The following is a 53,476-nucleotide window of genomic DNA, read 5'->3' on the forward strand; positions in this document are numbered from 1 at the left end:
GATACTGTGTTAGTTACTCCATTCCAGACACTGATTCCAGTGGCTTTAACGATGTCCCAATTCTTATACAAAAGCACACCCACTGCTATGAGTCCACCAATTGCAGCAACAGCTATTCCTATTGGTCCAGTGATAATTGCTATGACTCCACCTGCTGCGGATATTGCCCCTGAGACAGCACTGAAGGCCGACACAGCCGCACCAACGATTGATACGACCTTACCTATCACAAGGATCACTGGCCCCACAGCTGCAGCAACAAGGGCAACTTTAACAATCATCTCCTGCTGTTCCTTAGAGAGACCCTGGAAGCTGTCCATGAGTGGCTTCACTACACCAATCAGGCTTTCAAGTATTGGTATAAGGATCTGTCCGAACTGAATACCTATTAACTCAGCTTGTTCCTTCATTGCTCTTATCTTATTGGTTGGACTGTCCATTGTTCTTGCCAGGTCTCCCTGGGCATTCTTGGTTGAATCAAGAATCACACCATACCTTGCTTGAACCTTCTGGGCTTCGGTAAGCTCTTCACCCTGCTTTGCTATTCCATGAGTGTATGCATAAGTCTTAATTGTGTTGTCATTGACGAGTATTCCAAGTGCCTTCAGAGGTTCAGCTTCTCCCGATATACCAGCTCTTAACTTATTGAAGGCTTCATCTGGACTAAGGTTATAAAATGACGCCATATCATAGGCCAGCTTAGTCAGGCCTTCAGACATTCCTAGTGATTCATCTGAAGCAAGACCCATAGATGTCAGCATGGCGTTGTAGGTAGCCACATTGCTCCTTACATTGTATGCATTAAGACCAAGAGCCTTAGACATCTCTTCAGACCAACCTCTAGCCTCTCCCGCAAGACCACCCATAGACACATCAAAGAGATTCTCTGATTCTATTGCATCCATAGCCATCTTTGTGGCTGCAGTTCCTATGCCCAGGATTGGAAGCGACACAGCTGTTGATAGGTTCTTACCTACTGACTGCATCTTCTCTCCCACTGCCTTCATCTTGTCTCCAGCCTTATCCAAAGCTTCAGATAAAGTATTCCAGACAGAGGTTTTCTTCTTTAGCTCATCAGATGTATCTTTTAGTTCCTGCTGCATCTTGCTAAGCTCTGCATTGGCATAGTTAAGCTTAATCTTCAGGTTTTCAGAGGCCTTGGAGTCTTCACCTTTCTTCTCCACACTTTCCTGATAACTCTTGGAAAGTGCTTCAACTTTACCCTTCTGAATCTCAATCTGCTGGTTTAGACTGTCAGCCTTAAGCTTCAATCCTTCAGCTGATTTCCCGAAGTCACCAAGCTTTGCACTGGCTGCGGTAAATTCGCTCTGCACAAGCTTCAGACTTCTCTGTATTTTATTGACTCCTTCTTGGAATCCTGTATCATCAAGGCCTATTCTTGCTACTACTGTACTGCTTCCTCCAGCCAAATTTACCACCTCACTTACAATGGAATGTTGTCAATTGTGTCGACTCTGTTGTCCTCAATGCCATTTACTGCCTTGTATATTCTGAACAACCCATGAAGCTTTCTTGGAGTACTTTTCCAGAACTGTTCTTCAGTCATTTTGAGGATCACAGTCCCCAAATAGAAAAGCCACTGCCAGTCCCATTCTATGGAACCTGAGTGGCTGTCACTTCCCCCGAGGTTTCATCAACCTCAGGCATTGCTATACTTAGCGCTTCATTGATTACCGTGCCGAGCCTTTCTAGATCATCAAGGCCAAGCATGGATCCTACATTCTTAAGTGTTACACGTTCATCCTCAACCTTAACTGCTGCATATACCAGAGCTCTAACTGCCTTTATCTTCATCCTTTGGAGATCATCAAAGGCCTTGTTCAAATCGCCGTATATCTCTTCCAGCTCGCAGAATGTGTTTAGGTTGAACTTCAACTCGTATTCCTTCTCACCAAGTCTGAACTTTATTCCTCTATCCTTCAGCTCATTTCCCTTCAAAAAACCACATCCCCAATATTTTTTATGACTTATTATCCTAGCGCAAAATAAAAAGACCTGCACTTTGCAAGTCTTAGTAAATATCTTATACGCCATAACTTACTGTATAAATAACTAATTTTCGAACCCACCTCTAATATCTTCTACAGCTGATAGAAAACCTAAACAAACTATGTCAACCATACTATCATTAACTTCTGAAATGTACCACTTACCGTCCTTTTTTACGCAGTCAATTTTCAGTGTTACTTCCTTATAAGTATCTGCTAAGGTATTCGCCTTTTCATTTATTGTATCTAAAAACAATTTATTCATTTCCTCATCAGTCGGATTTTGTCCGCTAAAAGCCATGCCCATTGCTTTTGTAATAACATCACCCATCGCAGCCTTCAGAACCATACCACCATCAATATATTTTGCATTTATGGCTACTGAGGCTTTATCACCATTAATCTCACTGTTCGTAATTTCATACGTCATTTTTGGTAATTTTGCTTTTAGATATTCTTGATAAAATTCCACGAATATATCATCATCACTATCACTATAAATAACCTCAACATTCTGCATTTCATCCACATTAGTCGGATCTACGTATGCTACCATCGTTTTATAATCAGCCTTTTTTGATGAATCAAAAAAACCTGCCACTGTATCTTTGGGACTAGGGATACTACAAGCAAATAAGCTTAATGCCAAAAATGGCATTACCAGAGCAGAAATTACCTTTTTCATTTATATACCCCCCATAAACACATTTATGCACCATAAGTATTTATAAAATACTCTTGCACATCTTAATTATAGCACATTATTTCATTATATTGCACTTATGGAGTTCGACTTATTATGTGGTTCTCGCTTCTCTACCTATTATATTGGAGTAGGTTCAGCAGGTACTCCTGTAAACCATCCTGAGATTATTGTTGGATCCGCGCCAACTTCATCCTCATCCGCAATGAATCTGTAGTTACCATCGAAGTCTCTGGCAAAGAAGGTCCCCTTAATCTTGGAGCTCTTTGGTGCAGGCTTTCCTGCTTCAGTATCAAACTCATCAGATGTCAGCTCGAACTTACCCTTGAGGAGCCACACGAACCTGTATTTACCATTTGCTTTCTTTGATTTGAATCCCATAGCAATAGTTGGTGGGAGATCATCTTTACTTTCAATGAGAACACCCTTAACAACTTTTGCTCCCTGGAGTGTGGCTCTACTTGTCAGTGAAAGTTGGTTGAGCTCTATCTCAACTTCCACACTATCGAATGCTGATATAACATCCTCCACAATGTCATCAGAGTATATGTTCTCTGAGTTTACTTTTGGAGATATTTTTGCACTAACAGCCCTTTCCAGCTTTACTGGAACCCCATAGGTTGCTCCAGTTCCGTCGTCCTTTGTTACAGTAGCTATGTGAATATCTTTAAGTCCTATCTGTCTAGGCATTTTATCCCTCTCTTTCTTCTAGGTAGTAGTACCTCAGCGCTTTATGGTAAATCCCGGTGTCCGGTTCATAGAGATCAGCTTCGTCTATTCTAGTAAATCCAGCGTTCTTCATCTGACTCTTAACTTGAATCACAAGAATTTCATAATCGATCTTTGACCATATATCAACCTGCAAATATCTTCCTGTCAGGCTTTCCTCATCATCTTCGTAGGCTTCACCGGTTTGGAAGTATTCATGGAATGTTATGTATTGACTGGCTGCACCTGAATGTTTCTGAAATTTCACAGGGACTCCAAGAGGTGTCAAAGCTTCTAGTATCTTCTTATTCAAACTCCTTCAGCCCCCTTTCAAGTTCCTCTCTTATCACATTATTGATTTCTCTTTGGTTTTCATTAAGTGACTTCTCAGCCCAATGCTGAGCCGGTATCTTTGATGTTCCAAATTCAGTAAACTTCGAATAGAAGAATTCTGATGCATCATCCTTGGTTGGACCAATGCTCACAAAATCTATCCCGTCAACCTTCTCTTTTTTAGATACCTTTATATTGTCTGCCATGTGTTTCTTTGTATCTCTTGATCTGGGAGCTTTTTCTTCCATGCTTTTCTTAACTAGGTCTCCAGCTTTACTCAATGTTCTTTTCTTAATTGTCTCGCCCTTTTCTCCAAGCTTATTAACCTTATCAATAAGTTCCTGCATCCCTTCAAGTGAGATTTTGGCCATTGGAGTTTACCTCCTTTGCCTGTATCTCGATATACTCATTTCGATACTTGATGTTATCTATGGCGGTAATGTTGTAGGTCTTGCCTTGAAAAAGGATCTGCATTGACTGGTCCAACCCACTCATGTACCTTATGGTGATCTTCACTGTATTCTCAGCTTGTACTGCCTTAGCTGCAAAGTATTCCTTCCCATGAAGGTTGGATACCTTAGCCCACACTTCCTTTAATACTTCAGGCGTCTCCACCTCGTACCCATTCTCATTATTTGATATTGTGACAATCTGAATTGTTATTCTATGTCTCATTTCACCAATTGTCATGATTACCACCCATCTCTCCTATATGGTGAAAGCAGGCCAATCATCACATTGATTACTTCCTTCATATTCAAGTCTTCCCTCTTCTCGTATAGGTTAGCAATGCAGTATAGGACTGCTTGTCTTATAGACTCAGGAACAACTATTAACTCTGTCAGTGGGAACCTTAGGATGTTCTCACATATTTCCTCACTTGTGCTAATGAAAGAGGAGATGAGTGCATTGTCCTCATCTCCATCTATTTTCAAAAACTGCTTTGCCTCTTCGAGCGTAACCAACACACTCACCACCTTTTATGCATATAAAAAGAGACCTTATCGGTCTCTTAAGCATCATTTTTTATTCTGCAGCAGCAATGTCAAAATATAATTATTCAAGCTTCGATTTACTTCTTTAGCTTCCTTGGTAAGTTCGTCTTTTAAGTCTAACGGCAAAGTCAGCAGTATTCTGGTCTTATCTTTTCCAACCAATCATCATCACTCCCAATTAATATTTATGCACACTTCATTCCAAAACTAATCATATCATAAAGCATATTGAGAATAACAGGATTGTCTATCTGTTAACGAAGTATAATTTTCGAGACTATAAGTCCCCAATCCAGACAATCACTCAGAAAGCATTAGCCCTGCAGCCTTAAGTTTTGCTATCAATGCATTAAGATCAACGACCACTCCAGCCACAGCGGAAGCTACACTGTCAGCCTGCAAAACTGCAGGCTTCATTTCACTTCCAGAGAAAGAGAGCTTCCCACCAGTAGCGATGTCAAGCTCTCCTCCAATCACTGTCTTTTCTCCACCTTGCTCGGTGTAGTTCTTTACGTTACTCATATTCAGTCACCTACGCTTTCTGCTGGAGGACCTTTATGGCCTCTGGAAGTATGAGCTTTCCATCAACTCTCTGAGTTGCTTTGAATCCTACCTGACCTGTAGCAGCATATAGCTCGTTCAGCCTCTGGAATGATCTACCCTGCCTATCTGCTACCCAATAGTATCCGAAATCACCAAAGGCTATGGTCTTAGCACTTGATGCTATAATCGGCACATAGGCTGAAGTCTTAACGGGCTTATTTAGGATTGTATCAGGAGTTCCAGCAACTAGTGATGGTGTCCAGATATACTGCCCGTTACCATCTTTCAATTTTCTTATGACCTTAACAGTCGCATCATTCGTGACAAAGACTGCATTTTTTCTGTACGGCGATTTAAGACTATACATCAAATCAATTATCTCGTCCGCTGTAATAGCCGTTGCTGTAGCTGCAGTTACACCGAGTGTCGCTCCACCTGTTGCATTGAATATTCCTGTTGGCTTTCCTGAACCATCACCTATGAAAAAGGCCTCTTCTTCCTTTGCTCCTATCCTTCTTGCAAACTCCTTTGCAATGTATGCTTCAAGGTTGAATACACTGTCATTAAGCAGTTCCTCAGAAACCTTGATCATTGTAGATAGCTTGAATGCTCCTATTGAAACGAGTCCGAAGGAATCATCTGATTCAGGAATTGGCGCTTCTTCTTCAACCCATGATGCTGTACCCTTTGATGCTACAATTGGAATTTTCTTGTCACCTGAAGATGTGTTTATGATCTTGGCCAGGCTCCTGAACAAATTCTCCTCCTCAAGTGCCTGTATTAGGACCTTCTCAAACTCATCTGGCGCAAGGTAACCACCTTCGCTGTCAGTACCTATCTGAAGTGCATTCTGGACATCAAAGCTGGTCTTGCTCCTTAGAGCCTTCCAGAAAGCAGCCTTGTACTCATCAGTTGCTCTGCCAGTTTTCATCTCCATTCCACCATTTGGCTTCGTGGTTATGGGGGTATTGACCGCCTTAGAAAGCTCAAGGTCAAGTGCCTGCTGCCTTTCAAGTCTATCAATCTCCTTTCCAAGGTTCACAACGTCAGCTTCCATCTTGTCGTAGGTTGCAGTGTCTTCAGCTGAGATAAGTCCGTCATTTCCTCTCTTTGCATCAAGGAATGCCTTTGCCGCATCCCATGCTTTTGCTCTTTTCTCTCTAAGTTCCAATATCTTATTCATTCATTTCCTCCTAGTATTTCAAGAGACTCAGTCTCTTATCGAGTTCACCAATTGCAGTTTTCTTTTCCTTGTCCTTCACAGGAAATTTCGATTTTAGTGAGTTTAGTACAGTCATATTGCTGTATACTGCACCTTCTATTTCATGAGATTCTGGACTATCCTTTTCATACATGATTTCATCAGCGAAACCCAGCTCCACAGCCTTCTTTGCATTGAACCAGGTTTCAGTGTCCATGAAGTGTGATAGCTTGGTTCTTGATAGCCCTGTCTTAAGTTCATAAGCATTTATTATGCTCTCCTTAACCTCGCCAAGCATTGCTATAGCCTTCTCCATTTCCACAGCATCTCCAAATGCCATAGTCATAGGGTTATGCACCATTAGCATCGACACCGGCGACATTAGAACCTTTGATCCTGCCATAGCAATAACTGATGCAGCACTCGCTGCTAAACCATCGATCTTGACAGTCACATTTCCTGGATACTCCTTTAGCATGTTGTATATCTGACTGGCAGCTATGACGTCGCCTCCTGGAGAGTTGATCCATATGGTTATGTCACCACCTCCATCCATGAGCTCTGACTTGAACACCTTTGGTGTGACCTCATCTCCGTACCAAGTTTCATTCGCTATGGCTCCATCAAGGTACAAGGTGCGCCCTTCATCGCTTTCCACCCAGTTCCAAAACCTTTTTATTTTCATTCTCTTTCTCACCTCCTTCGAGATCAGGTTCCGTCAGTTTTGGCACACTTGCCATATCCATCATTGCAGCATTTACCATGTACTTGTTACCTCCGAGCTCCTCCGGTATCAGGTTCATCTCCTCAAGCTCCCTTATGTCATTAGCTGACATTATTCCATTCTGTCTCATAGTCTGGTAGAAACTTGCCCTCGAAGCAGCATCACCTCGAAGCCTTCCGTTTAGGTTGAACTTAACGAAGTACTTCCTTTTGTCGTCATATGAAAACAAGGCCTTCTGCATAGACTGCTCAAGCCTTGATACCCAGGGGATTATTGTGTTATCTATGAAGCTTATCGACTGATTTTCGATATTTGAGAATGTAGCTCTGTCAAGTGATGCCACCAGGTGCGGTGGCACCCGGAAGATTCTGCAGATCTCCTCGGTCTGAAACTTTCTTGTTTCGAGGAACTGTGCCTGTTCAGGCGGTATCCCAATGCTCTGGAACTTCATTCCTTCCTCAAGGACTGCAACCCTATGTGCATTGCTGCTGCCCTGGTATACTGCATTCCAGCTGTCTCTTACTCGCTTAGGATCCTTAACTACACCGGGATGCTCGAGAACTCCGCCTGGATTAGCTCCATTTGCAAAAAATGTAGCTCCATACTCTTCTGTCGCTATTGCCATACCAACTGCATTCTTTGCCATAGCGATTGGTGAATACCCAACCAAGCCGTCAAAGCCAAGCCCAGGAATGTGTAGCACGTCCTCGCGTCTGAGTTTGATTGAACCAGATTCATTCCTATATTCGTAAATTAGGTCTCCATTGGAGTTTCTGTCTACGACTATGCGATCTGGGAGCAGTGGATACAGCGACAGCACATTTCCTCTTCCATCTCTAATGATTTGTGCATAAGCATTGCCCCAAAGTAAAAGATGACTCATCAGTGTTTCTCTAAACACAAATGAAGTCATCTCAGGATTCGGTTCATCATGGAGGATCCGGTATAGCCTATGTTCCAATGCCTTCTCCTTGCCATTTGATGTATGCTCATATACATGAAGCGGCAAGCTGGCTATAGTCTCTGCAAGAATCCTAACACATGCGTAAACCGCAGTTGTTTGCATTGCAGTCCTCTCGTTCACTGTTTTACCGCTGCTGGTGCTTCCAAAGAAGAAGCTATAGTTGCTGCCATAGTATGTATTCGCGATCGGCTTATCTCGCGACCTGAATAACCTTCCAAGTATTGGTATCTGCATTTTCCACCTCCATTTTTTCCATAAAATTAGCAATGAAAATAATAATAAAACGACAATTGGTGCTATAATCCATAGTGTTAGTAATATATAATCAGAAACATTTTAGTATTACAATAGATTGTTATAGCTTTATGAGGTGACCAAATGGCAAATATTAGGAACATCCCTGAACCAGTCAAGAGAATTGTGCGTCAACGATGTGGATTTGGCTGCATTATTTGTGGCCACCCAATAATTGAATATCACCATATCAATGAATGGGCTGTTGTTAAAGAACATCAACCTGACAATATTACTCTTCTCTGCCCTTCACACCATAGTGATGTTACTGCAAATAGAATCCCAATAAGTACCATTCTACATGCGAACAAGAATCCATATTGTGTACTAAATCAGTATAGTAGTCCTTATAATATATTCCATTCTCAAGACAAAGATTATTCTGTTTTGATCGGATCACTATGTTTCCATATGATACACTCTACTGATATATTTTCCCAACTTACTCCACTTATGATAGATCATATGAGAATCATACAATTGGTTAAAATAGAGAATAAGTTGGGCTTATTTATTAATATTTTTGATAAAAATAATAAATTAGTCTTGCGAGTTTATAACAATGAACTCGTTCTTAGCACAGGACTATGGGATATTACATATATATCAAACAAATTGACATTAAAGGAAAATAAGCAAAATCTTCTTTGTGAAATGGAGTTCAATACCCCAAATGGACTCACTATAACTAAGGCAAATTTATATTACAACAACCATCATGTTGTCATAGATAAAAAGGGAATTCAAAACCAAAATATACACCTGTCTGAATTAGATGTATATAGTCCAGTGGGTGTAGGAATCGGCTCTCTGCCCCCTAATACAAAAGCTGCTGTATATATCCACCGTTAATGGTATCAAGCCTACACACACTATATTGCTCATATACTGCATTCGTTGGAAGCTTATTTCCCATAAAGAATGAACTCTGCATACTCCTTCTTGTGTCCATCTATGAATACTGCGAGTTCATAAAACCCGCTGATATAGGCTTCCTTCTGGACACCGTAGACATCAAACATGTTGTACTTACCGGAATCTCTGATATCCAAAATCTGCTCCTTGATCTTGTCAGTTAAAAGGCCTGGCTCTGAATAATAGGCAGAATACCTGGCGTAGCTATATCCCTCACTCTCGACAAGGATTCCTTCTTTAGCTCCCTCTGCCTTTACATAAATACAATGGTAAACACCATTAGTATCCACATACATTGCATGTAGGTTCTGCTCGATGAAGGGATAGTCATCCAAGAGGTTAGCTGCAAAGTTATCGTATTCAACTTGTGTAAGCTCCACAATCTCTTCGATGACATACTGTGTGCCTTCAGAGGACCTTGTAGCCCTCGACTTCAGCTCTGTCACATCAACTGGCTTCCTTAAGAAAACAGCCTTAGCCATTGCGCTTACCTCCTCGGATCCCTTCGTAGTTGAAGTTGCCTTTCCTGATCTCAGCATTCTCAGCCTCCACCGCCTTCTTGTAGTCCTTGTCCTTACTCTCCTTAATCATACATTCCATGCAAATGCAGTCTGTGTTGAACATCGACATTGTCCTTCCATCCTTAAGTTCCTTATGGCACCTATCGCAGCGTGTCTGGGTGAAAAACCTATCGCTCATCTTTCTTCCTCCAGCTCTTCCATGGCACTCCTGAGTTCTTCTAGGATGTTGCTTGCATACTTCTGAGCAGTGATGTTAACCTTCTTACCAATTGTCTCCAGGTCTCCTTCAACCATCTCTATAAGTCCATTCAAGAGTTCAGCTGCTTTGCTATTCTCTACTTTGATTCCTGTTGGGTGGAGCTTTCTGAATGTACCTTCTTCAATCAGGCTCTGAAGCTCTGTCTCCCCATACATCATCACATCTTCATCCTCTTCATTGATGTTCTCAAGGATGAAGTCGCTGCCCCACTTACCTATTATCTTGCAGACTGTCTTGCCATTCTTTGCGACTAGGAAATCACCTTTTTTCATACCCAAACCCTCCTCGGTTATCTTGCTATTACATATATCACTCTAAAAGCTATATATAGCAAGCTAATCTTGATATTTGTGTATTAGTTTAGGACCAGTATCCCGCGGTCATCATATACGCTGCCCTTTATCTCATTCCTGATGGCTCTGTCCAAAGCCATGATCAAGGCAACTGCTCCGTCAATCTTCTCTGTACTTTTCTCCTTGTCCGGCTTTATGTTTCCGGCTGGATCTGTCTTGACGTAAATGTTGTCCATCATCCATCTAAGTACTGGATTCCCACCGTGGGCTATCTTCTTTTCAAGCGTCAGCTTCATTAGCTCCTTTGTTGGTGGAGACATGTCCTTGTAGCCTTGACCGAAGGGAACAACAGTGAAGCCCATTCCTTCAAGGTTCTGGACCATCTGCACCGCTCCCCATCTATCAAAGGCAATCTCTTTTATGTTGTACTTTGTACCAAGTTCCTCAATGAAGTTTTCTATGTAACCATAATGGACCACATTCCCGTCTGTTGTTTTTATGAAGCCTTGCATCTCCCAGGTATCATAGGGCACATGGTCCCTTCTTACCCTGTTCTGAAGATTATCCTCCGGGATCCAGAAGTATGGTAGGATTATGTATTTCTCATCTTCGGTCCTTGGTGGGAAAACAAGAACAAATGCTGTTATATCCATGGAGCTTGAAAGATCAAGACCTGCGAAACACTCTCTTCCTATCAATTCTGCTGGATCCACAGCAAAGTCACATTCATCCCAGTGGTGCATCTGCATCCACCTAACAGACTGCTTAACCCATATGCATAGCCTTAACTGCTTAAACAAATTCTCCTCTGCTGCATTCTGCCTGGCATTCTCACAGGCAATCTTGATCTTGTCTTCCTGAACTGTTATTCCAAGGCTCGGATTTGCTTTCTTCCACACTTCAGGATTTGTCCAATCATCATTTTCATCTGCAGCATAGATGGTTGGATAGAAAGTTGGATCCACCTTTCTCCCCTCCATGATGTCCATTGCCTTCTGATGGAGCTCGTAACCTATGCTGTTGAAGTCATTCCCTGCTGTTGTGATTAGGAAGTTCACTGGCTGCCGCCTGGCATCAGATGCACCATGCAGCATGACATTCATCATCTCCCTATTAGCAACATGAGTCTCATCAAAGAGTACTGCTGTTGGTGAGATGCCGTGCTTCGAGTATGCCTCGCTTGAAAGTACCTGGTAGAATGAGTTCATGGCCGGATACACTATTCTTTTCTGTGAAGCCACAACCTTAAGCCTTTTCTTCAGAGCCGGACTCAAGGAAATCATATCTACTGCCACGTTGTAGATGAGGCTGGCCTGGGCTCTGTCTGCAGCGCAGCTATAGATTTCTGCTCCTCGCTCACCATCTGCTGTCAGCATATAGAGAGCCAGTGCAGCTCCAAGTTCAGTCTTTCCCTGTTTCTTGGCAATTTCCACATAGGCAGTTGTTATCTGCCGGAATCCATTTGGTTTGATGATTCCAAATATGTTCCTGATTATTGTCTCCTGCCATGGGAGGAGCTTGAATGGCTGATTATACCATTCACCCTTAGTGTGTCTCAGGTTCTCAATAAACCTTACAGTATGGTCAGCTCTTTCTGGCATGTAGGTAGATGTTGGCAGCATGAACTTAGTCGGGACAAACAGATCGCTTTTCTTGTTAGCCAGTTATCTCACCGCATTCTTTTGGAAAATTGAGAGAAGCATACTCGCCAAATAACATTGATGCTGCATTGTCCCTAACCTTAGCTGCCAGCTTTGAATCTTCGAAGGTCCCTATGTGATACTTCCTCCCACAGAAATGTATGTAAGCTTCGAAAGCATTCTTTCGCTTTGCCTTACTTACTCCGATGTACCCTGAGGTGTTAGTCCTCTTGAGGCTCTGATTGAAGCTGTTCTCCTGGTGGTTACACACTCTGAGATTGGATCTTCTGTTGTCCATCCTGTCTCTTGAGATATGATCCACTTCCATCCAGGATGGATAGTTTAGGATAACCTTGTGGAGTGGAACAACCTTACCTTTTCTCTTGGTTGAAATGTACCCCTTCTTCGACAGGTGCCAGCTGTGTTTTTTGACCTTCTCGTAGTCAACCTTATCAAAAGTAAAAGCCACACCATTTCTGGTGTAGCCTGTAATATAGGACTCTCTTTCAATGATCACATACGTCAATCCCCTGCACCTCCCTTCAGAAGAAGGAGCTCCATTGGATCATCACTCTCCAAGGGCTTGTCTGTTACGATTCTGCTCCTAGCTGAAGGCGTCAGCCCAAACTGCTCACAGAACCTATTCATTATCTTCAGGTAAGTCTGAGCTATGGATACCTGTGGTACCTGCTGCCAATAGCCTGATGGAGTCTTTACTATTGTTCCATGCTTGGTTATGAACTCCTCAGCTTCCTTCCACCTTGCATATGCCTGACAGTATCCTGCGAAGGCTGCCATGTCCACTTCGGAGAGGACGCCCATGGTCTCAAGAAGTTTTCCGGTTCTTCTCCATTCCTTCTTGGCTTCAGAATCAAGCCACACCGGACACTTGGGCATCTTCTTATCTGGCTTTGGTTCAAATTCATTAAGTGCTCGCTTTCCTGGATTTCCTTCCAGGACCTTTATAGCTGTTGGCTTGGGCTTTCTTCCTCTTGTCGCCATGGTCATCACCTCCCTCCAATAAGAAAAGAGCCCGAAGGCTCCACTCTATTCTATGTTTATTTCTCTATCTTTGGTTCCACTCCTCTAAAGGCTGAGTTACCTTCAAGGCCTTTAAGAAGCGTTGCCCTCGTTTCCTTGTGCTCAGCGCCGTTGAGCCCTAACCTGATTAACCATACTCTAAGTGCGTACTTTGGGTTGTCATCCTGTGAAGCTTTGTATGAAGCATACTTCAGTTGCCTAGCCTGGTTCGCTGCAGCCTTTAGGACTTCTCTCAGAGCTTTTACCTTATCCTCGTTGATACCATCCGCGCTAAATTCTGTACTTGGAACTGGCCCACTTAGATTGATTTGAAATCCCTTCAAACGGGGCTTTAAAGGCCCCAGGTTCGCTTCAAGTTCCTTTAGGTCCGTTACCTTGGCCTCCGCCAGTTCTTCGGCAACACCGGCCCCAACAGGCTGCCAGTCAAGGCCCAGTGCAAGAGCCAGAAGCTTCTGCTTGCTGGTGAGCATGTTGATAAGGTTCCTTATCGTTGCTCCCGAGTGGCCTTGCAGGCTAACCTCAATTGCTCCCTTCTGATTTGATGGGCTCTCACGCATAAGCTCTCGCTCTGTATAGGTTATCTCATCCTCAGTAGAATCACTGTTCAGTATACACTCAAGGAGTCTCTCCACCCCATTCATATCAAGAACCTCACCGGTTCTTGTGACCGTGTAGGTTGTCTTTCCGTCTGTGATTTCGTAACTGAAGGTTGGTGCTCCTTTGTACTTTGCCTTTGTTCCCAACTTCTCCTCTACCGCCTTGATGACTTCCTTCTTGTCCATTCTCAATACCTCCTGTGTTTTCTTGGTAGTACATATATCACTCTAAACACAGGTTATAGCAAGCTAATTCACGACTTATCTGGCAGTTCTTTTACAACTTCGGAGTACTTGATTTTATTGCCATCCTTCAGGAGGAACACCTCATTGTCTGACCCGGTTGCTTCGATAAATCGCTTGATTGTTACTGATGCGTACTTGGGATCAAGCTCCATTCCGTATCCTACACGGTCAGTCTGCTCGCAGGCTATTATTGTACTTCCACTACCAGAGAAAGTATCAAGGACAATCCCATTGACTTGGGAGCTGTTCTTTATGGGGTAACAAAGTAAAGGGATTGGTTTCATGGTACAGTGGATATCGTTCTTCTTTGGTTTATCATAATTCCAGATGGTGCTCTGTGATCTGTCGCTGTACCAACGGTGCTTACCACCTTTAGTCCATCCATAGATGACTGGTTCATGGCCCCACTGGTATGGTGATCGTCCTAATGTGAATGTGTTCTTGGCCCAGATACATACTCCACTTAGATGAAATCCTGCTTCGATGAATGATTTTCTAAAATTCAATCCTTCAGTGTCTGCATGGAATACATAAGCTGATCCGCCTGGTTCAAGATGGGCAGCCATATTCTTAAATGCAGAGAGTAGGAATTCAAAGAACTCTTTGTCTTGCATGCTGTCATTCTCTATCTTCAGCCCATTGGAGCCTTCGTAGGAGATATTGTAAGGCGGGTCCGTAACTACGAGGTTCGCTGCCTTCCCATCCATTAGCTTAGCTACATCTTCGGGCTTGGTGGCATCTCCACACATGATCCTATGTCTACCTAGTTGCCAAACCTCCCCAGGCTTTACAAATGCTGCTTCCTCCAGTGCTTTAGTCACGTCGTAGTCGTCATCTTTGACATCTTTGTCGTGGAGCTTAGTGAACAGCTCATCAATTTCTGGTGGATCGAATCCCGTGAACTTAAGATCATAATCGAGTCCTTCAAGGTCCTTGAGAAGATCTGCTAACAGACTCTCATCCCAGAATCCTGATACCTTATTCAAAGCCACATTGAGTGCCTTCTCTTTTGTTTTGTCGATATCGATGACCACGCAGTCTATCTCTTCGACTCCTAGTGTCTTAAGGACTGTTATTCTTTGATGGCCACCGATGACTGTCTTGTCCTTATTGACGATCACAGGGTCAACATACCCGAACTCCTTTATGCTGTTCTTGATCTTCTCGAACTCACTATCACCGGGCTTCAGCTTCTTCCTTGGATTGTAGTTGGCCGGTATTAAATCATCAATTCTTAGTTTCTTAAACTCCATTCTCATCTCTCCAAAATCTATATTTGATATAACAGTTATGGCTGCAGTACTTTCTGTCAGAGCTTCCATAGCTCTCAAATTCAGTTCCACAGTGGCTACAGGTTATCTTCTTGAATGCTGTCTCCTTAGGCTTCCGGTTCCCTGGGTGGAGCTGCCACCAGTTCCGACGACATACTTCCGAGCAGAACTTACGCTTTCTCCCTGTTGATGACTGGATAAGCTTTTTATTGCAGTGCCTACAGATCAGGGATGAATTCTTCTGTTCCTCAAGGTTCAATGCCACAACAACCGAACTGCCACCAATGCCATGCCTCTGGCAGAAGCTTCGCACATTGTTTCGATTCATTCCCATAGCAGCTGCTATTGCTTTGTATCCAAAGCCGTTCACCCTTAGTTCAGTTATCTTTTGTCGTTCCTCATCAGTCATCTTCTGTTAACCTCCGGAAATAAAAAAACGCCTCGGTTGGCTGATTTCTCAGTTCACCTTAGCGTTCAAACTTGTGATTTACTTTGCAGAATTGCTTTTTATGGCATCAACAATGATCATCGTGCATACAACAATAATTGAGCAAAGCATAGATATTGAGATTACTACAAATCCCACATCATATGGACCTGGCCCCATAGCAGAACCAACATACGTAGAAATAAATAAAACAGCCAGAAAAACAATGACCCCTAAAACAGAATAAACAAAATATTTCATTTCAACCTCTTGTTGCATATGTTTTATGATTTTTAAGTAAATTACCGTAAAACTAGTATACTATATTGAAATATAACATTCCACCTCAGTTTCAGTTTATATCAGTGCTAAATATAGTAAATTCCAAGTAACTATTACGCAAAACCCCAAATTACAAATAGCTTGAATCCCAATCCTTCAGGTACTTTCCGGCACCATTTCGCGATACCCCCCTTATGAAATTTCGCGAAAATTCACGCGTTGGGAACGCGCGTTCGAAACCCCTTGATCCCCAAGGTTTTTCAGCCCCCTACCCCTCATGTAACGATTTCAGTATTTGTATAAAACATGCATATCTTCCACCCGTGTTTTTCTGTTATGACACCTAGTGCATAGTGGTTGCCAGTTGGTCTCATCCCAGAAGAGGATCATATCACCTCGATGAGGTATGATGTGATCAACAACAGTTGCTTTGGTCAGCTCACCAATCTGAATGCACCTTACACACAGTGGGTGTCCTTGAAGGTATTTCTTCTTAGCCTTACGCCACCTGCCATCATAGCCTTTGTCTGTCGAGCTTTGCACAGTTGCTGCATGCTGCTTGGTATGAACATCACAGTACTTTCCTGCTGTGAGCAGTGGACAGCCTGGATGCTTACATGGCTTCATTGGTTTATTTGGCATACAGCTTCCTCCCTAAAGTTAAAGCCCTGAGATTGCTCTCAAGGCTAATGGATATACTTCTACAAATCTATTGTCTCACATAATTTTTGATTTTCATAGCGTCCTATAGGCGGCTTCTTAGCGTCCTATAGGCGGCCAATTTTCATTTGCTTTTTCAGCTGGTATCTTAGCTTTTTATGTTCAAGGCATAAGTATAGAAATGTTCGATTGTACGATAACGATGTGACCTCAGCACCACACACAGCACACGGTGGCAAATACATCTGTTCATGTGGACTAAGCCTTTTGATTTTTATTTGATCTTCAACAGCCTCTCTATATCCCATTTTACCCCCAATAAAAAAGAGTACGCAATCGCGTACCCTTAGTTATGAACTTTAAAAATGAACCTTGGACAACCAAGATTCATTCGTGTAGACTTCTACATCTTCACTGTATCATATGATTTTGGAATTTCATAGCGGCCTATAGGCGGCTTCTTGGCGGCCTCGAGGCGGCCAATTTTATCGTTTGTATTTTTAGCTTCGCCATCATATACATTTGCAGCTTCTTCAATCGATCGCTTGTGTAGTTTCTGTACCCACCGCATATTGTACCCTAATGTTATGGCTATCTGGTTCCACTCCTCTCCTTCAATGTAGCGGAGCTCAAGTAATCTTCGATATCTCTCATCATCAATCCTTGAGATAACAAGTGCCATATTCAGCTTTAGAGCATACAGTTCGTCTATTTGTGCATTGATCTCCTTTTCTAGTTCGAGCTTTCTAACAATCACATTTTCCATTGAACTCTTCTGCTTAGACGATGATACTTTGTCCATTTGAAAGCTTGATGTGACTTTCTTTGCTTGAGTATCCAACGTTTCAACCTGGTTCAACATCATTTTGATTTTTCTATTAAGCAAGTTCGCTTGTTCAAAATATTCTCTTACATCCATTCGCATTCCTCCAAGTTTTTCAAGATTGCTCTCACTTCATCCAAACTTGTCACTTTGTAAGCTTTGCCGCCAGCCTCCTTGATCTTCTCAAGAGCTACTGACTGTAGTTTGGTTAATCTTCCTTTCTCTGTCTTTACCTCAAAGGCCACAAAGTTTCCTCTGTAACAACAGATGATGTCAGGGATTCCAGTAGTGCCATACATACCACCATGCTCCTTCCAACAGAAGCATTTAGGTTGAGACTTAAGGTATTTAAGGATCTTACTCACAATTTCCTTCTCTGCCATTTTCCTCTCAAATCGTAACCAGTAACTTGTGTTATCAGATTCTGATATAGGGTACTTATATTTTGAAATTTATAAAATCATATTTACAATCGTGAAATTATCGTTTTCGTGTACCTATAGAATTTTACTTACTACAAGTTACAAGTTTCATTTTATTAGTTAATATCTATCTGTTTTTCTTGTCTGTGTTTCCTTGTTACTCTAAGCATTTCAGCTTTACCGGCCAACTTTTCAATATCACAGCTCGTGCCCATTTTCTCTAAGTCGAATATGTATCCCTTCTTTATTTCAGTACCAAATCTTACTGTTCCATATGAGTGGAAATAGTCCTTGTGTTTAATCTGACGTATAAACTGAGTGTATGGAAGTACCTCCCCAACGATGGCATGATCTCTAACATATTTCGTAAAGAGGTCATATGTCAGCTTTAAGTCGAACCCAATCCTCTCGTAGTTTTTTATGAAAGTGTAGTGAACATCTGATGTTAGTTCCATCCTATCGAAGATTTCGAAGGTCTTGTCAACAACGCTCTTGTTGTGATCATTACCATCCAGAAGATACTCCTTGACTGAGTACACAAGGTTTCCCTGAAATATTTCTCTCTCCTTCCCGAAGAGCTCTTTAATCGTCATTCCATACCTCTCAGCCAATTTCTCCAGGAGGAGCTCGCCACACATAAGCACTGCAATGTTATGTCTGATCCTTGATGGAAGTCTCTCTTCAAGGCCCTTGAATACCTTCTTATGGTGTGCTACAAGTTCTTTCTCATTAATCTTCAGAGCTTCTAACAGTAATGTCTTTCCGAGTTTCTGGAGTATATCCTCACTGTTTACTATCACTTCAAACGCTCTTAGTCTATCTAGACTTTTCAAGTCAGTCTTTGAGAACAGGAGCTCCATGGACCTTTCCTTTATCGCTGTCTCCATTGGGCTCTCTTCACCTGCAAGCACTATTGGTGCATTGAGATTGTATAGTACTACACTCATGTCCGGTCTTCCTCTCTGTCCTGCATGTCCATCATATGCGTCCCTTAAAAAGTTCATAAGTGCATCAACTCTTGTTTTATCCAAAGTTGAAGGCTTATATTCATCCATTAGGAACGGTATTGTGTTGCTGCTGGCTGCTGTCTTAAGCAGGGTAAATCCTGTCATCTTGCCAGCTCCTGTGATACTCTTTGATGAGAAAATCGGATAAAGTACCCTCTCCATTGTGTTGCTCTTACCACTACCCGCTTCTCCTGTCATGATGAGGTGTGGGAACTTTATCTTTGCCTTTCTAAGCTTCTCCTTCACAAAGCAAGCTGCAGCGAAGCAGAGAACTGTGACTGTCTTGGCGTGCTCGTTGTACTCTAGTATAGGCTTTGCTATCTGCTCCAGCTCCTCCTTCGTGATAACATCACTTTCCAGGATATCGCTTGCTATCTCACAGCTCTTTGACATTGGTACAATTTCTCCAACAGCGTTGCCATCACTGTCAATGGCTCCATTTGTATCGATGAATGCCCATCTATCGCTGACTTTGAATAGCCCAATGCAGCGGACACCTTGTTTAATTGGATACTCTTGTTTCGACACATGTGCCTTTATTAGCTCCAGATCACCTTCAGTGCCTGTATAGGATAATGATATTGTGTTCTGATTAAGGCATCTCTTGAAGCTCTGCAGGTTTGACATTTCAACCGTCATGAATGTTCTTTTGTACTCTTGTCCGATATCATTCTGGATGATGCATCGTAACTGCGCTTCTTCGTTATCTTGTATTAGCTCCAGTGGTCTTATGACGAAGTTTGAGATGATGAAGGAGTTGCCATCAGGTCTTATCTTCACGTAGGTATTTCCTCGCTCTATGATCCTTCCTCGGCTGTCCAATGCTTCGTAGACCTCTTCAGTGCTGTCACATGCCTTTTCAAGTACTTCTTCACCGTAGGTTCTGCCATCAACATAATGCTTCGTTGACCATTTCTCACGGTTCAATCCACTTGCCCTGAAGATCCTGTCCATCTGGTCCTTGTCTCTTCCTGTCCAGAATGCAAGTTTCATGGCGAAGGCAAGATCTGCTTCACTTTGGGATGAGTATTTGTCCTGCCATTTTCCTTCGTAAAGGAGTTTGAAGTCTTCTCCGTTTGAGGATGCCTGAGCTCTCTGGATAACTTCATCGTCTGTCAGTACAGTCTTTACTGCTGTTTTGCGTGGAGCCTTTGGCTTCCTCTCTTTAGCTATAAATAGCTTGTGCACCTCTTCTATTCCATCTTGGCACTCATTAACCGGGAACTTACCTCCAGTTATCGAATCACCAGTTACTGTGAAGAACCGAGCTTCCTCGTACATCTCCACACCAGTCTCGCTATTTTTACGACCTTTTGGTGGCAGCACTCCTTTTGCAATGAAGTGGAGACCTGTCTTTGAAGGACTTATTTCACAATACGTAGGGAGGAGCTCCAGACACCTCTTCCCTATGTCTGAGAGCTCCCCTGTTTCTTTGTTTCTGCAATTATCTATATCTATTCCAACATAACCGTTCTTTGAAAAAACATATCCTATTCCGCTGTATTTGAACCTATTCTTAGCCTCTACAGCCTTATCGAATGTGGTCCATGTTATTGGAGCCTTGCTGCTGGCCTTCTTGCGGCTTAGTGGATTGTAAGGCACCTTTGTAGGTTTATCCCTTCCTGGTACCTCTTCTATGTTGTAGCAGACCCAAGCCTGCTGATCCTTTAACTCTTGAGGAAAGTTATCACATTCTCTTACCATAAGCACCTACCTCCTCGCACAGATCATTAAAGTACCTGATCTTCATGTTCTTTTGTTCTGCTCTCTCTATTTCTTTCACCATGCCAGGAGAGCGTTTGCTTCCAAACACCCATAGCTCTCGACATTTTGAAAGGAGAACTATTCCCATGAACAGTGCATCTTCCCTTTCTTCAGGCTGATTGTCATCCATGAACTGAGGGAACAGAAGGTGAGGAGCTATGGGGATTACACCCTTAGTTACAGCGAACCTGCTGTACCGTCTGGCACGTTCAACATTGGTAGCAGTGTCACCAGCGAATGGTGAACAGATATATACTACTGGTTTGAATCTTCTTTCCTTCTCGATTTTGACCAAGGCTGCATATGCTGTTGGATCTATGTAGTGTTCTGTATTGTATAGATTTATGCGTTCCATTTTATCAACTCCATGTTCATTATTCTTTCTCGCTCAAGTACCTTCCTTAAGCCTCTCATGGCTCCGTCAAGATCTCCTGCGAGAGCTTGTCCTCTTATGGTTTTATATGTTTGCTTTGGGATGCTACACTTGTAGTTCTCCAAGTCTTTTATGAATTTCTTGCGTTCTATCATCTTAGCTCCTCCAAGCTTCCAAACCTGTCTCCTATAGCTCCTTCAGCTACGATTGGTACATCGAAGCCTTCGAAAGGATCTGCCTCCATGCAACCCTTTATGAAGGCGTATGCCTCTTGGACCTTGTCCTCTGGTACTTCGAATACAAGCTCGTCGTGGATTGTTAGTAGTGGCCTAATATATTGTCTCTCGGTTAATCCTTCTATGAGCCTTGCCATAGAGAGCTTCAGTATATCTGCTGCCGTGCCCTGTATTGGCGTGTTTAAGGCGCACCTCTCCCAGTAGGACCTTACACCCCACTCAGGGCTCAGGATGCCTCTCAGGTACCTTCTGCGGCCCAAAGAGGTCTCACTGTATCTTTTGTGCTTTGCCATTCTCTTTGTGTCGTTCTGCCATCTGGTTAGTCCAGGATAGCCTGACTTAAGGTTGTTTATTATCTTGGCACATTCATCATCGGTCTTTAATAGCCCTGCTTTAAACTGCAGATTACGCTGTAGTCCCTTAGGATAAAGGCCATAAAACGCCCCGAAATTGGAATTCTTAGCTATGCTTCGTCTTTCCTTATAATCCTTATTTCTGGTGTCCACAGCTTCCTCGAATGGAATGTTGTAGATTACCGAGGTTGTCTGTGCGTGTATGTCTCCACCATTCCTATAGGTTTCAAGCATCTTCGCATCCCGACAATAGTAGGCTCCGACCCTAAGCTCAATCTGAGAGAAATCAAGGTCCAGGAACTTGTGATTATCTTCTGCTTTGAAGAAGTTACGCACACCTATTGGGTCATTGCCCTTTCGTGGTATATTCTGCAAGTTAGGTTTCCTGCTGGCGAAGCGTCCTGTCTCCGTTCCAAGCTGAAAGAAGTTAGGATGTATCCTGCCTGTAGCGTCATTAACCTGAGTTAAGTAGCCCTCTATGTAGGTTGACTTAAGCTTCCCCCACTTCCGAAACTCCAGTACCTTATCAAAAAGGGGTACAAGCTCCGGTCTGTTGTCATTGCTCCAGTCTGCCAGGAGCATCAGCGCTTCGTCGTCTGCTGCCTCGTTAAACTTCTCAGTGGTCTTAAGTACCGGGAGCTCCAGCTCTGTGTATAAAAAGTCCTTGAACTCCTTCGTTGCTGCATTTAGTCCTAGATTGACCTCTCCGATCATATCGGAGATATCTTCCCTCAGCTGTCCAAACTTCTCCTCAGCCTCTGCCTTCTTCTCAACCATCAGGTCGATGTCGACAAGGATACCGTTGTGCTTCATCATGCCTACGAACACAGCAGTTGGTGATTCTACTTTCTCGACTATGTACCTATGGCTTGGCATGTATTTGTCGAACCACTCGTTGAACAGGTGGTACAATCTCAAAGTGTAATCCGAGTCAGCACATGCGTAACTGATGGTTTCGTCATCATCTGGATCCAGTTCATCAAAGTGCCTGCCTGCTGTAACATCAGCGAAGCTTGGCATCTCCACTCCAAAGAACTCTGGTACCAGCTTCTTAAGACCACTGTCCTTCAGCTCCCGAAACTCTATCTCTGTCTTAAGTGTCAGCTGACTTGCTGCAATAGTGTCGTAGCAAGGCTCCTGGATCACTATACCTTGGTGGTAATAGAACATTGTTTCGAAGGCTAGGTTATGTGCGATTTTTATCCGATTTTTGTCCATCAGTAATTTTGCAATATAGGCTTCTACATCCTGCATATTTGTTACGTTGTTTCCTCTCCCATGGCGAAGTGGCAGATAAACTCCGGTTCCTTCGCTGACACTAAATGACACACCGGTGATGCTTGATTTGTGTGGATCAAGAGCTGCTGACTCTTCTCCTCGATGCTCATCATCAGCTGAGGTCTCAATATCGAAGGAGAATATCTTCTTGTTGCCTATGTAGTCTTTAAGTTCATCCAGTGTTTTAATACACTTGTAGTCTGTCATGTTGTCTCCTTATAGGAGGAGCAGGCAGCTAACCTGCTCCATTACAATTCCTCTTATCTGAATTTATCCAGGATCTCCCCGGTTTCTACGTCTATGAATGGATTCTCATTATCGTCGACTCCATCAACTTCGTAGCTAATCTTACCGCTAAGATATTTGACATCCTCTGAAACTTTCGCCACTATTTTGAGCTCCTCTTCTGTCAGCTTCCTATCAACGGAGAACTGGGCCTGTGAATAAGCTATCCCTCCGCTGTTTGTGACCTTTCTTAGAGTGAACTTAGTAACAACCATTCCTGTTTTCTGGCCCCTTCCAAAGAGCTTCAGGACATATCTGTTGAATTCCTTTATGGATCCTGTTGGCAAAGTTATGATCACCGGAAGTATGCTTCCTTCGGTAAGAAGGTATATCCTTCGCCTTTCTTTACATGCTTTGCTGCCATTTTCACCGCTGCCAAACTTGTTGTACTGGCAAGATGAGCATGCTCCTCCTGGTTCTCCTTGACCAGTTATACCATCATAGCTGCCACAATCTGGTGGAAGATTGCCTCCTGAATACTTGCTCTTATAAAATGCCTGGACTGGATGATGATAAAGAATTACTGCCTTAAAGGACCTTACCGTTACAGTTTCATTGGAATCATCACCAGGTATCTCAAATACTGTTGATCCTCCTGTAGGTATCTTTACTCTCTCAAAGCTCAGGTCCATGCCTGCAAGCTCCTCACTTAGGTTATCTGCCAGGTTTACGTCCACTAGCTTCAGGAATCCCTCATTTGTTATTGGCACCATGATTTCATTTTCTTTCTCTTTCATTCTTTATGTCCTCCTCGCTATGTTTAATGCTTCAATGCACTTATTTTCTTCGTTTCTTTGCTTCCATGCTTCTTTGTTTCTTTGTTTCTTTGTTTCTATGCTTCTTTGTTTCTATGCATCAGGTGCTTTAAGCCTTCCTGACCCCAACTGTGGTCCTCTCGAATACGTTTACTTTACCTTCGAGCCAATTGGGTAATAAATCCTCATTTTCTAATATCTGCTCTTTGACGAAGGCAGACAGACTGTTTGCGTTGACAGTCTCAACCACAAGGGTTCCATACCCTTGTTTCTTGAGGGCTTCAAAAAGCTCCTCTTTCTTCTCTCCTGCAGCGGATGCGTAGATCTTAGTGTTTAGGTAAAATAGTGTGCCGCTGCGATTGAAGCTCTGTGTCTCATTGCTAATCATTAGTTCAGTTAGTCTCTGGTCAGTTTCATCGATTGTTTTGTTAATGAATTTCAGCTCTTCCTCCACTTGCTTCTTTACGCTCCTGAGGTCCTTTAACTTGTCAGCTAGTTTGAAAATCTCATTCTCTATGTTCCTCCCCTCCCCTTATGTGATTATGTTCTTCCAGTTGTCCACGATTGAATGTGCGATATCCTCCTTCTTCTGGAGGGCAGTGAGTACTGTTTCGTCGATAGTTCCTTTAGCAACCAAGTGAATGTACACGCATTTGTTCTTCTGACCAATCCTATGTATCCTAGCCTTTGCCTGAATGTAGTCTGCATAATTGTAGGATAGACTGTAGAAGACACAGGTGCTTGCTGCAGTCAACGTTATCCCCATAGAAGTGGTTTGTATCTGTCCCAAGAAGACTCTGCATTCTGGGTCCTCCTGAAAGCGCCGGATCTCTTCTGCTCTATCTCTTGTACTTCCGTGGATAGTAGCATGCCCGACCATTCTGTTTTCAAAGAGCTTTTTGATCTGTTCTATCTCCGGGATGAACCTGGCCATTATAACCAGCTTTTCTCCTGATTCGAGAACTGAGTCCAGGATGTCTTCCATAGCCTCGAGCTTGGCGCTTGATACTTGCTCGTATCTCTCTGTTTCATCGTCTGCCTTAATGAATCCACCAGTCATCTGCTGAAGCCTTAGGATCCTTGTTAGGATGTTTGTGGCTGTTACCTCACCTTTGGATAGCTCCAGGTATGAGTCACTTACGAACTCCCTATACTGCTTCAGAGCTTTGGGTTCGAGGATTACTGGGTGTATCTCGTCTATTGTCTCTGGAAGGTCCAGAGCGTCTGCTTTTGTTACTCTGTAGGCTATTGAATGTGCTTTCTCAATGAGCTCTGGCATATTCTTATAGGCTACTGGTTGATGGAATGTTCCAAGGACCGCATATCGGTTCTTGAAAGCGTAGAATGAGCTGCCGAAGATGCTTTCATCCAGCATCTTGTACTGTGAGTAAAGGTCCAGTGGATTCTGAGTTACTGGTGACCCTGTGAGGATCATCCTGTATCTGCACTTCCTGGCAATCCTGTGGACTGTCTTACTGGTCTTGGCCCCTGGGTTCTTAATCCTAGTTGATTCGTCTGCTACGATGAAGTCCGGAGCCCACTTGAGAAGTTCATCCTCGATAAGAGGTACACTGTCATAATTGACTACTGCTATCTGCAGGCCTGTACCTGTGATCATCTTTAGTTGCTGCACCTTCTTCACGGTGCTTCCAGTTAGGATTCGCAGTATATACTGAATATTGGAGAATTTTTCAAACTCCTCCTGCCACACTCCTACGATTGACTTCGGAGCTATGATGAGAGCTCGCTTTATCTTGTTGTTCAGGTACGCTCTACCTAGAACTGCAATAGTAGTGATTGTCTTGCCGCAGCCCATTTCATTCCATCAAAAGTGCTACGCCTTTTGATTTGGCTTCTTCTTTTGAGATCTTAACCACCTCCCTCAATGATCCCGAGGATTCTGCAGGCTAAGTTGTAGCCGATGACTTGGTGCGAATATGGTTTGACTTTGATTGGCATTGGCTGGTCCGGCTCCACCAGATGTTGTGCCTTGGTCTTCTGTTCTTGACTGTTTTGAACTTGAGTCTTAAGGTCATTTCTTAATTCTTTCATTGACTCCTCTTGGTATCCCATTTCTTGGATACTAGTTATGCTACATTGTAGTCGCATGTCTAAACACCTTGGTATTACTAGGTTTTCATAATATCACCTCCGCCCTCTTTGAACGCCAGTTCTTAGAACGTATGTTCTATTTTATTGTATCGCACCTGTCAGTACTTGTAAATCGAACAAGCGAATATTTTTGTTAGAAGTTTCGACATCCAGATTCGACACAAAAATACGTGTTTTATATAAAATAAAAGACCTTGCAAGTTTAGCAAAGTCATTATTTTATATATATTCAATATTGTTTTATATAAAGTCTATACTTTTAAAATTTGGAGAACACTTTAATTATGTTATGTATCACCTCATGTTAAAATGTTAAACATTTTTATCAAGTCATTTTAGATAGAAGCTCTTTTTTCTTTTCAGTAAATTCGTCTTCAGTTATTAATCCTTCTTTAAGAAGCATTGCAAGATCTCTTATCTTGTCTGGGATTGAAGTAGTTTTAGCATCTATTGTTTTCTCATCAATAATATCCATCTTCTTTACTGAATCTACAACCACGAATGATTTTTCAGGGATTAGTTTTTCAAAAGCACCAATACTACTTTTGCTAAAGCTCATGGTTTTTAGCTCATGATTTATATTATAGTATAGAATTACCTCCCGTTCATCGTGTGTAATTATCTTTGACTCAACAGGCTTTACCGCCTTTCTACTCCCTAAAAGAGCACCTATTCCGCCAGCAACAACTCCCCCTACAACTGCTCCGCCTATTGATAATCCCCCTCCACCTCCACCAGATATTTTTGATTCTCTAAAAATCTCTCCTTCACTAGAGAAGTACTCAAGATCTTTCAAAGGTATTCTTAAACAATAAAAATGGAGTGATGATTCAGGGGTGAATAAATGTGGATAATCTCTAGGATAGAAACAAAGATTGCCTTCACTCAACCACATGTAGTTTGTTCCTCTCAATAGATAGCCAGTTCCAAATTTGTAAGTCACTACAGTGGCATCTTTGGGTACATTTTCCATTTCTTTTTTTTCATCATGAATTCTTTTCATTTCCGCTTTTACCAAATCAGCTTCTCTAGCCATAACTTCTCCTTTATTACATCAAAGATTATTCCAAATATATATTACTAGTTGCTATTTATATATATTCCAATTATGCTAATCAATTCTCCACTTCTATGAGATTCAATACGAAGTTATTCTAGAACTAACAATAAAATGCTGTCATTTCTATTATATATTTCCAATACATTTTTAATTTTCATTATACGCCTTATCTATATACTCTTTTGCTTTTTCAAAATCATCATCAGACTTAATAATTATCTGTAAATCACCAGTTCCAAAATGCCCTGTATTCCGCATGTCTCTAGTGAATCCCTGCTGCAATACAAACTCTTCAGGATTGAGCCGTAAATGAAGTAGAATCTTACTTAGATATATCTCTGCACAAACAATATTTTTTACTTTTTTGAAAGCAACATATAATTTTAACTGGTTTTCTGATACATCATCACCTAGGGATAAGATATAATCTCTTATTGATTCATAGACAGTTCTTAAACTAGATGGCGCGCTTTCATATTGCTGTAAAAATGTTTTTTCAACAGGCACTTTCCAGCCTGGATCTTCAGGCCATATAGTAATTGGTTTCACCTTTGGTGAATTTATATAATCAAACAGTACTAATCCTTGGCCAAACTTCTTATATCTTACTAGTTTAATATTTCTTTGCATTTGATTAACTGCATGTTCATCAAATTTTGTAAAGTCTGATGCAATGCATATTACACATGGTATTGTCCAGTCAATGAGATCTGCCTTTTCTTTTCCTAATTGTTCCATAACAATCAATTTGAAATCAGCCTTATGATCTAGTAACCAATCTAAGTAAAATAGCCCTTGATTTATCACATTTTCATTTACACTACGTTTATACTCAAATATTACAGGACAATTATTTTCATCGAGACCTAAGCTATCAATGCGTCCATTTGTAATTGGGTATTCGCTTTTTAGAAATGTTACGCCAAAGAAAGTAGGCATGTTATGTTCTATAAGTATTTGAAGCTCCTTTTCAAGTACAACAGAAGATGAAGGTAGTTCAACAACTCCAGTTGAAGTCGAGAACAATTTGATATCCGCCATAAATTATCACCTTATGTCCTTTGTATATTTGATATTCACTCTCTTCATGTGAGTTATCCTAAATAAATATTCTCATTGTGCCATTCTAAATAGTGCGTATCAGGTATCTGATCCATTCGTTCAGGTAAGATGATTAATCTCTGGCCATGATGAGCATAATATTCATTACCATTACCAAAATCCACTTTTATCCGAGGGCTAACCTCAACCTGGTACTCCTTATTTACTGTTATGTAGCCTCTGTCAAATAAAGTATGGAAATCTTTTCTTAAGAGCAATCCGTTCTTTACTTCATGTGGTCCCTCAAGGCTATAAGGCTTGATATGGGCTGATTCTAAAACTGGCAATGTTTTTTCACCAGTAATTGCACATCGTCTTTTATATGCATCAGTAATTAGTACTTTGAATGCCCCTTGTCCAATTCTCGGTTTAATAAGCTGCTCTTTCCCATAGCGATTTAATATCGTATTTACTTCAGGTAAGTTTTTCTGTCCGAGAATAAACAATTTCTGCTGAACTGTTTCATATAAATGCAATCCTTGGTCTTCAGCTGTATTATTAGTCTTACCTTGAACAATACTTCTATTCCAATCTTTTGGCACGGGTATCCAATCGCCTTCATCAAGGTAAAATGACATTGAAAGTATTATGCATCCAATTTGAGGATCAGGATCTGATAAGCGATTAGTTTCCTTGTATTTATAGACTCTGCTATTAAGTTCCTGTAGCGTTTCTGCTCCGTTAGCAACCCGCCATTACGGAACTAATATCTGATCTCCTCTACTATGCAACGGTACCCGTTAAACTCAATATTTGATCCAACTTTTGCCCCTTTTAGTGACTTCCCTAAATAAGATGCCCTTGTTACTTCAACCATAGATTTGCTCCTTGATATTGGGGATACCCTCTCAACAAATTTTACTGTTATACGAGTATCATCTATTAGCTTTCTTAGTATTACAAATCTATACCCAAACTTATTTTGTACTGTGTTCTCAGAATTTTTATCAATTCTTTTGTCTGGTTGATCTTGATTGCTGCCTCCAAAAATTGAATTTGGAAGTCCAGTTACAGCTGGTCCATTATTTCTTATTCTACGTTCTTCTGCTTTTTTCAGTCTAAGCAGTTCAGCTTCGATTATCTTATCCCTATCTGGCTGTATAGGTTGCTTTTCATCTCTTGCCTTATAATGTCGGCACTCTTTATAAAAACTAGGGCGTATGTAAATAACATCGGCTTGTTGTTTACTGCAGTACTTTTCTATACAATTTACACACTGAAAGCATGAATCACCATTTTTGTACTCATTTTCATAAATAGTTCCATTCCAATTTACACGAGATTTTGGTCTAAGCATACTCCCCTCCTGAATTGAAAATGATTATTAGTTATCTATCCTCATATGAATTGCAAATTTATGTGTTGCACTCTTCAATAAAAGCTTGCGCAGTTATCTGTTATTGTCCGAAAAATTATTTTCCATGAATCCTCCAATTTATTACGATATATTTAAGCGCTAGGACAAATCTTCTTTACTTGAAGCTCCTTCTAAATAAAGCATAGGCCACTATTTTGCGCTTTCATTAATATCATTCAAAACTGGTCATCCAGTCTTATCAAAGTTAAGGCGTGCCAAAGGAGAAGAAACGCTAACATATCCCATTTAATTTTTCATCTTTCCAATGTAATGGGAAGGCATCTCGATAATATACTGACACAGCAATAAATTTATCAATATTTAACATCATTTTACTTCATCAATTAAGAGTATCTAATAGTAGAATTCATAAATCTATCAGTGTGATAACAACAATATTATACCTCTCAATTTAATATAAGTGTATAAATATAATGCGTTTTAGTGAACTCTTTGTAATGATACATTGAAATCAATATAATTAGCTCAGTAGCTTATTATGAAGAGCTAAATAAGATATAATAGTAATAGCGTTGAAAAATGAACAATCAGGAGGAATCACTGAATGGCTAATGGAAATAACACAGCATCACTTGGTTTTGAACAACAAATATGGGCAGCTGCAGACATCCTACGAGGAAACATGGATGCAGCTGAATATAAGCATGTTGTGCTCGGACTTATTTTCCTAAAATATATCTCTGACAAATTTGAAGAAAGGTACCTTCAGCTAAAAGAAGAAGATGACGATGTTGAGGATAAGGATGCTTACTCCGAAGTAAATGTATTCTTTGTACCACCTTCAGCTAGATGGAATGTCATCTCTGAAGCAGCCCACAAGGAAGAAATCGGTTCAGTTATTGATGATGCTATGCGTGCTATAGAGAAAGAGAATAGACGACTTAAGGACATACTACCCAAGAATTATTCACGAAGTGAACTAGATAAGCGACGTCTTGGTAATGTAGTAGATATTTTCACTAATATTCAGATGGTAGAACATGGAAGCACCAAGGATATTCTTGGAAGAGCTTATGAGTATTGCTTAGCAAAATTTGCTGAACAAGAAGGAAAGCGTGCCGGAGAGTTCTTCACGCCGTCTTGTGTGGTTCGCACACTAGTTGAGGTTCTTCAACCATTCAAAGGACGCGTGTACGATCCTTGTTGCGGCTCAGGAGGCATGTTTGTCCAGTCTGCTGATTTTGTTGGCCATCATTCAGGGAATATCAATAACCTTTCTGTGTTTGGCCAGGATGCAAATCCAACAACTAGAAAAATGGCATTGATGAACTTAGCTATACATGGTATTGAAGCAGATCTTGGTCCATATAATGCTGATACCTTCCACCAAGACCTTCATCCCCATCTGAAAGCTGATTTTATAATGGCAAATCCCCCATTCAATCTTTCAGATTGGAATGACGGCTCACTTAATGATGACCCACGTTGGAAATATGGCTTACCTCCATCAGGGAATGCGAACTTTGCATGGCTACAGCATATGATTCATCATCTTGCGCCAAGCGGTAAGATTGGTATGGTCCTAGCTAACGGATCACTATCATCACAGAGTGGTGGTGAAGGAGACATCAGAAGGAGAATTGTTGAGGACGACCTTGTAGAAGGTATCATAGCAATGCCAACTCAGCTTTTCTTTACAACACAGATTCCGGTATCCCTTTGGTTCATAAGTAGAAATAAGAGACAAAAGGGAAAGACACTATTTATTGATGCTCGTAAGATGGGAACAATGGTTAATAGAAGACTTCGTGAAATGACTGAGGAAGATATTGCCAAAATCGCTGAAACATTCGAAGCATTCGATAACGGTACTCTTGAAGATGTTAAGGGATATTGTGCAGCAGTACCAACAGCAGAAATAGCAAAGCAGGACTTTATTCTCACACCAGGCCGATATGTTGGAATTGAAGATCAGGAAGATGATGGGGAACCATTTGAAGAAAAAATGACTAGGCTGACCAGTGAATTATCTGAGATGTTCAAACGCTCCCATGAATTGGAAGAAGAGATTAGAACAAGATTGGGAGCTATTGGGTATGAAATGTAATTATGATTATTATGAACACATAGTGTCTTATCATTAAGAGCAAATCAATGATTGCTTGTAATATGAATTAAACTCCAAGCACAAATTATGATCAACTAAAAAACATAAGTATTTGCACAGGAAATTTATTAGTGGAGGTATCAGTATGGGAGAATGGATGCAGGCATCACTTTCAGAATATATTCAGTTCAAGAATGGCAAGAAGCGTCCATCAGGTATTGGAGTATTACCTGTATATGGTGGAAACGGTATACTTGACTACACCGATTCAGCAAACAATGAAAATAGTATCATCATAGGTCGTGTAGGGGCCTATTGTGGAAGTGTATATTACGAACGTAAATCTCACTGGGTATCAGACAATGCTATATCAGCGGTTAACAAGAACAACTCAGACATTGGTTTTGACTATTATGTTCTAAAAAACCTCAATTTAAACCACAGACATATTGGCACTAGTCAACCATTGTTAACTCAAGAAATATTGAACTCAATTGAGATAAAATGGCCGCCGTTACACGTGCAAATTGAGATTAGGCGTATTCTTGCGGCTCTCGATGATAAAATAGAAACGAACATGAAGATAAATCATCATTTAGCGGCTTAGATATTGGCAACTGAAATTTCACCAGACATTAGACGTGGTATTAGAGCATCGCGTATGGCGGCAAGATTTCGGCTTTCTAGCGAATTTTCCCTTATGCTCTTCATAATTGGCGTTGCTATCTCGGCAAATTTACGGACGCTTTCAGAGTTTGGGATGTGTAATTCATACGAACCGATAGTATCACCTGACACACGTTGCCTACCACTGCTTCCATTCATGTTTCGAATAGCATAGTTCACAAAATCAGGGTATCGAGCCAAATAGTAGAACATTTCATTGCAGTATCCGGGTTTGGAGGAAATTACTATGTATTCGGTCGAACCAAAGGCGATCGTACCTTCTTCGAGGAAGTTAATATATGCAGTTTTGCCATTCTCAAGGCAAGGTGTAATGCGAGCCATAATAGTATCACCATTGGTGAACTTCATTCCGCCTGAAAATGGACGCATTGCCCAGTCTGTGGGAAAAGAACTATGAGTAGGTAATTTTGCCATCTCAATATATACTGCATTTTGCCCACGACTTAATGAACGGAGCGGATTAATATCGGCGATTTCTGATAGTACACCCATTGGTTCATCAGCACATTCGTCTATCAGAAACTTCTCGAAAGCAATCTGTGCCACCTGCTCTAAATGATGATTTACCAAACCGAATGCCATAGCTAAAATCAAATTAAGCTATAAGCAGGAGGCGAAAAATGAAAGACAAACTTATTACAGAGATTCAGTCAAAAATGGCACCATTACTTACCCAAAAGCAGCAAGCGATACTTAGGGAAGTCCTCTCAAACGCTTTTTTAAATCTAAATGTAACTGAAGATTCAGATGGGGATCATTTTGATTGTATAGATAACAGTAAGCTCCTTGAAATATTTATTTCAGCAAAGCATATTGAGGGTTGCTCAGATAAGTCATTAAAATATTATAATTCCACCTTACAAGCAATGCTTAAAATGATAAATAGGCCTATTCGAGATATAAACACCGATAATTTGAGAGTCTATCTAGCTCAATATCAGAAGAAACGGAACTCAAGCAAGGTCACTATCGACAATATGCGTCGCATTTTTAGTAGTTTCTTTGGATGGCTTGAGGATGAGGATTATATTCTGAAAAGCCCAGTTCGACGAATCCATAAAATCAAAACCGATAAAACAATTAAAGATACATTCACTGATGAAGGGCTAGAATTATTACGCGATGCATGTAACGAAATGAGAGATTTGGCAATTATTGACTTACTCTCATCAACTGGGATACGAGTTGGTGAGCTAGTGGGATTGAACCGCGATGATGTATGTTTCTATGAGCGAGAATGCATTGTAGTTGGAAAGGGTGGTAATGAGCGCATTGCCTATTTCGATGCAAGAACGAAAATACATCTTCAAAACTACCTACAAAGCCGAACAGACAAGAATCCTGCCCTTTTTGTATCATTACCCCTTCCTAACAATCGATTGATGATAGGAGGTGTGGAGACGAGATTAAGAGAAATCGGCAAGCGAGTATCAATGACGAAAGTCCATCCTCACAAATTCAGACGAACACTCGCAACCAGAGCTATCGATAAGGGAATGCCAATAGAACAGGTACAACATCTACTTGGTCATGTAAAAATTGATACGACAATGCACTATGCAATGGTCAACCAAACAAATGTAAAGAACTCACACCGAAAGTTTATTGGCTAGGAGGGATTTCATTGATTTTTCAAAATCTAACCTTTGGGGATATTACAATAAATTATGACAAACAAAGGATTCCATTATCTTCATCACAAAGAAAATTGCGTCAAGGTTCATACAGGTATTACGGAGCGCAGGGAGTTATCGATTACATTGATGACTATATTTTCGATGGTGAATATATGCTTATTGCGGAAGATGGTGAGAACCTATTAACACGAAAACAAAACGTTGCACAAATAGTTAAGGGAAAATATTGGGTCAATAATCATGCACATATCGTTAAGTGCAATGATTTGGCTGATATTCGTTATATATGCTATTTGCTAAACTCAATGGATCTAACTAGATTTATTACAGGGTCTGCTCAGCCAAAACTAAGTCAGTCAAATATGAATGCTATAGTTTTCTCATTACCACCGGTTAATGTTCAACGAGATATTGCCGATGCTCTTACAGCATTCGATAAGAAAATCAAATACAATACAATGATAAATCATCATTTAGCGGAGATCGCTCAGGCAATTTTCAAATCATGGTTTGTGAAGTTCGAGCCTTGGGACGGAGAAATGCCTGAAAACTGGACTTATACCCCGCTTGATTCCATGTGTTCACTGATATCTAAAGGTATTACCCCTAAGTATGACGAAACCAGCGCTGAGATTGTAATTAATCAAAAGTGCATTAGGAATAAAGAAATTGATTTGAGCTTAGCCCGTGGACATCAACCTAAGCGAATAAACGAGAAATGGCTGCAATATGGAGATGTTCTAATAAACTCCACTGGTGAAGGAACACTAGGCCGTGCAGCACAATTTCTTTTCGATGGATCAAATTATACAGTTGATTCTCATATAACTATCGTACGCCCTAGCAGTGATGAACTTGTGCATTTTATTGGACAGTGGAGTTTGCAAAGAGAAAGTGAATTCGCTTCAATGGCTTCTGGTAGTACTGGTCAAACTGATCTTCCACGTGAACGATTGAAAGCAATGGAGTGCATATTACCCGATATTAAAACATTAGAGAATTATTCTCTGATAGTAAAACCAATTGTCGATAAGCAGGTTGCATATCAGAAGGAAAACGCACGTCTAGTAGACATACGAGATGCAATTTTACCTCGACTAATGTCGGGAGAGTTATCAATTTCTAATATTAGCGAAGCTAAATGATGATTTACTTTCACAAACACTTCAATAATGTTGTCCAGGAGGTAATTATGCCATATACCGAAGCAAACTATGAAAATGCGGTAATTGAATTATTCTGTGATACATTAGATTACAATCATGTTTACGGGCCGGACCTCGTACGTGATTATTCGGATCCACTATACCGAGAAGTTCTATTTCCAGCTCTTCGTCGGATTAACTTAGAGCTGCCTGAAGTCGCAATTTATGAATCAGTCCATAAACTTCGAAACTTCGAGGGTGGCTCCACCTTGCAGAAAAATATGCAGTTTATGGATTACCTTCAGCACGGTGTTTCAGTGAATTATTACCACAATGGTGAGCAACACTCAGCATTAGTTAAACTCATTGATTTTGAAAAGCCTGAAAGAAATTCATTCACAGTGGCAAATCAGTGGACCATTATTGAAAACAGTGATAAGCGTCCAGATATCATCATTTTTCTAAATGGATTACCAATAGTCGTCTTTGAGATCAAGTCTCCGTCGCGAGAAGAAACAGATGCTAGTGAAGCCTTCTTACAACTTAGAAACTACATGCAGGAAATACCTTCACTATTCATATATAACGCTTTCTTGGTAATGAGTGATTTGGCTACATCCAAGGCTGGAACTATCACTGCTGGCGAAGATAGATTCATGGAATGGAAGACCAAGGATGGAAGTTATGAAAATACACAATATGCTCAATTTGACACCTTTTTAGAAGGTATCTTTGAGAAGAATAGACTCCTTGATATCATTAAGAACTTCATTTGTTTCTCGAATGACTCAAAGATTTTTGCCGGTTATCATCAATATTTTGCAGTCCGTAAAGCTGTAAATTCAACTGCTAAAGCAACCTTGACAGATGGTAAAGGTGGCGTATTTTGGCATACTCAAGGTAGTGGCAAATCATTATCAATGGTTTTTTATGTTCATCTACTACAAGAAGTGTTGAACTCACCTACTATCGTGGTTTTAACTGACCGAAATGATCTGGATGACCAATTATTTGGGCAATTCGCGAAATGCTCTAATTTTCTTCGTCAAACACCAATTCAAGCGACAAATCGTGCTCATCTCAAGGAGTTGCTTTCGGGTCGCCAGGCTAATGGTATTATTTTTACTACAGCGCAAAAGTTTGAAGAATCAGAAGATGAATTATCGGATCGTCGTAACATTATTGTTATGGCTGACGAGGCTCACAGGAGTCAGTTTATTGATGAAAAAATTGATACAAGTACTGGCCGAGTCAAAAAGTCATTCGGTCTTATAATCCGTGAAAGTCTGCCTAATGCAACCTATATCGGATTTACAGGCACCCCTATTTCTACAAAAGACCGTTCAACAATTGAGGTTTTCGGAGATTATATCGATGTTTATGATATGACACAATCAGTAGAAGATGGCGCAACACGTCCCGTTTATTATGAAAGCCGCGTTATCCATTTGAAGCTTGATGAGGATATACTCCGACTCATAGATACCGAGTATGAACGAATGGCAATTGATGCCGAGCAATATGCTATTGAAAGAAGTAAGTCTGAACTTGGTCAAATGGAAAGTATACTGGGTGCTGAACAGACTATAACAGCTCTATGTGAGGACATCATACGTCATTATGAAGAGAATCGTCAGCATGAGCTGACAGGTAAAGCTTTGATTGTTGCTTACTCTCGAGCAATTGCTATGAGTATATACAAGAAAATCCTTCAGCTGAGACCTAACTGGACTGAAAAAGTTGGAGTAGTAATGACCGAAAGCAACAAAGATCCCGAAGAGTGGCGCAGTGTAATCGGTAATAAAAGGCGACGCGATGAACTATCATTAAAATTTAAAGATGACAATGATCCAATGAAAATCGCTATCGTTGTAGATATGTGGTTAACTGGCTTTGATGTACCATCACTCGCCACGATGTATGTTTATAAACCTATGGTCGGCCATAACTTAATGCAAGCCATAGCAAGAGTTAATCGTGTTTATAAAGATAAGGAAGGTGGCTTAGTAGTAGATTATGTTGGTATTGCTGCAGCTCTAAAGCAGGCAATGAACGACTATACCAGAAGAGATAAGAGTAATTATGGTGATACTAATATTGCTAAGACAGCTCTTCCAAAGTTTATTGAAAAATTAGAAGTTTGCCGAAACATACTCCACGGCTTTGATTATTCCCCGTTTATGAGTGAATCCGCAACAGATCTCGTCCGTGCCAGAACAATTTGCAGCGGAGTCAACTTCTTGTCCGGTGTAAATAAAGCTACGAAGAAAGAAGATTTCATCAAAGAAGCCATGTTACTTCGACAGGCTTTATCACTATGCCGTTCTCTACTAAACACTAATCAAAGGCACGAAGCAGCTTATTTTGAGGCTGTAAGGACTCTACTCACTCGTATTACCACTGATGGCAAACCATTATCATTGAAAGAGATCAACTCTCAAATAAATGAACTACTTAAATCTAGCATTAAGAGCGAGGGTGTAATTAACCTATTCTCAGATATTGATACAGGGTTCTCTCTATTTGATCCGAAATTCTTAGAAGAGATTTCTAAGATGAAGGAAAAGAATCTTGCGGTTGAAATCTTGAAGAAACTTCTTGCTGAACAAGTAAAACTCTATCGGAGAACAAATTTGGTAAAATCCGAAAAATTCTCCGAAATGCTGACAAGAGCAATGAAAGCATACTTGAATGGAATGCTTTCAAACGAGGAAGTCATTGCTGAATTAATGAAAATGGCAAGAGACATGGCTAACGCTCATGCTGAAGGAGATTCTCTCGGGCTAACAGATGAAGAACTTGCTTTCTATGATGCATTGACTCGACCTGAAGCTATTAAAGATTTTTATCAGAATGAGGAACTCGTAGCCCTAACTCATGAACTTACTGAATTGCTTCGCAAAAACCGTACAATTGACTGGCAGAAGAAAGAGTCTGCTCGTGCTGGCATGCGTCGTATGATCAAAAAGCTACTCAAGCGATATAAATACCCACCAGAAGGGCTTGAAGATGCAATCGCCACTGTAATAGGCCAGTGCGAGATGTGGGCGGATATCTAGAGCAAGGCTAACCAAGGACATTAATGAAAGCCTCTGAATTTTCAGAGGCTTTCATTATTATGAATAATAAATTTATGCTATATCTATATCGTTTGAATATTGTAATGAAACCGAGTTGATGTTCCACAACTTTTTATGCAAGAGTTCAGCAATTTTATCTAGTTAATTCTTTACAAAGTGCATCCTTTAACATTTCGATTTCAGCCTCATTTCCAGTATAGACTCCAAACTCATTTTCGTATCTTCTTCTCTTCACGTTCTGATTTCTCATTGATGGATGCTCTAAGGCAACACATACATAACTGAGGCCATCAATAATAGCATTTCTTTTCAATCCATTATTAGGGTTGCTTAACGCTTTGCCTTTTGACCACTCATCAATTAGTTGCGCAGAGAGAAGTGATAAGTTAATTGAAGCAGGTTTACCTAGTGTAATAATTACTTTAGGATTCATTGTACTGATCTGAGTCTTTAAGAACTCGAGGTTCCGTTTAACAAATTCCTTATCTCTAGAACCAGGAAACACACCCGTCATTTTATCCGCATCACGAAGACCCATGTATACATTGCTGAAAAAACATCTATTGAGATCCGAGTCAGTATCATTAAATAACTTTCTCATCGCCCTCCATGTTGACGAGTTAATCTCACTCTGCCCAGTCTCAAGCATTTTATTATAATAGTCAACAGTCGAAAAATCATGGCCAAGCACTAGGATATCTGGAAAAATATTCGAGTTATCTTCCAACCATAATCCCTTGCCACCTGGAAAGAATGCTGTTACATTAACCATTTCGGCAACAGGTTTAACTTTATCTGGATATGGTTCAATGATTTTGGTTTGTTCAAATAATATTTGTGATAGTTGATATCTATTCATCAAAATCCTCAACTTCTAAAATGTCTCTTCGTAGTACTTTTGTAAATCCACATAACTCATTGTTAATGCATCACAAATTATACTGTCTAACACTTTTTCATCATCATGATACAAATTGACAGTATTCAATGCTTGTTTAGTTTTATCATTATCAAAATCCATACTACTAGGATAGCAAAAAACTACATAAGATCCGTTTAACGAGCTATAAGTTTTCAACATATACTCAATTTCTATAATCAAATTATTGGCATATCTAAGCAGGATTACGCTTTTTCCCTTAGGATAATAAGCCCTACACTCCATACAATCATCCCCAATAACTATAGTAAATACCATGCATCTAAATACTGATTGGCCTCATCCTGGTCTACAAAAGAGAAGGTTCGCATGCTCGTTTCTTTATGCTGCATTCCATCTTTTCTAGGTGTAATATACCATTCATCATAGTCCTGCTTTACTCTATAAGCTACATATGAACTCGGAACAATAAAATACTTCGGTTGATTCCCATTATTCATGTTCACAAATACATAGTATAGGTTTTTAGAATAGTTCCTTTCAGCACTCTTGCTCATTTTCCACGTTAATTGCTTTTCATTATTACTCGTCTTGACCTGAATCGCAAACATCTGGTGACCTCTCTTATCTGACCCCAGAATATCAATTCCCTTTGTGTTTTTTGAGGTAAGTGACGCAACAAAGCCCCTTCGAGTCAACTCTGCCACTACAAAATACTCACCAGCAATACCTTTAGCACCCAACTGGTCAGATTCATCATTTTCAGTTAGTGCCATCTCTTCTAATCTTATCGTTATACCGCGCACCAAATCAGGAATAGTTCTATTCTTGAAAGCCCTTGTATAGCTTCTACCATATCCACCACACATATGTTCTTCTCTCGAATATATAAATAAATATACAAGTAGCTCATATAATGTTTTCTCTTGTGGATTTCTATTTCGATCATTCTCGAACATTTCCCAATCATTTTGATATAATTGGTATCCCCTGCATGCCAATCCATGCCCATACAAATAATGCATAAGTTTTTGGCAATATTCAATAACTTCACTATCATTGAGTACATTCAAACTAATTAATTCTTCGTTAAAAAGAGAAAAATCAGAATAGAGTTCTTTCTTTGTGTAGTTCAATCCAATTCCTCCGAATGCATTATATTGTATGTACTAATAATACACTACATCTATTTTTGATGCTCGTCTTAGGAGCTAAGTTTCACCACCAATATCCATAAGGTGTTTTTAGTTGCTTCTGTTCTTCATCAGCGCCATGATTTCTCTTTCCGAGATATTCATCTTCTATGGCTACTGTTGGATCGAACCAATCTGCCTTTTTCCTTGCCCATTCGAGCCATTCTTCCACATTTTCTATATTTCCAGGATTCATCTTAATGGCAGTAATGAAAGCTCTAATTTTACAGGCTGTATCAAAATCGATTGCGCAGTTTCGTAGTTCTATAGTTTTTTGGATCTCTTCGGCTTTTCGTTGTTTGTAGGCTCTTTGCCTTTCTTGTTCTTCCTTCCATATTCTTTCACGTTCCTCAGCTTCTAATCTTGCGAGACGTACTATTTCTGATTGCTCATATAGCTCAATCAAGATTAAACCGATTTGATTTTCTATACTATCTGTTTTTGTGTCCTTGTAATATTTGCCTTTTCTCGAGGATACATTAATTCTCCCATTGAAGACATAATCATACTTTTTTATGTCTGGTTTATATGCATATTTTCCCCTCTTAACTTGGTATTCATATTCGAGTAATTTCTGTTTTTCATCTTTCGTTAGAACATGTTCAACTTGATCCTGATACTCATAAATTGCTAATTTGACTACTTCCCCACGGATAATAAATTCCATACTATTTGTTATGTTCCCACCTAACTTCTCAACACTCACAAGTAATGTATCTAGGATTCGAAATACTCTATGAAGTGTGTCGTTAGAAATGACTCCTGCTAAAAATGGGGGATTCTTAGATGAGTAACTATCCGGAGTTTTTTTGGAAAGAGGTTCCTTTCTGTCCTTCTCATTCCAATCATCAACAATCTTTCTATAGTCAATTATTGGTTTGGAGAATCTTTTACTCCTATCAATCACTGAGATTATCTCTGCTTCCTGGAATACTCTAAGCTTATCATTATCTTCCATAAACAATAAGCTATCTTTATATATCAAATATGGTTCTTTTTCTACTAATTCCACTCTCTCAGGAGACTTAACTTCATTTATGGGCAATACCTGTATCCTTTTTTTGAGAGCGATATTGATTATTTCATTATCCGATTCAGGCAGCTTATCTATTTCCATTTGCTCATCAGTGTTCCTTAATGCCCAATATTTCATTGATGGTATAGGTATCTTTAAGTTCTTACATATCTTTAGAAGATTTGGATAATCAACTCCATATTTCTTAGCCACTCCTGAAACAGATAATGTCCAAACTTCTTCATATAGTTCTTCTCGAGTTAGCAAGATGTCATTCTGACTCATTTTCTTCACCTCCTCACTATTGACCATATCGCCTTTTTCGTTGACTTCAAGCGAAGTAAAAAGTGATTCATAGATTTTCATTTCTCGAGTTCTTTTTCTTCGCTTAATAGAAAAAGCAGGTCCTTTTTCAATTCTTCAAACTGACTGATTATAGTAGACAAATTATTTTCAATGTTTTTTACTTGGACTTCGTTAGTTTTCCCATACTTATATGCTATAAGCCTTTCTGCAATAATGTTATAGCTCCAGCTCTCACTGTACTTTTCATCATTCTTGATAGCAAAGCCTATCGGCAATAAATTGTTCCTCATACCAATGCTGACTGCCATAGGCGAGATTCCCAAATAATCTCCTGCAATTTTACAGGTTATTTTTTTAAAGCTTCTAATTTCGTCATCTGAGTATCGCTTCATCTCATCACCTCCCTATATCGAAATACTATTAACTGAAATAAAATAGTCGGAATATTAAATTTGGACAAACTAACGATCTACAAATAATTTAAGCTTTCATTTATATATAACTTATCACAAATTCGATCTAGTTGAAATAACGGTTTGGAAACGAATTCATCAAACTATTAACTCATAACTGAAGTACTGAATATCAGTCCATCAGTTTCGCGTAAAAGTATGCCCCCCTATGCAAAAAGCACTAAAATCGAGGTTTTCACCCAATTTTAGTGCCATTTTGATTATTTTTCGATTTCACCTAAATCCCCAAACAGCTTGGCGCTCAAGGCTTAACCCTCTCTATCAAGACAACTGTCTCAACATGTGTTTTGGCAACAAGAAGATACTAATACGCATAATTGACATACGCGCATTAGTATCCCCCACATTTGTCATAGCATCCTGAATCGAATATCTCTTAATATCAGCATTTCATACTAGCATATTTCGAAATAAACCTTAATCAACAAGATTAGTAAAGAGTATATTTGTAACGCACTTAGAATTTGGATTAATTCTAGATTATACAAATTGCTAATATTGACATTTCGTAGGCCCCGAACTGCACAACAGCATACAAACCGAATTATTCTATGAAAAGCTTTTGTCTTATACTTATTATATCTTCATATTCTAAAATGCGTTTTAGTTCGCTTGTAGCTTTCTTTAGGTTTACTCTACACGAGAAAAGCTACAAAGTAGAAGGTTAGTAACTTTATATAGCTAATAGCTGAGGCAATGAAGTTGATAATGTTCTATACGCTAGTATAATTGTTACAGCAATGGTCAAAGCTCCAGCAATGTTCCAAAGATGAGTATTCTTAAATTTCCCCATACTTTTATTATTGGCCCCGAGCATTAGAATTGCGGCAGATAAAGGAAGCATAACTCCATTGAATGACTGAGCGAGTAGTATTACCGTAATAGGCTGGATTCCACTCGCAGTTATAGCATACCCGATTAGCATGACAACTATCCAGATTATCCTAAATTTCTTATCTTTGAGATTTGTTGGCCATCGTAGAATTCCACATATTGCATATGCAGCACTCATAGGAGCAGAGAAGGCGGACGATATTCCTGCAGCAAACAATCCAGCACCAAATACATATTTCGCCCAACTACCTAGTAGTGGTTCTAGTTGCTTTGCCATATCAAGTCCGGAGCTCACCTTAATCCCTTTACCAAATAATGCTGCACCAGTTATTACAACACATAACGATATTATTCCAACAAAGAATAGGTTCAAATTTGTGTCAAACATGCTTTCTTTAATTGCATTATTTTTATTGCGTCCCTCATATCTCTTAGCGCATAAAGAAGAGTGCATGAAAAGCAAGTGAGGCACAACAGTTGTTCCAACCATCCCAATTGCTACCAAAATGGAACCTTTAGGTATAGTTGGCGCAAATCCAGAGAACAGCATTCTAAAATCAGGTTTAACAGCAATGGCAGTAAGCACAAAAATAATAACCATGAATACAATCAGAACTAGCATTATTTTTTCAATAAATGCTGATCGCCCTGTCCAGAGGACAATACTTGCTATTGAAACTATTACAGTGGCCCAAATCCAAGTAGGCATATCCACAATTGCTTTCAGTCCTAATACAGCACCTGACATATTTCCACTTTGAAATGCTGAGTTACCCACCCCAATCGCTAGAATTACAGCTGCTGCAAAAAAGAATCTGAGATACGAATCCTTATAGATATCATGAATTAATTCTGCAAGACCCTTCCCAGTTGCAATTCCAATTCTGCTCGATATGTTCTGTAAAACTAACGTTGCTATTACTGAAAAAAGTATAGTCCATACTAGAATGTACTGAAAATTGACACCAGCTAAAGTACACGCAGTTATTGTACCGGGTCCGATAATGGTAGCACTGACAATTGCACCAGGCCCTAAATTCTTTAAATAATCAATAATACTATATTTTTTATCTGGTTCAATAAGATTTACTTCGATATCACTGTCAATAACCTTTTTACTAGCTGTATTTTGGTTCATTACAATCATCCTCTCTTCTATATGGAGTTTAATAGGTGTATGTAGTCTGTAACCAATTTAAATTAAGCAGTTCTTGTTTAAGTTTATTGTGAATTACATATATCACCCACCTTAACTTTTTTATTAGAGCTCGTTTGACAATATAACTTGCGATAATTTTTTTGCAATTTCCTTCTTATAGATACGAATGCCCCGGTGCTCTCGCTAGTTTTTCTAAGTCCTTGATAGCATATTCCAATCCCAATTTTCTCAAGGTATCTGCTGTTGGGATTCCAGTACTTCTTTCCCAGCCATGAACATCGTAATAGTTATCGAGTAATTTATCCCATCTTTCAATATCTAATACTGAACCTTTTGCTGATCCACTTTTAACAGGCTCTATCATCAATCTTTTCGGTGGATAATCATCCTTGCGTGTAAATCCAGCATGCGTATAATTAAATATTTTTTCTAGCGCTAGCAATGCTAACATCTGATTTTTAAATTTCTCTACACTAATAGGTATACCCGTAGTTGCTGTATATAGTTTCGCCATATCCTCAAAATCCATCATATGAATTTCCTGCCAATCACTAGAGAATACACATGTACCCATACAACTACACATACGAGTCATTATCTCATAATGCATCACTAATTCAGGCTTACCATTATACTCAAGTGGTTGATTGTACGTCTTTATTCCAAATTTCTTCTCAGCAAATTCATGATCAGTTATGTCACCTGTTTCACAAAGAGGAGAACCTAGCACATGGCTTCCACCACGAGTTGATGTTACTGCCCCTAGGCCGTATCCAATTATTGAACGAAGTACTTCATATAGATCATTACCCTTCAAGTGCATTGCATAGTATTTTGTATCTTCATTGAAGTATGTTGCAGCTCTTGCTACACCATCAGCAAGCTTTGCCCCAGCGCCTTCACGGAATGCCATCATTTCGATTAACTTCAGCGCAATATCCTGATCACCAAAAACTGGAGTAAGACCATCAAAATCAGAACTCGACATTAATCCCTTTTCAACACATTCCATAGCCCAAGCTATTTGTTCCGCAACAACATCGATATCCATACCATAGTAGTTACATAACGCCGTCGCTTTGATACAAAATCCAAAATCAGATATATCCATTTTTGAACCAAAATTCAACGCAGAGTTAAATTGAGTCCCTTCCATTACAAGACCTGCATATGGTCCTTCAGTTATCTTATACTGATTTTGACATCCTATTGTACAACCATAGCATGACGTCTGTACCACTCTATATTTCTCCGCAATATTTGAAGGTGCAAATTCATCAGCCATTTCTTGAGAAATATTTAGATCCTGAGAATGTCGATAGTTATAACCACCATGTTTGTATTTACCAGGTGCACATGCCATAGCACCATATTCAATAAAGCTTCTCATACCTGGAGTCTCTTCAAGTCTCCTATAAATGTCATCAACAGTATCGAAGAATAATTTCTTTTCACTAATGCTTACACTTCCTGTTCCTCTAACAGCGATGGCTTTGAAGTTCTTGGAACCAAGTACCGCCCCGAAGCCGTTTCTCCCGCACGTTCGATGTCTATCAACAGTCATACACGCAAATCGAACAATATTTTCACCAGCCTGTCCAATCGCTAACGTGTTAATGTCATCTCCATGTACATTTTTAAGCAAATCATCAGTTTCCCAAACATCTTTTCCAACCAATTCTGAAGCATCTCTAATCTCGATTTGACCATCATCGATCCATAAATATACTGGTTTGTTTGAGTGACCTTCAAGTACTATATGCTCTAAGCCGGCATATCGTAACGCGTGGGCGAAAGCTCCACCTGCATTAGTCGACGCAATTCCCATTGTCATTGGACTCTTAGTAACAGCAGCGATTCTCCCTGCACCAGGGCAAAAAGAGCCTGTAAGCACACCAGTACTAATAATTACTTTATTGCCAGGATCGAATGGTCCCATCCAAGGTTTAACTTCATCATACAAAATTTTTGTACCAACACCGATTCCACCAATCCATTCTCTGTATGGCTCTGTACTTTGCCACTTCAATTTACCCGTAGTTAGGTCAACTCGAAGCAATGTTTTACCTTGCTGCATATGTGAATTCTCCTTTATAGTCTGTTATTTTTTTCTGCCGTTACAATATCCGAAAGATGCTTCTTAAACTTAAATTTTGAACAATATTTTACACAAAGAGGCTCTTCGAGACCTCGGCACAAATCACAAGAAACTCTTTTACCGTCTTTGCCATTGAAAAATATCATAGGATAATTCCCTTCTGATCCCTTCTTAATCTCTATGCTCGAACTACTTGGCTCAAATCTTCCTAAGTGATGATATGAGCAAACAGTCTCACAAACATGACAACCGATACAACCGTCATAAAACATAAAAACCTCCTATTTCTAATTTCTTCGATGATTTTATTTTGCTACCAGTATCCAAAACTTTGTTACAGTTACTGTATTCATGAATCTTACATTTCGCTCAATAATTAGAGGATAATGTTAATCTATTTATCCCTCGAATGACCTGAACCATTGTATAAAATCAACTAAATTTCCCACCATATTATCATGATAAGTTTTACCCATTTCCTTGGAACCCTTGTCTGAAGCTGAAAAATTACCATTTGGTGCAAAATTCTTTTGCTGATAGCTATTCCAGAAAATCTCTACTGGAGGTTTACCACCACCGAAAAGATCCTTTTTCATATAGTCGCCGAAAACATCCTCCAAATTCACATCTTCAGATGGTCGCTTATCTTCTTTTACAAGTCCTGGAAATTTGTACATAACATGTGATATCTCCAGAACGCCAGCATGATGTTCAGTACTTGTACCTTTTAATTGACCAGCATTTGTGCACAAAAATAGGGGGTCGGTCAGAGCCATTCGTACATGAGGTAATTCATATTGTTGTATTTCTCTGCATGCCAATGTAAGAGCTGGTAAATTTGTGCCTTTATGCCCATTTATTAGAATAAATTTTTTAAATCCATTGCGTTCCAAGGAGTGAACTATGTCCTTAATTACTGATATTAGAGTTGCTGGCCTCAAAGAAATTGTTCCAGGAAACTCCAAATGATGAGGCGAATCGCTAAACCACAGCGGCGGTGTAACAAGAACATTCGATTTTTTTGCAGCATCTTCAGCAATTGCAATTGCAGCATAGCTATCAACTCCAAGTGGACCCGCTGGCCCATGTTGTTCTGTACTTCCTACAGGGATAATCGCAATATTATCATTCTTCAAATACTCAGCGACATCCTCCCATGTAATTTCATTCATCCAAACAGATTTCATTTCTAACCCTCCGATTGTTTAATTGCAGCTTGAGATTAAGTTGTCATCATAATTGAAATATCCAATGCTACTTTCACCTAAGCTTACCTTTCCGATCATAATATTTAGGATTTCCTTATCAGTATCTTTCATACCTACTCTCGCTACGTGTCCAATACTTTGTATAGTCTCTTCAATATTATCCTTAACAATACCATCTCCAGATTGGAATGTTAATCCTCTCATGCTCATATTATGCGCCAGTATAGCTGCATCTACTGCAGAAGCTATTTTTGCAGCACATGATGGTTTAGCACCATCGCAAATAATACCCGAAACATTAGCCAATATATTAGTGATTGTCATCGATACCTTCTCAAAATCACCCCCACTCATGTAAGTAATTGCAGCACCTGCGCCACACGCAGCACTTACAGCACCACAAAATGCTGATAATCTACCAATAAACCTCTTTATGTGAATTGCCAATAAATTCGCCACAACAAGAGATCTTAATAATTTTTCTGTATCAACATTGTACTCATGTGCATATTCGATGACAGGTATAGAAACTGTCATTCCTTGATTCCCGCTACCCGATATAATTACAACGGGTAAAGGGCATCCTCCCATTCTTGCGTCTGATCCTGCTGCTGCCTTTGCTTTAGCTCTGACCTCAATACTATTTCCAAAAAGATCAATTAATGTTTTCCCGACACTTGCTCCATAGCAATTATTAATGCCTTCGTTTGCTATATTGCTATTATACTTAATTTGCTTTTGAATTAGTTCTTCAATTTCTGATAATTTTACGCTATCAGCGAATTCTAAGATATCCTTTACATTAAGAGTCGATTTGTCAATCGTTCTATTTCCATAATCAATTGAGTTATTTCTATAAATTATCTCATTATCATATTTAATTTCTGAAATGAATGTATGTTGATTCAAGATAGTAACTTCTGCTGAATGATTATTACTATATACTGTCGCCTTAATGTACAAGTTCTCAACATTTTCGTTAAGATTAAAAGAGAAAAAACCTTCCTCAATAAGCTTATTAGCTTTTGAGATATCGTCTGCTTCAATATTACTTAGTACTTCAAGCTCAAGCTTTGAATTTCCTGCTACTACTCCTAAAACTGCTGCAATATCAATTCCTTTTAATCCTCCTGAATTTGGCACAGTAACTCCCTTAACGTTTTTAACAATATTCCCGCTACAGGTTACATTAATTTTTTCTGGAAATACACCCAATACGTCACGAGCTTTTGATGCTGCATAAGCAATTGATATTGGCTCCGTGCACCCTAGTGCTAATATCATTTCACTTTTTAATATACTTAGAAAATTGTTTTCTTTTTGCACATTAACGTCCTCCTGCCTATTAACACTCTCTGATAATATCAGTAGTATCTTATTGACCTTATTATAAATTAGATCAATGTATACGTCAACATTGATTAGTGTATTTTTCACGCAATTCTCAAGATTTATTTTCTAAAATGAACTTATAGAATATGGTTGATAAATTTCACTCAATGAAATATGATATAATATACTATAACTTGAATCATGTAAACACTCATGAAAATCAAATAATGGATATAGTACATCATTGGTGTATAAGGAGTTAAGTATGAATTCTGAACTGAGTTTGAAGGAAAATATATATAATGGTATCCTTGAAAACATTTTCAATCACAAATATAGAGCTAACCAAATTTTAAACGAAAAGTCATTAGTAGAGGAGTTCGGGTGTAGTAAATCTCCAGTACGAGAAGCATTGATTGCATTATGCAACGATAATGTTCTTAGAAATATTCCAAGATATGGGTATGAAGTAGTTAAGTTAACTATGGATGATGTAAAAGAAATGTTGCAATTCAGATATTTTATTGAGAGTGGTATTCTAAAACTTTTCTATACTAAAATTACACCTAATCAAATACTAAAATTGCGTGAAATAGATGAACGATGTAACCTTTCACTCAATAGGGTTTGGGATCATTGGGAGTGTAATACTGAATTCCATCTTAAGTTAATCTCATTTTCGAATAATGATTACATTTATGATGAGCTCCAACGTTGTATGTCAAGATTGAAGAGAGCATATGCTCAATTCTATTGGGATAAGTGGGATGAAAATGAGGTTCCACTAGATACTAAAAATCACAGTTCAATAATTGATCGCATAGAAAGCCGTGATATCAATGGAATTATAAGTGCACTTAGAAAGGACATTGATGATTTTGCTGGTATGCAATTATCAGTTAACTTTGGAGATTAAGTTAATATTTACACATGAATTTACCTCTGGTTCCTTATTATGCTCACGTTTTTTGATTTGACAATAAATACGAGGTATGTTGTAACGCACAAACACTTAAAACTGGAAAGAAGATGGCCTAAATCAGAGCCATCTTCTTTTCCTATTTTATTCAATTTTTTACTCAGAAAATTCCTTTGTTTATTATTATTGAGTACTCATCAACAATTATTTCAAAAATTTAATATTCACGAAAGTCATCATCCTTAACATCTAGAATATACATATGACTTGGAGCATGAGTTATTGCCAAACTACATTTAAGCTTCTCAACATAATTATATACAGTACCACCGCATGCCCAAAATACTGGTACTTCATTTTCACGAATTGTAACTGGGTCTCCTAAAAATGGTGTATTAATATCCTCAATCCCAATTTCAGCTGGATTTCCAATATGAATTGGCGCTCCATGCATTGAAGGATATTTTGAGGTTATTTGTATTGTTTTTGTGAGGTCTTTGTATGGAATTGGTCTCATACTAACGACCATATTCACATCTATTCCGGATACACTATTACACGCGATATTTGTACTATATAAAGGAACTTTTTTACCTTCTTCAATGTGGCGTATTGAAATACCCGAATTAATCAGTGCGTTTTCAAAAGTGTAGCTACATCCCATCAAGAACGACACATAATCCTCCCGCCAATAATTAGCTATATCTGTTTCCTCTGCTACCATTCTTCCATTTTCAAATACCCTATACTTAGGTATATCAAATCTAATATCCGAATTTCTACAAGAGTTAACTGGAGATGTTACACCCGGATCAAGAACCTCTATAAGAGCACATGGTTTAGGATTTCGAATACAAAACAGCATAAAATCACTAACGTATTTTCGGGGAAGTATTAATATATTAGCTTGCACAAATCCTGATGCAACTCCAGCCGTAGCATCTCTCCATTTACCTTCTCTTATAAGTTGCCTTACTTCTTCTCCACTCAAATTCTTTAATTCTTCACTTAACATAACACTACCTCCTAAATAAATTTGGTAATTAATCGAATCGTAAGTGATTTTACTTTATGGGTTATATAATGTTGAATTGGTAAACATGTAGTACTTATAAGCTCAGTATTTTGATTATTATGAAAATAGCGGGGTTCTATTGATAATACCACTAATATTCTTTTGATATTATTATAGTAATGCGCACATTTATTGTCAATTTTTAATTTCTGTTTTTGCATTTACCTCTTCAATAAAATCTACTACCAATATAGTCCCAATTAGAAAATATGGCTATGAGCTTAGTAAGCTCCGAGAAAGCAACATAACTACCTTGTATACTTACTTTATGTTTTCAATGAGGTCATTTAGTTTATGATGTGAAGTTTCACAAATTGAACAACCGTATTTATTACTTGTTTAGCTTGATACCTGATTAGAAGATTTGCTTTCTCGAGATCCTTCTCCCATTTTCTCAAGTATGATTCCGGATTATCTTGACTGTCCCTAAAGCCTTGACCACAGCATCTGTAAGCAATTTTTCGTCCAGATTCCTGTTCTGGTAAAGTACTTTTCCTTTTTCATCATAATTGTGATTGCACTGCCAGGTAGCTTTTCGAAGTTTCTTATTCATGGAGTTCCATACATTTCTGCCAAATAGACCTACATACTCTTAGCAGATCACCTTACCAATAGATGGATTAAAATCACTGGATAAATCTTGCCATATTTCTCCATGCTTTCCCTAAATGCACTCCTTCTCTTCCGTTCTATCTATACAGCTTCCTGCATATCCTTTTCGATAATGCCAGTTTGGCAGTCTTAAACTGAGTATAAAAATCTCACAAACAATAAAAGCCCCTGAAATCAGGAGCTTTCATTGTATCAATATTTGAGTACTAATATGGTGGAGATGACGGGTGTCGAACCCGTGTCCAGAAATCAGCCGATCCGGCTTTCTACGAGTGTAGCTCTGTAATTTAAACTTCCATCACCAATCGCCTACAGGCAGGCTATGAGATCTGTAGCTTCATTTTTTCCGTTCCTGGCTCAAAGCTTTGCCAGGCTCGTTTTACCGTTTAATGACGCCCTGGCCCCAGGCAACGGTCATCCCGGGCAGAACGTAGCAGACTAGGCTGCTAGTGCAAAATTATCTTCTGCGTTTACAATTTCCCATAGTTTTTTAAAGCAGGCCCATGGGGTCCTTCTACTCGCTTACCAAACCGTCCATACCCCTGTCGAAGCCATTACATCCCCATGACTCTGGTTATGACCAGCACTTTATTTTATATCGCAGAATCTTGCATGTCAATATCTGCCGCGTTCCTTGAACTCTCTTTCGATGTCCCTCTTCGCAGCTTTTTCAAGCATTGTGTCCCTCTTGTCGTAGTTCTTCTTACCCTTGGCTACAGCAAGCGCTACTTTCACTATCCCGTTCTTTAGATATAAGGACAGTGGAACTAAAGTATACCCTTCCTGTGCTGTGAACTGTTCAAGCTTAAGTATCTCACCTTTATGTAGAAGCAGCCTTCTGTCCCTGAGAGGGTCTCTGTTGAAGATGTTGCCCTTCTCATACGGACTGATGTGCATGTTCTTAAGGATCACTTCTCCGCTTACAATGTCAGCGTAGCTGTCCCTCAAGTTTGCAGTGCCCAACCTTATAGACTTAACCTCAGTGCCAACCAGCTCGATACCAGCTTCATACACTTCCTCGATGAAATATTCGTGTCTTGCTTTCCTGTTCTCAGCCAGGGTCTTGTTTCTTTTGTCGTTCATATTCTCACCCCGCTGAATCCTATACTAACACAAACGCAGTTGCATTTCATCCACCATAATTATTTTAGTGTATAGTGTTTAAAACTAGATTAAAATCGTGGCATGGTTTTTGCTAAGTAAAATAATTGTACCGCAATACTTTCAATCTTCCTGACTGATGTAATCCATGAATTATATATTGAATACATGCCATATATTTTGTTGTAACTGCAGATAGTTGAAATATTCTATGGATAAATATAGCATTTGTGTTATATAATAAACATAACTCGCGATATAGTCTGAAATTTCAATTTCTTAATTCATAATTTATTAATACATATTTTACTTTTGACTTTTTTACGGTAAAATATATTAATAGAGAGTGAACATCAAGGAGGTGGTGACCATGAAGCTGCTTTTTATCGGTGATAGTTTTTTGACAGGATATGGAGTTAGGAATGGCGAGTCCTGGTATGACATCGTCAAAAATGAAACGCCGGAAGAAATGATCAACAGGGGCATCAATGGAAACACCACAACTGACATCTTGGTCAGGTTCCATGAAGACGCGCTCAGGGAAAAACCAGACTATACATTCATCATGGCAGGTACAAATGACGCCCTGTGTAAAAGAACAGCAAACATCATATTCAACAATGTGGTTGAAATGATAAACATGTCACTGGATTCGGGGATAATTCCAATAATAATGCTCCAACCGCTTATCTCAGTGAAGATGGCAAATGAGATCTGGGGAATGGGTAAAGAGGACTATCAGGAATCGCTCATTATCCTGAAGAGATACAGGCGACTAATCACCGAATACTGCCAGGATGAGAACATTGCAACAATTGACTTTGCAAAGACGATTACCGAGGATACGCTGCAGAATCAACCTTCCAAAGTATTCATCGATGGAATACATCTGACGCAGGAATACCACAAGACTGTGGCAGACAAGTTCCTCTACAAATTCAACTACATCCTTCTGAAGAAGGACCCAAAGGATTATATAGTCTCATAATAAAAGGTCTGCACGCTTCTTGATCTGCTCTCCGTCAAGAGGACAATGAAATAACATAAGATTTTGACAGTGCCTACGCACTGGATTAGCCGCAAATCAAGGGTGCTTTAGCTTC

Annotated in this window: 59 protein-coding genes and 1 other RNA gene; 8 read left to right on the plus strand and 52 right to left on the minus strand. The window is 39.7% G+C overall.

Annotated elements, in window-relative coordinates:
• From J2Z34_RS14300 to J2Z34_RS14355, 13 genes are all read right to left on the minus strand, one after another.
• On the minus strand, positions 1-1,430 hold a 1,430-nt coding region (locus tag J2Z34_RS14300; RefSeq protein WP_209460550.1), incomplete at its 3' end, for a phage tail tape measure protein.
• Positions 1,431-1,444: 14 nt separating this feature from the next.
• Positions 1,445-1,567 (minus strand): hypothetical protein, encoded by a 123-nt coding sequence (locus J2Z34_RS17800; protein WP_280922335.1) that lies wholly within the window; start codon positions 1,565-1,567, stop codon positions 1,445-1,447.
• 47 nt (positions 1,568-1,614) lie between these two features.
• Positions 1,615-1,959 (minus strand): hypothetical protein, encoded by a 345-nt coding sequence (locus tag J2Z34_RS14305; protein ID WP_209460551.1) that lies wholly within the window; start codon positions 1,957-1,959, stop codon positions 1,615-1,617.
• A 114-nt stretch (positions 1,960-2,073) separates the two neighbouring features.
• A complete protein-coding gene (locus J2Z34_RS14310; RefSeq protein WP_209460552.1) occupies positions 2,074-2,694 on the minus strand; it encodes a nuclear transport factor 2 family protein in 621 nt (206 codons plus the stop codon).
• 138 nt (positions 2,695-2,832) lie between these two features.
• The gene (locus J2Z34_RS14315) at positions 2,833-3,402 is read right to left on the minus strand and encodes a major tail protein (protein WP_209460553.1); all 570 of its coding nucleotides are present in this window, start codon (positions 3,400-3,402) and stop codon (positions 2,833-2,835) included.
• A 1-nt stretch (position 3,403) separates the two neighbouring features.
• On the minus strand, positions 3,404-3,733 hold the full coding sequence (locus J2Z34_RS14320; RefSeq protein ID WP_209460554.1) for a hypothetical protein: 330 nt from the start codon (positions 3,731-3,733) through the stop codon (positions 3,404-3,406).
• Entirely contained in the window at positions 3,726-4,124 is a 399-nt protein-coding gene (locus J2Z34_RS14325; RefSeq protein WP_209460555.1) for an HK97-gp10 family putative phage morphogenesis protein, read from the minus strand. The genes J2Z34_RS14320 and J2Z34_RS14325 overlap by 8 nt, the downstream gene beginning before the upstream one ends.
• Positions 4,105-4,443, minus strand: a complete 339-nt coding sequence (locus J2Z34_RS14330; protein WP_209460556.1) for a phage head closure protein — start codon at positions 4,441-4,443, stop codon at positions 4,105-4,107. Before J2Z34_RS14330 ends, J2Z34_RS14325 begins: the two co-directional genes overlap by 20 nt.
• Positions 4,444-4,445: 2 nt before the next feature.
• Positions 4,446-4,721, minus strand: coding sequence for a head-tail connector protein (locus tag J2Z34_RS14335; RefSeq protein ID WP_209460557.1), 276 nt, complete (start codon positions 4,719-4,721; stop codon positions 4,446-4,448).
• Positions 4,722-5,048: 327 nt separating this feature from the next.
• Positions 5,049-5,270, minus strand: coding sequence for a Head fiber protein (locus J2Z34_RS14340; RefSeq protein ID WP_209460558.1), 222 nt, complete (start codon positions 5,268-5,270; stop codon positions 5,049-5,051).
• Positions 5,271-5,280: 10 nt separating this feature from the next.
• Positions 5,281-6,474 carry a phage major capsid protein gene (locus tag J2Z34_RS14345; protein WP_209460559.1) on the minus strand — a complete coding sequence of 398 codons (1,194 nt, stop codon included), beginning with the start codon at positions 6,472-6,474 and terminating at the stop codon, positions 5,281-5,283.
• A gap of 10 nt (positions 6,475-6,484) precedes the next feature.
• The gene (locus tag J2Z34_RS14350) at positions 6,485-7,177 is read right to left on the minus strand and encodes a head maturation protease, ClpP-related (protein WP_209460560.1); all 693 of its coding nucleotides are present in this window, start codon (positions 7,175-7,177) and stop codon (positions 6,485-6,487) included.
• Positions 7,137-8,414: a phage portal protein gene (locus J2Z34_RS14355; protein WP_245250798.1), complete on the minus strand. Its 1,278-nt coding sequence runs from the start codon at positions 8,412-8,414 to the stop codon at positions 7,137-7,139. The genes J2Z34_RS14350 and J2Z34_RS14355 overlap by 41 nt, the downstream gene beginning before the upstream one ends.
• Positions 8,415-8,558: 144 nt before the next feature.
• Between J2Z34_RS14355 and J2Z34_RS14360 the strand changes: the two genes are divergently transcribed.
• The gene (locus J2Z34_RS14360; RefSeq protein WP_209460561.1) at positions 8,559-9,326 is read left to right on the plus strand and encodes an HNH endonuclease signature motif containing protein; all 768 of its coding nucleotides are present in this window, start codon (positions 8,559-8,561) and stop codon (positions 9,324-9,326) included.
• Between the two features lie 53 nt (positions 9,327-9,379).
• On the opposite strand, the gene J2Z34_RS18000 is transcribed toward J2Z34_RS14360, so the two are convergent.
• The 25 genes from J2Z34_RS18000 to J2Z34_RS14485 all read right to left on the minus strand — a co-directional run bounded on the left by J2Z34_RS18000 (position 9,380) and on the right by J2Z34_RS14485 (position 29,491).
• Positions 9,380-9,928 (minus strand): DUF5049 domain-containing protein, encoded by a 549-nt coding sequence (locus J2Z34_RS18000; RefSeq protein WP_425348054.1) that lies wholly within the window; start codon positions 9,926-9,928, stop codon positions 9,380-9,382.
• A complete protein-coding gene (locus J2Z34_RS14370; RefSeq protein WP_209460562.1) occupies positions 9,864-10,088 on the minus strand; it encodes a gamma-glutamylcyclotransferase in 225 nt (74 codons plus the stop codon). Before J2Z34_RS14370 ends, J2Z34_RS18000 begins: the two co-directional genes overlap by 65 nt.
• Positions 10,085-10,441, minus strand: a complete 357-nt coding sequence (locus tag J2Z34_RS14375) for a hypothetical protein (protein ID WP_209460563.1) — start codon at positions 10,439-10,441, stop codon at positions 10,085-10,087. Before J2Z34_RS14375 ends, J2Z34_RS14370 begins: the two co-directional genes overlap by 4 nt.
• An 83-nt stretch (positions 10,442-10,524) precedes the next feature.
• A complete protein-coding gene (locus J2Z34_RS14380) occupies positions 10,525-12,084 on the minus strand; it encodes a terminase large subunit (RefSeq protein WP_209460564.1) in 1,560 nt (519 codons plus the stop codon).
• Positions 12,085-12,118: 34 nt separating this feature from the next.
• Entirely contained in the window at positions 12,119-12,619 is a 501-nt protein-coding gene (locus tag J2Z34_RS14385; protein WP_342453199.1) for an HNH endonuclease, read from the minus strand.
• 5 nt (positions 12,620-12,624) lie between these two features.
• Positions 12,625-13,104, minus strand: coding sequence for a phage terminase small subunit P27 family (locus tag J2Z34_RS14390; protein WP_209460566.1), 480 nt, complete (start codon positions 13,102-13,104; stop codon positions 12,625-12,627).
• A gap of 56 nt (positions 13,105-13,160) precedes the next feature.
• Complete coding sequence (locus J2Z34_RS14395) at positions 13,161-13,925, minus strand: hypothetical protein (protein ID WP_209460567.1); 765 nt, start codon at positions 13,923-13,925, stop codon at positions 13,161-13,163.
• A gap of 68 nt (positions 13,926-13,993) precedes the next feature.
• Positions 13,994-15,238: a site-specific DNA-methyltransferase gene (locus J2Z34_RS14400; RefSeq protein WP_209460568.1), complete on the minus strand. Its 1,245-nt coding sequence runs from the start codon at positions 15,236-15,238 to the stop codon at positions 13,994-13,996.
• Positions 15,228-15,665: an RNA polymerase sigma factor sigma-70 region 4 domain-containing protein gene (locus J2Z34_RS14405; RefSeq protein ID WP_209460569.1), complete on the minus strand. Its 438-nt coding sequence runs from the start codon at positions 15,663-15,665 to the stop codon at positions 15,228-15,230. The genes J2Z34_RS14400 and J2Z34_RS14405 overlap by 11 nt, the downstream gene beginning before the upstream one ends.
• A gap of 78 nt (positions 15,666-15,743) precedes the next feature.
• Entirely contained in the window at positions 15,744-15,944 is a 201-nt protein-coding gene (locus J2Z34_RS14410; RefSeq protein WP_209460570.1) for a hypothetical protein, read from the minus strand.
• A gap of 309 nt (positions 15,945-16,253) precedes the next feature.
• Complete coding sequence (locus tag J2Z34_RS14415) at positions 16,254-16,607, minus strand: HNH endonuclease signature motif containing protein (protein WP_209460571.1); 354 nt, start codon at positions 16,605-16,607, stop codon at positions 16,254-16,256.
• Between the two features lie 421 nt (positions 16,608-17,028).
• On the minus strand, positions 17,029-17,544 hold the full coding sequence (locus J2Z34_RS14420; protein WP_209460572.1) for a hypothetical protein: 516 nt from the start codon (positions 17,542-17,544) through the stop codon (positions 17,029-17,031).
• The gene (locus tag J2Z34_RS14425) at positions 17,535-17,831 is read right to left on the minus strand and encodes a VRR-NUC domain-containing protein (protein ID WP_209460573.1); all 297 of its coding nucleotides are present in this window, start codon (positions 17,829-17,831) and stop codon (positions 17,535-17,537) included. Before J2Z34_RS14425 ends, J2Z34_RS14420 begins: the two co-directional genes overlap by 10 nt.
• 155 nt (positions 17,832-17,986) lie before the next feature.
• Positions 17,987-20,581 carry a phage NrS-1 polymerase family protein gene (locus tag J2Z34_RS14430; protein ID WP_209460574.1) on the minus strand — a complete coding sequence of 865 codons (2,595 nt, stop codon included), beginning with the start codon at positions 20,579-20,581 and terminating at the stop codon, positions 17,987-17,989.
• Positions 20,565-20,996 (minus strand): DUF7768 domain-containing protein, encoded by a 432-nt coding sequence (locus tag J2Z34_RS14435; protein ID WP_209460575.1) that lies wholly within the window; start codon positions 20,994-20,996, stop codon positions 20,565-20,567. The genes J2Z34_RS14430 and J2Z34_RS14435 overlap by 17 nt, the downstream gene beginning before the upstream one ends.
• Positions 20,984-21,169: a hypothetical protein gene (locus J2Z34_RS14440; RefSeq protein WP_209460576.1), complete on the minus strand. Its 186-nt coding sequence runs from the start codon at positions 21,167-21,169 to the stop codon at positions 20,984-20,986. Before J2Z34_RS14440 ends, J2Z34_RS14435 begins: the two co-directional genes overlap by 13 nt.
• The gene (locus J2Z34_RS14445; RefSeq protein WP_209460577.1) at positions 21,166-23,088 is read right to left on the minus strand and encodes a bifunctional 3'-5' exonuclease/DNA polymerase; all 1,923 of its coding nucleotides are present in this window, start codon (positions 23,086-23,088) and stop codon (positions 21,166-21,168) included. Before J2Z34_RS14445 ends, J2Z34_RS14440 begins: the two co-directional genes overlap by 4 nt.
• A 53-nt stretch (positions 23,089-23,141) precedes the next feature.
• Complete coding sequence (locus J2Z34_RS14450) at positions 23,142-23,903, minus strand: hypothetical protein (protein WP_209460578.1); 762 nt, start codon at positions 23,901-23,903, stop codon at positions 23,142-23,144.
• A 127-nt stretch (positions 23,904-24,030) separates the two neighbouring features.
• Positions 24,031-24,438 (minus strand): gp33 family protein, encoded by a 408-nt coding sequence (locus tag J2Z34_RS14455; protein WP_209460606.1) that lies wholly within the window; start codon positions 24,436-24,438, stop codon positions 24,031-24,033.
• A 15-nt stretch (positions 24,439-24,453) separates the two neighbouring features.
• Complete coding sequence (locus J2Z34_RS14460; RefSeq protein ID WP_209460579.1) at positions 24,454-25,737, minus strand: DEAD/DEAH box helicase; 1,284 nt, start codon at positions 25,735-25,737, stop codon at positions 24,454-24,456.
• 53 nt (positions 25,738-25,790) lie between these two features.
• Positions 25,791-25,973, minus strand: coding sequence for a hypothetical protein (locus tag J2Z34_RS14465; RefSeq protein WP_209460580.1), 183 nt, complete (start codon positions 25,971-25,973; stop codon positions 25,791-25,793).
• A 385-nt stretch (positions 25,974-26,358) separates the two neighbouring features.
• Positions 26,359-27,069: an SHOCT domain-containing protein gene (locus J2Z34_RS14470; RefSeq protein ID WP_209460581.1), complete on the minus strand. Its 711-nt coding sequence runs from the start codon at positions 27,067-27,069 to the stop codon at positions 26,359-26,361.
• A 171-nt stretch (positions 27,070-27,240) separates the two neighbouring features.
• Complete coding sequence (locus tag J2Z34_RS14475; protein WP_209460582.1) at positions 27,241-28,134, minus strand: DUF5655 domain-containing protein; 894 nt, start codon at positions 28,132-28,134, stop codon at positions 27,241-27,243.
• Between the two features lie 53 nt (positions 28,135-28,187).
• Positions 28,188-28,772, minus strand: a complete 585-nt coding sequence (locus J2Z34_RS14480) for an HNH endonuclease (RefSeq protein ID WP_209460583.1) — start codon at positions 28,770-28,772, stop codon at positions 28,188-28,190.
• A 125-nt stretch (positions 28,773-28,897) separates the two neighbouring features.
• Complete coding sequence (locus J2Z34_RS14485; RefSeq protein ID WP_209460584.1) at positions 28,898-29,491, minus strand: hypothetical protein; 594 nt, start codon at positions 29,489-29,491, stop codon at positions 28,898-28,900.
• A 625-nt stretch (positions 29,492-30,116) separates the two neighbouring features.
• Here J2Z34_RS14485 and J2Z34_RS14490 point away from each other — a divergent pair.
• Together J2Z34_RS14490 and J2Z34_RS14495 are read left to right on the plus strand one after the other, a co-directional pair.
• Complete coding sequence (locus J2Z34_RS14490; RefSeq protein WP_209460585.1) at positions 30,117-31,619, plus strand: class I SAM-dependent DNA methyltransferase; 1,503 nt, start codon at positions 30,117-30,119, stop codon at positions 31,617-31,619.
• Between the two features lie 145 nt (positions 31,620-31,764).
• Positions 31,765-32,226 carry a restriction endonuclease subunit S gene (locus tag J2Z34_RS14495; protein ID WP_209460586.1) on the plus strand — a complete coding sequence of 154 codons (462 nt, stop codon included), beginning with the start codon at positions 31,765-31,767 and terminating at the stop codon, positions 32,224-32,226.
• On the opposite strand, the gene J2Z34_RS14500 is transcribed toward J2Z34_RS14495, so the two are convergent.
• Positions 32,223-32,888: a restriction endonuclease subunit S gene (locus J2Z34_RS14500; RefSeq protein ID WP_209460587.1), complete on the minus strand. Its 666-nt coding sequence runs from the start codon at positions 32,886-32,888 to the stop codon at positions 32,223-32,225. The genes J2Z34_RS14495 and J2Z34_RS14500 overlap by 4 nt on opposite strands.
• A gap of 38 nt (positions 32,889-32,926) precedes the next feature.
• Between J2Z34_RS14500 and xerA the strand changes: the two genes are divergently transcribed.
• The 3 genes from xerA to J2Z34_RS14515 are packed head-to-tail and all read left to right on the plus strand — an operon-like array spanning position 32,927 to position 38,147.
• Complete coding sequence (xerA, locus tag J2Z34_RS14505) at positions 32,927-33,919, plus strand: site-specific tyrosine recombinase/integron integrase (RefSeq protein WP_209460588.1); 993 nt, start codon at positions 32,927-32,929, stop codon at positions 33,917-33,919.
• 11 nt (positions 33,920-33,930) lie between these two features.
• Entirely contained in the window at positions 33,931-35,088 is a 1,158-nt protein-coding gene (locus tag J2Z34_RS14510) for a restriction endonuclease subunit S (protein ID WP_209460589.1), read from the plus strand.
• A 47-nt stretch (positions 35,089-35,135) separates the two neighbouring features.
• Positions 35,136-38,147 (plus strand): type I restriction endonuclease subunit R, encoded by a 3,012-nt coding sequence (locus tag J2Z34_RS14515; RefSeq protein WP_209460590.1) that lies wholly within the window; start codon positions 35,136-35,138, stop codon positions 38,145-38,147.
• A 154-nt stretch (positions 38,148-38,301) separates the two neighbouring features.
• On the opposite strand, the gene J2Z34_RS14520 is transcribed toward J2Z34_RS14515, so the two are convergent.
• From J2Z34_RS14520 to J2Z34_RS14560, 9 genes are all read right to left on the minus strand, one after another.
• Positions 38,302-39,027, minus strand: coding sequence for a uracil-DNA glycosylase family protein (locus J2Z34_RS14520; RefSeq protein ID WP_209460591.1), 726 nt, complete (start codon positions 39,025-39,027; stop codon positions 38,302-38,304).
• Between the two features lie 15 nt (positions 39,028-39,042).
• Positions 39,043-39,366 (minus strand): hypothetical protein, encoded by a 324-nt coding sequence (locus J2Z34_RS14525; protein WP_209460592.1) that lies wholly within the window; start codon positions 39,364-39,366, stop codon positions 39,043-39,045.
• Positions 39,351-40,184 (minus strand): hypothetical protein, encoded by an 834-nt coding sequence (locus J2Z34_RS14530; RefSeq protein WP_209460593.1) that lies wholly within the window; start codon positions 40,182-40,184, stop codon positions 39,351-39,353. The genes J2Z34_RS14525 and J2Z34_RS14530 overlap by 16 nt, the downstream gene beginning before the upstream one ends.
• 82 nt (positions 40,185-40,266) lie before the next feature.
• Entirely contained in the window at positions 40,267-41,622 is a 1,356-nt protein-coding gene (locus J2Z34_RS14535; protein ID WP_209460594.1) for a hypothetical protein, read from the minus strand.
• Entirely contained in the window at positions 41,619-41,954 is a 336-nt protein-coding gene (locus J2Z34_RS14540; protein WP_209460595.1) for a hypothetical protein, read from the minus strand. Before J2Z34_RS14540 ends, J2Z34_RS14535 begins: the two co-directional genes overlap by 4 nt.
• A gap of 754 nt (positions 41,955-42,708) precedes the next feature.
• Positions 42,709-44,007: an Nramp family divalent metal transporter gene (locus tag J2Z34_RS14545; RefSeq protein WP_209460596.1), complete on the minus strand. Its 1,299-nt coding sequence runs from the start codon at positions 44,005-44,007 to the stop codon at positions 42,709-42,711.
• Positions 44,008-44,182: 175 nt separating this feature from the next.
• Entirely contained in the window at positions 44,183-46,105 is a 1,923-nt protein-coding gene (locus J2Z34_RS14550) for an aldehyde ferredoxin oxidoreductase family protein (protein WP_209460597.1), read from the minus strand.
• A gap of 419 nt (positions 46,106-46,524) precedes the next feature.
• A complete protein-coding gene (locus J2Z34_RS14555; RefSeq protein WP_209460598.1) occupies positions 46,525-47,313 on the minus strand; it encodes a creatininase family protein in 789 nt (262 codons plus the stop codon).
• Between the two features lie 18 nt (positions 47,314-47,331).
• Positions 47,332-48,618, minus strand: a complete 1,287-nt coding sequence (locus tag J2Z34_RS14560; RefSeq protein WP_209460607.1) for an L-cysteine desulfidase family protein — start codon at positions 48,616-48,618, stop codon at positions 47,332-47,334.
• 313 nt (positions 48,619-48,931) lie between these two features.
• Here J2Z34_RS14560 and J2Z34_RS14565 point away from each other — a divergent pair, with 313 nt between their 5' ends.
• Positions 48,932-49,582, plus strand: coding sequence for a GntR family transcriptional regulator (locus J2Z34_RS14565; RefSeq protein WP_209460599.1), 651 nt, complete (start codon positions 48,932-48,934; stop codon positions 49,580-49,582).
• Positions 49,583-49,802: 220 nt separating this feature from the next.
• Here J2Z34_RS14565 and J2Z34_RS14570 read toward each other — a convergent pair whose 3' ends face one another.
• The 4 genes from J2Z34_RS14570 to smpB form a co-directional block, all read right to left on the minus strand.
• Positions 49,803-50,600 (minus strand): putative hydro-lyase, encoded by a 798-nt coding sequence (locus tag J2Z34_RS14570; protein ID WP_209460600.1) that lies wholly within the window; start codon positions 50,598-50,600, stop codon positions 49,803-49,805.
• Between the two features lie 454 nt (positions 50,601-51,054).
• A complete protein-coding gene (locus tag J2Z34_RS14575; protein WP_209460601.1) occupies positions 51,055-51,213 on the minus strand; it encodes a hypothetical protein in 159 nt (52 codons plus the stop codon).
• A gap of 271 nt (positions 51,214-51,484) precedes the next feature.
• Positions 51,485-51,836: a transfer-messenger RNA gene (gene ssrA, locus J2Z34_RS14580) on the minus strand.
• A gap of 51 nt (positions 51,837-51,887) precedes the next feature.
• A complete protein-coding gene (gene smpB / locus J2Z34_RS14585) occupies positions 51,888-52,355 on the minus strand; it encodes an SsrA-binding protein SmpB (protein WP_209460602.1) in 468 nt (155 codons plus the stop codon).
• Between the two features lie 388 nt (positions 52,356-52,743).
• Here smpB and J2Z34_RS14590 point away from each other — a divergent pair, with 388 nt between their 5' ends.
• On the plus strand, positions 52,744-53,361 hold the full coding sequence (locus J2Z34_RS14590) for a GDSL-type esterase/lipase family protein (RefSeq protein WP_209460603.1): 618 nt from the start codon (positions 52,744-52,746) through the stop codon (positions 53,359-53,361).
• Positions 53,362-53,476: the final 115 nt, after the last annotated feature.

The organism is Youngiibacter multivorans, assembly GCF_017873395.1.
GTDB classification, from domain to species: Bacteria; Bacillota; Clostridia; order Clostridiales; family Clostridiaceae; genus Youngiibacter; species Youngiibacter multivorans.

Excerpts from the sequence above, each read along its gene's own strand:
- J2Z34_RS14520 (WP_209460591.1), bottom strand. The coding sequence starts at position 39,027 with ATGAATAGATATCAACTATCACAAATATTATTTGAACAAACCAAAATC.
- J2Z34_RS14360 (WP_209460561.1), top strand. The coding sequence starts at position 8,559 with ATGGCAAATATTAGGAACATCCCTGAACCAGTCAAGAGAATTGTGCGT.
- J2Z34_RS14405 (WP_209460569.1), bottom strand. The coding sequence starts at position 15,665 with ATGACTGATGAGGAACGACAAAAGATAACTGAACTAAGGGTGAACGGC.
- J2Z34_RS14380 (WP_209460564.1), bottom strand. The coding sequence starts at position 12,084 with ATGCTGCCAACATCTACCTACATGCCAGAAAGAGCTGACCATACTGTA.
- J2Z34_RS14485 (WP_209460584.1), bottom strand. The coding sequence starts at position 29,491 with ATGCTTAGACCAAAATCTCGTGTAAATTGGAATGGAACTATTTATGAA.
- J2Z34_RS14450 (WP_209460578.1), bottom strand. The coding sequence starts at position 23,903 with ATGAAAGAGAAAGAAAATGAAATCATGGTGCCAATAACAAATGAGGGA.
- J2Z34_RS14400 (WP_209460568.1), bottom strand. The coding sequence starts at position 15,238 with ATGGAGTTTAAGAAACTAAGAATTGATGATTTAATACCGGCCAACTAC.
- J2Z34_RS14345 (WP_209460559.1), bottom strand. The coding sequence starts at position 6,474 with ATGAATAAGATATTGGAACTTAGAGAGAAAAGAGCAAAAGCATGGGAT.
- J2Z34_RS14535 (WP_209460594.1), bottom strand. The coding sequence starts at position 41,622 with ATGAAAATCTATGAATCACTTTTTACTTCGCTTGAAGTCAACGAAAAA.
- J2Z34_RS14550 (WP_209460597.1), bottom strand. The coding sequence starts at position 46,105 with ATGCAGCAAGGTAAAACATTGCTTCGAGTTGACCTAACTACGGGTAAA.
- J2Z34_RS14560 (WP_209460607.1), bottom strand. The coding sequence starts at position 48,618 with ATGATATTAGCACTAGGGTGCACGGAGCCAATATCAATTGCTTATGCA.
- J2Z34_RS14330 (WP_209460556.1), bottom strand. The coding sequence starts at position 4,443 with ATGACAATTGGTGAAATGAGACATAGAATAACAATTCAGATTGTCACA.
- J2Z34_RS14355 (WP_245250798.1), bottom strand. The coding sequence starts at position 8,414 with ATGCAGATACCAATACTTGGAAGGTTATTCAGGTCGCGAGATAAGCCG.
- J2Z34_RS14325 (WP_209460555.1), bottom strand. The coding sequence starts at position 4,124 with ATGGCCAAAATCTCACTTGAAGGGATGCAGGAACTTATTGATAAGGTT.
- J2Z34_RS14350 (WP_209460560.1), bottom strand. The coding sequence starts at position 7,177 with ATGAAAATAAAAAGGTTTTGGAACTGGGTGGAAAGCGATGAAGGGCGC.
- J2Z34_RS14460 (WP_209460579.1), bottom strand. The coding sequence starts at position 25,737 with ATGGGCTGCGGCAAGACAATCACTACTATTGCAGTTCTAGGTAGAGCG.
- J2Z34_RS14515 (WP_209460590.1), top strand. The coding sequence starts at position 35,136 with ATGCCATATACCGAAGCAAACTATGAAAATGCGGTAATTGAATTATTC.
- J2Z34_RS14425 (WP_209460573.1), bottom strand. The coding sequence starts at position 17,831 with ATGGCAGAGAAGGAAATTGTGAGTAAGATCCTTAAATACCTTAAGTCT.
- J2Z34_RS14415 (WP_209460571.1), bottom strand. The coding sequence starts at position 16,607 with ATGCCAAATAAACCAATGAAGCCATGTAAGCATCCAGGCTGTCCACTG.
- J2Z34_RS14545 (WP_209460596.1), bottom strand. The coding sequence starts at position 44,007 with ATGAACCAAAATACAGCTAGTAAAAAGGTTATTGACAGTGATATCGAA.
- J2Z34_RS14500 (WP_209460587.1), bottom strand. The coding sequence starts at position 32,888 with ATGGCATTCGGTTTGGTAAATCATCATTTAGAGCAGGTGGCACAGATT.
- J2Z34_RS14435 (WP_209460575.1), bottom strand. The coding sequence starts at position 20,996 with ATGGAACGCATAAATCTATACAATACAGAACACTACATAGATCCAACA.
- J2Z34_RS18000 (WP_425348054.1), bottom strand. The coding sequence starts at position 9,928 with ATGCTGAGATCAGGAAAGGCAACTTCAACTACGAAGGGATCCGAGGAG.
- smpB (WP_209460602.1), bottom strand. The coding sequence starts at position 52,355 with ATGAACGACAAAAGAAACAAGACCCTGGCTGAGAACAGGAAAGCAAGA.
- J2Z34_RS14315 (WP_209460553.1), bottom strand. The coding sequence starts at position 3,402 with ATGCCTAGACAGATAGGACTTAAAGATATTCACATAGCTACTGTAACA.
- J2Z34_RS14445 (WP_209460577.1), bottom strand. The coding sequence starts at position 23,088 with ATGACAGACTACAAGTGTATTAAAACACTGGATGAACTTAAAGACTAC.
- J2Z34_RS14430 (WP_209460574.1), bottom strand. The coding sequence starts at position 20,581 with ATGGTAAGAGAATGTGATAACTTTCCTCAAGAGTTAAAGGATCAGCAG.
- J2Z34_RS14370 (WP_209460562.1), bottom strand. The coding sequence starts at position 10,088 with ATGAGCGATAGGTTTTTCACCCAGACACGCTGCGATAGGTGCCATAAG.
- J2Z34_RS14465 (WP_209460580.1), bottom strand. The coding sequence starts at position 25,973 with ATGAAAGAATTAAGAAATGACCTTAAGACTCAAGTTCAAAACAGTCAA.
- J2Z34_RS14480 (WP_209460583.1), bottom strand. The coding sequence starts at position 28,772 with ATGTCATTTTACCTTGATGAAGGCGATTGGATACCCGTGCCAAAAGAT.
- J2Z34_RS14495 (WP_209460586.1), top strand. The coding sequence starts at position 31,765 with ATGGGAGAATGGATGCAGGCATCACTTTCAGAATATATTCAGTTCAAG.
- J2Z34_RS14375 (WP_209460563.1), bottom strand. The coding sequence starts at position 10,441 with ATGAAAAAAGGTGATTTCCTAGTCGCAAAGAATGGCAAGACAGTCTGC.
- J2Z34_RS14310 (WP_209460552.1), bottom strand. The coding sequence starts at position 2,694 with ATGAAAAAGGTAATTTCTGCTCTGGTAATGCCATTTTTGGCATTAAGC.
- J2Z34_RS14590 (WP_209460603.1), top strand. The coding sequence starts at position 52,744 with ATGAAGCTGCTTTTTATCGGTGATAGTTTTTTGACAGGATATGGAGTT.
- J2Z34_RS14410 (WP_209460570.1), bottom strand. The coding sequence starts at position 15,944 with ATGAAATATTTTGTTTATTCTGTTTTAGGGGTCATTGTTTTTCTGGCT.
- J2Z34_RS14525 (WP_209460592.1), bottom strand. The coding sequence starts at position 39,366 with ATGGTATTTACTATAGTTATTGGGGATGATTGTATGGAGTGTAGGGCT.
- J2Z34_RS14565 (WP_209460599.1), top strand. The coding sequence starts at position 48,932 with ATGAATTCTGAACTGAGTTTGAAGGAAAATATATATAATGGTATCCTT.
- J2Z34_RS14570 (WP_209460600.1), bottom strand. The coding sequence starts at position 50,600 with ATGTTAAGTGAAGAATTAAAGAATTTGAGTGGAGAAGAAGTAAGGCAA.
- J2Z34_RS14340 (WP_209460558.1), bottom strand. The coding sequence starts at position 5,270 with ATGAGTAACGTAAAGAACTACACCGAGCAAGGTGGAGAAAAGACAGTG.
- J2Z34_RS14420 (WP_209460572.1), bottom strand. The coding sequence starts at position 17,544 with ATGGATGTAAGAGAATATTTTGAACAAGCGAACTTGCTTAATAGAAAA.
- J2Z34_RS14440 (WP_209460576.1), bottom strand. The coding sequence starts at position 21,169 with ATGATAGAACGCAAGAAATTCATAAAAGACTTGGAGAACTACAAGTGT.
- J2Z34_RS14395 (WP_209460567.1), bottom strand. The coding sequence starts at position 13,925 with ATGGACAAGAAGGAAGTCATCAAGGCGGTAGAGGAGAAGTTGGGAACA.
- J2Z34_RS14475 (WP_209460582.1), bottom strand. The coding sequence starts at position 28,134 with ATGGCGGATATCAAATTGTTCTCGACTTCAACTGGAGTTGTTGAACTA.
- J2Z34_RS14470 (WP_209460581.1), bottom strand. The coding sequence starts at position 27,069 with ATGGCTAGAGAAGCTGATTTGGTAAAAGCGGAAATGAAAAGAATTCAT.
- J2Z34_RS14390 (WP_209460566.1), bottom strand. The coding sequence starts at position 13,104 with ATGGCGACAAGAGGAAGAAAGCCCAAGCCAACAGCTATAAAGGTCCTG.
- J2Z34_RS14490 (WP_209460585.1), top strand. The coding sequence starts at position 30,117 with ATGGCTAATGGAAATAACACAGCATCACTTGGTTTTGAACAACAAATA.
- J2Z34_RS14555 (WP_209460598.1), bottom strand. The coding sequence starts at position 47,313 with ATGAAATCTGTTTGGATGAATGAAATTACATGGGAGGATGTCGCTGAG.
- J2Z34_RS17800 (WP_280922335.1), bottom strand. The coding sequence starts at position 1,567 with ATGACTGAAGAACAGTTCTGGAAAAGTACTCCAAGAAAGCTTCATGGG.
- xerA (WP_209460588.1), top strand. The coding sequence starts at position 32,927 with ATGAAAGACAAACTTATTACAGAGATTCAGTCAAAAATGGCACCATTA.
- J2Z34_RS14575 (WP_209460601.1), bottom strand. The coding sequence starts at position 51,213 with ATGAATAAGAAACTTCGAAAAGCTACCTGGCAGTGCAATCACAATTAT.
- J2Z34_RS14540 (WP_209460595.1), bottom strand. The coding sequence starts at position 41,954 with ATGAAGCGATACTCAGATGACGAAATTAGAAGCTTTAAAAAAATAACC.